Annotated in this window: 50 protein-coding genes, 2 pseudogenes and 1 riboswitch (2 of these 53 cut by a window edge); of the genes and pseudogenes, 42 read left to right on the top strand and 10 right to left on the bottom strand. The window is 27.7% G+C overall.

The window, feature by feature from the left end:
* Positions 1 to 690: the 5' portion of a class II fructose-1,6-bisphosphate aldolase gene (gene fba / locus ABCM86_RS03110; RefSeq protein WP_195931130.1), read on the bottom strand. Its footprint begins 174 nt before the window's first position; the window shows 690 of its 864 coding nt (coding positions 1-690); the start codon lies at positions 688 to 690; its stop codon lies beyond the left edge, outside the window.
* 229 nt (positions 691 to 919) lie between these two features.
* Between fba and ABCM86_RS03105 the strand changes: the two genes are divergently transcribed.
* The 11 genes and pseudogenes from ABCM86_RS03105 to ABCM86_RS03055 all read left to right on the top strand — a co-directional run bounded on the left by ABCM86_RS03105 (position 920) and on the right by ABCM86_RS03055 (position 10,144).
* Entirely contained in the window at positions 920 to 1,645 is a 726-nt protein-coding gene (locus tag ABCM86_RS03105) for a pseudouridine synthase (protein WP_343003466.1), read from the top strand.
* Positions 1,646 to 1,825: 180 nt separating this feature from the next.
* Entirely contained in the window at positions 1,826 to 3,187 is a 1,362-nt protein-coding gene (gene rlmD / locus ABCM86_RS03100) for a 23S rRNA (uracil(1939)-C(5))-methyltransferase RlmD (protein WP_343003465.1), read from the top strand.
* 159 nt (positions 3,188 to 3,346) lie between these two features.
* Positions 3,347 to 3,904 (top strand): RNA polymerase sigma factor, encoded by a 558-nt coding sequence (locus ABCM86_RS03095; RefSeq protein WP_039905766.1) that lies wholly within the window; start codon positions 3,347 to 3,349, stop codon positions 3,902 to 3,904.
* Entirely contained in the window at positions 3,901 to 4,587 is a 687-nt protein-coding gene (locus ABCM86_RS03090) for a hypothetical protein (RefSeq protein WP_343003464.1), read from the top strand. Before ABCM86_RS03095 ends, ABCM86_RS03090 begins: the two co-directional genes overlap by 4 nt.
* Before the next feature lie 42 nt (positions 4,588 to 4,629).
* Positions 4,630 to 5,124, top strand: coding sequence for a hypothetical protein (locus ABCM86_RS03085; protein WP_343003463.1), 495 nt, complete (start codon positions 4,630 to 4,632; stop codon positions 5,122 to 5,124).
* Between the two features lie 334 nt (positions 5,125 to 5,458).
* Positions 5,459 to 5,791: a DegV family protein gene (locus ABCM86_RS03080; protein WP_343003462.1), complete on the top strand. Its 333-nt coding sequence runs from the start codon at positions 5,459 to 5,461 to the stop codon at positions 5,789 to 5,791.
* An 81-nt stretch (positions 5,792 to 5,872) separates the two neighbouring features.
* Entirely contained in the window at positions 5,873 to 6,667 is a 795-nt protein-coding gene (locus tag ABCM86_RS03075; protein ID WP_055089174.1) for a hypothetical protein, read from the top strand.
* 47 nt (positions 6,668 to 6,714) lie between these two features.
* A complete protein-coding gene (locus ABCM86_RS03070) occupies positions 6,715 to 7,620 on the top strand; it encodes a YafY family protein (RefSeq protein WP_343003461.1) in 906 nt (301 codons plus the stop codon).
* A gap of 114 nt (positions 7,621 to 7,734) precedes the next feature.
* Positions 7,735 to 8,187 (top strand): GyrI-like domain-containing protein, encoded by a 453-nt coding sequence (locus tag ABCM86_RS03065; protein ID WP_343003460.1) that lies wholly within the window; start codon positions 7,735 to 7,737, stop codon positions 8,185 to 8,187.
* A gap of 80 nt (positions 8,188 to 8,267) precedes the next feature.
* Positions 8,268 to 8,444: pseudogene (locus ABCM86_RS03060) on the top strand (TfoX/Sxy family protein); the annotation flags it as partial.
* A gap of 121 nt (positions 8,445 to 8,565) precedes the next feature.
* Positions 8,566 to 8,662, top strand: a riboswitch (purine riboswitch).
* A gap of 60 nt (positions 8,663 to 8,722) precedes the next feature.
* Positions 8,723 to 10,144 (top strand): MATE family efflux transporter, encoded by a 1,422-nt coding sequence (locus ABCM86_RS03055; RefSeq protein WP_343003459.1) that lies wholly within the window; start codon positions 8,723 to 8,725, stop codon positions 10,142 to 10,144.
* A 184-nt stretch (positions 10,145 to 10,328) separates the two neighbouring features.
* Here ABCM86_RS03055 and ABCM86_RS03050 read toward each other — a convergent pair whose 3' ends face one another.
* Entirely contained in the window at positions 10,329 to 11,339 is a 1,011-nt protein-coding gene (locus ABCM86_RS03050) for a LacI family DNA-binding transcriptional regulator (protein ID WP_343003458.1), read from the bottom strand.
* 241 nt (positions 11,340 to 11,580) lie between these two features.
* On the opposite strand from ABCM86_RS03050, the gene ABCM86_RS03045 reads away from it, so the two are divergent.
* The 13 genes from ABCM86_RS03045 (at position 11,581) to ABCM86_RS02985 (ending at position 25,737) form a co-directional block, all read left to right on the top strand.
* Positions 11,581 to 13,002, top strand: a complete 1,422-nt coding sequence (locus ABCM86_RS03045; RefSeq protein ID WP_343003457.1) for a PTS transporter subunit EIIC — start codon at positions 11,581 to 11,583, stop codon at positions 13,000 to 13,002.
* Between the two features lie 36 nt (positions 13,003 to 13,038).
* Entirely contained in the window at positions 13,039 to 14,316 is a 1,278-nt protein-coding gene (locus tag ABCM86_RS03040) for a DUF4038 domain-containing protein (protein WP_343003456.1), read from the top strand.
* Positions 14,317 to 14,326: 10 nt separating this feature from the next.
* The gene (locus tag ABCM86_RS03035; protein ID WP_343003455.1) at positions 14,327 to 15,637 is read left to right on the top strand and encodes a prolyl oligopeptidase family serine peptidase; all 1,311 of its coding nucleotides are present in this window, start codon (positions 14,327 to 14,329) and stop codon (positions 15,635 to 15,637) included.
* Between the two features lie 16 nt (positions 15,638 to 15,653).
* A complete protein-coding gene (locus ABCM86_RS03030; RefSeq protein ID WP_343003454.1) occupies positions 15,654 to 16,157 on the top strand; it encodes a PTS glucose transporter subunit IIA in 504 nt (167 codons plus the stop codon).
* 13 nt (positions 16,158 to 16,170) lie between these two features.
* On the top strand, positions 16,171 to 17,613 hold the full coding sequence (locus tag ABCM86_RS03025) for a glycoside hydrolase family 1 protein (protein ID WP_343003453.1): 1,443 nt from the start codon (positions 16,171 to 16,173) through the stop codon (positions 17,611 to 17,613).
* 16 nt (positions 17,614 to 17,629) lie between these two features.
* The gene (locus ABCM86_RS03020) at positions 17,630 to 19,030 is read left to right on the top strand and encodes an L-fucose/L-arabinose isomerase family protein (protein WP_343003452.1); all 1,401 of its coding nucleotides are present in this window, start codon (positions 17,630 to 17,632) and stop codon (positions 19,028 to 19,030) included.
* Positions 19,031 to 19,032: 2 nt separating this feature from the next.
* Positions 19,033 to 19,866: a transketolase gene (locus tag ABCM86_RS03015; RefSeq protein WP_343003451.1), complete on the top strand. Its 834-nt coding sequence runs from the start codon at positions 19,033 to 19,035 to the stop codon at positions 19,864 to 19,866.
* Entirely contained in the window at positions 19,859 to 20,797 is a 939-nt protein-coding gene (locus ABCM86_RS03010; RefSeq protein ID WP_343003450.1) for a transketolase C-terminal domain-containing protein, read from the top strand. Before ABCM86_RS03015 ends, ABCM86_RS03010 begins: the two co-directional genes overlap by 8 nt.
* A gap of 19 nt (positions 20,798 to 20,816) precedes the next feature.
* The gene (locus ABCM86_RS03005) at positions 20,817 to 22,289 is read left to right on the top strand and encodes a glycerol kinase (protein ID WP_343003449.1); all 1,473 of its coding nucleotides are present in this window, start codon (positions 20,817 to 20,819) and stop codon (positions 22,287 to 22,289) included.
* A 196-nt stretch (positions 22,290 to 22,485) separates the two neighbouring features.
* Positions 22,486 to 23,184: a gamma-glutamyl-gamma-aminobutyrate hydrolase family protein gene (locus tag ABCM86_RS03000; RefSeq protein ID WP_195929468.1), complete on the top strand. Its 699-nt coding sequence runs from the start codon at positions 22,486 to 22,488 to the stop codon at positions 23,182 to 23,184.
* Positions 23,185 to 23,224: 40 nt separating this feature from the next.
* The gene (gene yaaA, locus ABCM86_RS02995) at positions 23,225 to 23,977 is read left to right on the top strand and encodes a peroxide stress protein YaaA (RefSeq protein ID WP_295677092.1); all 753 of its coding nucleotides are present in this window, start codon (positions 23,225 to 23,227) and stop codon (positions 23,975 to 23,977) included.
* A gap of 290 nt (positions 23,978 to 24,267) precedes the next feature.
* Positions 24,268 to 24,954: a manganese efflux pump MntP family protein gene (locus tag ABCM86_RS02990; protein ID WP_195929470.1), complete on the top strand. Its 687-nt coding sequence runs from the start codon at positions 24,268 to 24,270 to the stop codon at positions 24,952 to 24,954.
* Positions 24,955 to 25,086: 132 nt separating this feature from the next.
* A complete protein-coding gene (locus ABCM86_RS02985; protein WP_295763316.1) occupies positions 25,087 to 25,737 on the top strand; it encodes a cobalamin-dependent protein in 651 nt (216 codons plus the stop codon).
* Between the two features lie 113 nt (positions 25,738 to 25,850).
* On the opposite strand, the gene ABCM86_RS02980 is transcribed toward ABCM86_RS02985, so the two are convergent.
* The 4 genes from ABCM86_RS02980 to ABCM86_RS02965 all read right to left on the bottom strand — a co-directional run bounded on the left by ABCM86_RS02980 (position 25,851) and on the right by ABCM86_RS02965 (position 30,505).
* The gene (locus ABCM86_RS02980; protein WP_295779339.1) at positions 25,851 to 27,869 is read right to left on the bottom strand and encodes an ABC transporter permease; all 2,019 of its coding nucleotides are present in this window, start codon (positions 27,867 to 27,869) and stop codon (positions 25,851 to 25,853) included.
* A complete protein-coding gene (locus ABCM86_RS02975) occupies positions 27,862 to 28,629 on the bottom strand; it encodes an ABC transporter ATP-binding protein (protein ID WP_195929473.1) in 768 nt (255 codons plus the stop codon). Before ABCM86_RS02975 ends, ABCM86_RS02980 begins: the two co-directional genes overlap by 8 nt.
* A 179-nt stretch (positions 28,630 to 28,808) precedes the next feature.
* Entirely contained in the window at positions 28,809 to 29,822 is a 1,014-nt protein-coding gene (locus ABCM86_RS02970) for a sensor histidine kinase (RefSeq protein WP_295677100.1), read from the bottom strand.
* Positions 29,823 to 29,833: 11 nt separating this feature from the next.
* A complete protein-coding gene (locus tag ABCM86_RS02965; RefSeq protein ID WP_295677102.1) occupies positions 29,834 to 30,505 on the bottom strand; it encodes a response regulator transcription factor in 672 nt (223 codons plus the stop codon).
* Positions 30,506 to 31,251: 746 nt separating this feature from the next.
* Between ABCM86_RS02965 and ABCM86_RS02960 the strand changes: the two genes are divergently transcribed.
* Positions 31,252 to 32,202, top strand: coding sequence for an ADP-ribosylglycohydrolase family protein (locus tag ABCM86_RS02960; RefSeq protein WP_295763320.1), 951 nt, complete (start codon positions 31,252 to 31,254; stop codon positions 32,200 to 32,202).
* 131 nt (positions 32,203 to 32,333) lie between these two features.
* Here ABCM86_RS02960 and ABCM86_RS02955 read toward each other — a convergent pair whose 3' ends face one another.
* Both ABCM86_RS02955 and ABCM86_RS02950 read right to left on the bottom strand, forming a co-directional pair.
* Positions 32,334 to 32,726: a hypothetical protein gene (locus tag ABCM86_RS02955; protein ID WP_295732790.1), complete on the bottom strand. Its 393-nt coding sequence runs from the start codon at positions 32,724 to 32,726 to the stop codon at positions 32,334 to 32,336.
* Between the two features lie 20 nt (positions 32,727 to 32,746).
* Positions 32,747 to 33,895 (bottom strand): annotated as a pseudogene (locus ABCM86_RS02950) (hybrid sensor histidine kinase/response regulator).
* 242 nt (positions 33,896 to 34,137) lie between these two features.
* On the opposite strand from ABCM86_RS02950, the gene ABCM86_RS02945 reads away from it, so the two are divergent.
* The 6 genes from ABCM86_RS02945 (at position 34,138) to ABCM86_RS02920 (ending at position 43,327) form a co-directional block, all read left to right on the top strand.
* Complete coding sequence (locus ABCM86_RS02945) at positions 34,138 to 34,272, top strand: hypothetical protein (RefSeq protein WP_295677140.1); 135 nt, start codon at positions 34,138 to 34,140, stop codon at positions 34,270 to 34,272.
* Positions 34,273 to 34,423: 151 nt separating this feature from the next.
* Positions 34,424 to 35,221 (top strand): HAD family hydrolase, encoded by a 798-nt coding sequence (locus ABCM86_RS02940; RefSeq protein WP_295677144.1) that lies wholly within the window; start codon positions 34,424 to 34,426, stop codon positions 35,219 to 35,221.
* Positions 35,222 to 35,334: 113 nt separating this feature from the next.
* Positions 35,335 to 36,705 (top strand): SH3 domain-containing protein, encoded by a 1,371-nt coding sequence (locus ABCM86_RS02935; RefSeq protein WP_343003448.1) that lies wholly within the window; start codon positions 35,335 to 35,337, stop codon positions 36,703 to 36,705.
* A gap of 145 nt (positions 36,706 to 36,850) precedes the next feature.
* Positions 36,851 to 38,008, top strand: a complete 1,158-nt coding sequence (locus ABCM86_RS02930; protein ID WP_195929480.1) for a M20 family metallopeptidase — start codon at positions 36,851 to 36,853, stop codon at positions 38,006 to 38,008.
* A gap of 269 nt (positions 38,009 to 38,277) precedes the next feature.
* Entirely contained in the window at positions 38,278 to 42,504 is a 4,227-nt protein-coding gene (locus ABCM86_RS02925) for a DUF445 family protein (RefSeq protein WP_343003447.1), read from the top strand.
* Between the two features lie 49 nt (positions 42,505 to 42,553).
* Entirely contained in the window at positions 42,554 to 43,327 is a 774-nt protein-coding gene (locus tag ABCM86_RS02920; RefSeq protein WP_295572758.1) for a DUF3298 and DUF4163 domain-containing protein, read from the top strand.
* Positions 43,328 to 43,383: 56 nt separating this feature from the next.
* Here the strand turns inward: ABCM86_RS02920 and sleC are convergent, their stop codons facing one another.
* A complete protein-coding gene (gene sleC / locus ABCM86_RS02915) occupies positions 43,384 to 44,658 on the bottom strand; it encodes a spore cortex-lytic germination protein SleC (RefSeq protein WP_195929483.1) in 1,275 nt (424 codons plus the stop codon).
* 231 nt (positions 44,659 to 44,889) lie between these two features.
* On the opposite strand from sleC, the gene ABCM86_RS02910 reads away from it, so the two are divergent.
* The 6 genes from ABCM86_RS02910 to ABCM86_RS02885 all read left to right on the top strand — a co-directional run bounded on the left by ABCM86_RS02910 (position 44,890) and on the right by ABCM86_RS02885 (position 51,424).
* Positions 44,890 to 45,594, top strand: a complete 705-nt coding sequence (locus ABCM86_RS02910) for a PrsW family glutamic-type intramembrane protease (RefSeq protein WP_295572753.1) — start codon at positions 44,890 to 44,892, stop codon at positions 45,592 to 45,594.
* 22 nt (positions 45,595 to 45,616) lie between these two features.
* On the top strand, positions 45,617 to 46,915 hold the full coding sequence (locus ABCM86_RS02905; protein WP_195929485.1) for an RsmF rRNA methyltransferase first C-terminal domain-containing protein: 1,299 nt from the start codon (positions 45,617 to 45,619) through the stop codon (positions 46,913 to 46,915).
* A 130-nt stretch (positions 46,916 to 47,045) separates the two neighbouring features.
* A complete protein-coding gene (lepB, locus tag ABCM86_RS02900) occupies positions 47,046 to 47,603 on the top strand; it encodes a signal peptidase I (RefSeq protein WP_195929486.1) in 558 nt (185 codons plus the stop codon).
* A gap of 128 nt (positions 47,604 to 47,731) precedes the next feature.
* Entirely contained in the window at positions 47,732 to 49,390 is a 1,659-nt protein-coding gene (locus ABCM86_RS02895; protein ID WP_295572748.1) for a nucleoside kinase, read from the top strand.
* A gap of 336 nt (positions 49,391 to 49,726) precedes the next feature.
* Positions 49,727 to 50,293: a helix-turn-helix domain-containing protein gene (locus ABCM86_RS02890; protein ID WP_295572745.1), complete on the top strand. Its 567-nt coding sequence runs from the start codon at positions 49,727 to 49,729 to the stop codon at positions 50,291 to 50,293.
* A gap of 126 nt (positions 50,294 to 50,419) precedes the next feature.
* Complete coding sequence (locus tag ABCM86_RS02885; RefSeq protein ID WP_295572742.1) at positions 50,420 to 51,424, top strand: aldo/keto reductase; 1,005 nt, start codon at positions 50,420 to 50,422, stop codon at positions 51,422 to 51,424.
* A gap of 57 nt (positions 51,425 to 51,481) precedes the next feature.
* Here ABCM86_RS02885 and ABCM86_RS02880 read toward each other — a convergent pair whose 3' ends face one another.
* A complete protein-coding gene (locus ABCM86_RS02880; RefSeq protein ID WP_295572739.1) occupies positions 51,482 to 51,886 on the bottom strand; it encodes a RusA family crossover junction endodeoxyribonuclease in 405 nt (134 codons plus the stop codon).
* 62 nt (positions 51,887 to 51,948) lie between these two features.
* Between ABCM86_RS02880 and queG the strand changes: the two genes are divergently transcribed.
* The 5 genes from queG to trmL form a co-directional block, all read left to right on the top strand.
* Positions 51,949 to 52,860, top strand: coding sequence for a tRNA epoxyqueuosine(34) reductase QueG (gene queG, locus ABCM86_RS02875; protein WP_295572736.1), 912 nt, complete (start codon positions 51,949 to 51,951; stop codon positions 52,858 to 52,860).
* A 96-nt stretch (positions 52,861 to 52,956) separates the two neighbouring features.
* Positions 52,957 to 55,170, top strand: a complete 2,214-nt coding sequence (locus tag ABCM86_RS02870) for an ATP-binding protein (protein ID WP_295572734.1) — start codon at positions 52,957 to 52,959, stop codon at positions 55,168 to 55,170.
* 200 nt (positions 55,171 to 55,370) lie between these two features.
* Positions 55,371 to 56,006 carry an endonuclease III gene (nth, locus tag ABCM86_RS02865; protein WP_295572732.1) on the top strand — a complete coding sequence of 212 codons (636 nt, stop codon included), beginning with the start codon at positions 55,371 to 55,373 and terminating at the stop codon, positions 56,004 to 56,006.
* A 24-nt stretch (positions 56,007 to 56,030) separates the two neighbouring features.
* Entirely contained in the window at positions 56,031 to 57,371 is a 1,341-nt protein-coding gene (locus ABCM86_RS02860; RefSeq protein WP_195931766.1) for a VanW family protein, read from the top strand.
* Positions 57,372 to 57,513: 142 nt separating this feature from the next.
* A protein-coding gene (gene trmL / locus ABCM86_RS02855) for a tRNA (uridine(34)/cytosine(34)/5-carboxymethylaminomethyluridine(34)-2'-O)-methyltransferase TrmL (RefSeq protein WP_343003446.1) crosses the window boundary here: on the top strand, positions 57,514 to 57,671 show its beginning. The gene runs 313 nt beyond the window's last position; only the first 158 of its 471 coding nucleotides appear in the window; its start codon is at positions 57,514 to 57,516; its stop codon lies off the right edge, out of view.

Below are 57,671 nucleotides of genomic sequence, written 5' to 3'. Positions count from 1 at the left end.
AACATTTATTTTAGCAACACCTAAAGATATAGCTTCTTTTATCATTTCATCAGGTATACCACTACCACCATGTAATACTAATGGCATGTCACCAGTAGCTTCATTGATTTTTCCTAAAACTTCGAAGTTTAATCCAGCCCAATTTTCTGGATATTTACCGTGTATATTACCTATACCAGCAGCTAAGAAGTCTATTCCTAAATCAGCTATTCTCTTACATTCAGCAGGGTCAGCAACTTCACCAGCACCTACAACACCGTCTTCTTCTCCACCTATAGAACCAACTTCTGCTTCAACAGATATTCCTTTAGAGTGAGCTAGGGCAACTATTTCTTTAGTTTTTTCTATATTTTCTTCTATTCCATAGTGAGAACCATCGAACATTACTGAAGAGAATCCAGCAGCTATAGTTTCTTTTGCACCTTCAAAAGAACCGTGGTCTAAGTGAAGAGCAACTGGAACAGTTATGTTTAATTCTTCTAACATACCTTCAACCATTCCAACTATAGTTTTATATCCACACATATATTTTCCTGCACCTTCAGATACACCTAATATAACTGGTGAATTATTTTCTTGTGCAGTTAATAATATAGCTTTTGTCCATTCTAAGTTGTTTATATTAAATTGACCTACTGCATATTTTCCTTTTTTTGCTTTTACTAACATTTCTTTAGCAGAAACTAACATCTTATACCTCCATAAATTCAAAAATAGTTAAAAATTTACAAGACTTACCCATCAATAATATTATATACTTAAAAGGTGAAAACGTATAGACATAAATTGATAAAATTTTAATAACAAATAGATACTAGATATACATATAATATACGTTTTTGAGGTGAAATTATCAAAAAAGCTATACTTAATAAAGATTAAATAGATATATTATATACAAAATGAAGGAGGAAAAGCATTGTCTAAGAAACAAAGAATTGATAAAGTACTGTCTAATTTAGGCTATGGAAGTAGAAGTGAATTAAAGAAAATTTGTAAAAATGGGTTAGTAAAAGTAAATGGAAAAGTTATAAATAATCCAGGAGTACAAGTAGATGTGGAAAATGATGAAATAATATTTGATGGTGAAAAAGTAACATATAAAGAATTTATATATTTAATGTTAAATAAACCAGATGGATATATTTCTGCAACATTTGATAAAAGGGACCCAATAGTACTAGATTTAATTGATAAAGAAGATTTAGTATTTGAACCATTCCCAGTTGGAAGATTAGATAAAGATACGGAAGGACTTTTAGTTTTAACAAATGATGGTCAGTTAGCTCATAGAGTGTTATCACCTAAAAAACACGTACCAAAAACTTATTATGCAAAAATTGAAGGTGTTGTAACAGAAGAAGATATCAAAGCCTTTGCTAAAGGAGTTACTTTAGATGATGGATACGAAACTATGCCAGCAGAGCTTGTAATACTGAAAAGTGACGAAATTTCAGAAATAGAGCTTACTATTCATGAAGGTAAATTCCATCAAGTAAAAAGAATGTTCGAAAGTGTAGATAAAAAAGTAATATACTTAAAGAGATTATCTATGGGTAAACTACAACTAGACGAAAATTTAGCACTTGGAGAATATCGTGAACTAACTGATGAAGAGATAAAAATGATAGAAGAAAGAGACTAAATTTAATCTTAAATTCAAATATAGCAAATTTACATAATAAAGGTTTTGATATAAAGGCAAAAATCTAATATAATTAGTAAGTATGATTTAAAAAGGCAATAATTATATAGATTAATAAAGACTATATATTCAAAATAAATGTTTATATTGAAAATTAAGATATTGACGGAGGATAATTTAGTGAAAAGAAGAGAAATTATTGAATTTGAGGTAGGCAAAATGGAGTTTGGTGGAACTTCTTCTACTATAATAGGAAAAAGAAATGTTCAAATGAAGGGCGGAATAACTGGTCAAAAAGTAAAAGCATCAGTAAAAAAAGCTAATAGCCAAAAAGCAGAGGTTAAATTATTAGAAGTACTAGAAAAATCTCCACTAGAAACAGAACAAGCATGTAAACACTTTGGACAATGTGGAGGATGTACAATATTATCACTTCCATATGAAAAACAATTAGAAATTAAAAAACAACAAATACTAGACTTATTTGAAAGTCATGATATAAAAGGATTTGAGTTCTTAGGAATAGAATCAAGTCCAAACAATACTTGCTACAGAAATAAAATGGAGTTCACTTTCGGAAACGAAATGAAAGATGGACCATTAACTATAGGTATGCACAAAAAAGGTAGACATATAGATATAGTTACTGTTGATGGATGTATGTTAATAGACCAAGATTTCATAAAAATATTAACAGCTACAGAAGAATTCTTCAGAGCGGAAGGGCTACCATACTACAGAGGAAACGACCACAAAGGATACTTAAGACACTTAGTTGTTAGAAAAGGTATCAAAACTAATGAAATGATGGTTATGATAGTAACAAGTACTCAATTAGATTACGATATGGATAAGTACAAAGATATGTTACTAGGATTAGATTTAGATGCGGATTTAGCAAGTGTACTACACTGCTTAAACGACAACTTAGCAGATGCGGTTAAATGTGATGAACTTAGAGTTTTACACGGAAGAGATCATATATACGAAGAATTATTAGGTCTTAGATTTAAAATATCTCCATTCTCATTCTTCCAAACTAACACATTAGGAGCTGAGAAATTATACTCTATGGCTAGAGAGTTTGTTGGAGACTATAAAGACAAAGTTCTTTACGATTTATACAGTGGAACAGGAACTATAGGACAAGTTTTATCTCAAAAAGCTAGAAAAGTTTACGGAATAGAAATAGTAGAAGAGGCAGTTGAAGCTGCAAACGAAAATGCTAAATTAAACGGATTAACTCACTGCGAATTTATAGCAGGTGACGTTGCTAAAACAGTAAACAGCTTAAAAGAAAGACCTGACATCATAATAGTTGACCCACCAAGACCAGGTATACACAAAGATGCTGTTAGAGATATATCTAAATTTAATGCAGAAGAAATAATCTATATATCATGTAACCCAAAAACTTTAGTAGTTGATTTACAAGGATTTGAAAGTTACGGATATGAAGTTAAAAAAGTTAGATGTATGGATATGTTCCCAAATACACCACACTGCGAAACTGTAGTATTATTACAAAGAAAAGACAAATAGGAATACTTTATAGAACATAGGGATGCTTGAAATAAGTGTCCCTATTTTTTTGAATAAATTTATTGTATATTAAATTTAAAAAAATATAATTAAAATTTAAATATAAACTGTGACCAACATAATTTTTTGTTGTCTTATTATATGAAAGGAGGAAAAAACTTGGAAGACCATAATATTGTAGATCTATATTGGTTTAGAGATGAAAATGCTATATCTGAGACTGATAAAAAGTATGGGAGTTATTGTAACACAATAGCAAACAATATTCTGTACAACCTTGAAGATTCAAAAGAATGCGTAAATGATACATATTTAAAAACATGGAATTCAATTCCACCGACAAGACCGAAAATTTTAAAAGCATTTCTAGGTAAAATTACAAGAAATTTAGCTTTAAATATTTATAAAAGCAAGAATTGTCAAAAACGCAAGGGAGAAGTGCCACTAGTTCTGGATGAATTAAAAGAATGTATACCTAGTCAAAATGATATTGATACAGAAATGGAAGAAAAATATCTAACAAAATATATAAATGAATTTTTAAAATCTTTGCCAAGGGAAAAAAGGATAATAATAGTTCAGCGATATTGGTATTTATATTCTATAAAAGATATTGCTGAAAAAAATAATTTAAGCCAAAGCAATGTGAAAATGACATTATCAAGGTTTAGAACAAAATTGAAAGAGTTTTTAGAAGAAAGAGGTCAATATATATGATTGATGAAAATAAATTTCTGGATGCATTTGGAGATATAGATGACGAGTTTTTACTTGAGGAGTATGATAACTGTAATAAGTCAAAAAAAATTATAAGGTTTGAAAAATACTTGAACAAAGCACAGAATATAGCACAAAAAAATCATAAAAAATTTATAAGTATTGCTTCAGTTTCAATAATTGCTATAGCTATAGGTGCAGTATTTTTCAATCAAAAAACAAATACTCTAGATAATATAGTATTAAAAGAAGATGGAAATGAATTTATGAATGATGAAAATAATAAAGTATCAGGTTCTGATTCAAAAAAAGATCTATTAAAGGAAGTAAGTTCAATCAAAAAAATGGAATCAGATTTAGGACTTACTGTTCCGGTTTTAGATAAAGAAGTTGATAAGTATTTTGTTATTGGAGAAAAAAATAGAGGTAAACAAGGACGAATAATATACAAAGATGGTACTGAATTTGATATAGCAAAAGGGGATAAAGATATAATAGGAATTCCTGGTGGAAAATTTTTGAAAACAGAAACAATCCAAGGAGTAAATATTTCATACTACAGCGGGGATAGTATAAATTACGCAATTTGGAGCAATAAAGGATATTCTTATTCATACCAAAATATATATGGAAAAATAGACAAAGCAGAACTTAATAAATTGATTAAATTAACAAATAATTAATTGATAGTGATAAACAAAAAAGTAGAATTTAGGAGGTAAAATATGAACAATAAAATAAAAATATTAGGATTAAGTGCATTTATAGCAACAGGTATGGTTCCACTTGGGGCTACACAAATATTTGCTAATGAAATAAACCCAACTCAAGTTGAAGAACGAAATTTAGATATATATGAAGATTACGATATAGATGAAAATGAAGAAATAGACGATAGTGAAATAATACCAATAAATGATTATGTTGAAGATTATCAATCAGATAATAATCAAGAAAGTCAAGATAATTCAGAAGATATAGATGAAAATGAAGACGAAGGTGTAGACGATAGTCAAACAACACCGATAAAGGATTATGCTGAAGGTTACCAGCCAGATAATAATCAGGAACAGAAAGATAATCAAGAAGATGAATTATTAATAGGGCAACCAAAAAGTAATGATACTCCAAAAACTTCTGACGCAGGGGTTGTAGGATATATAGGAGTTATCATAGCATCTATAGGTGGTTTATTTGCAGTAATTAGAAAAATGATATAAGTTAAATTTAGATTACCTATGTTCAAAGTTGATTTAAATAAATTATAAAAATATTTGACTGTTACATATTAAAATTTGTAACGGTCTTTTTTTATAAAAAAAATATTTTAATAAAACAATAAAATATAGTATAATACATTATTTTTCTGTAAATATTAGACAATGCATAGTTTTAAATATATGAAAATAAATTGAGTTAGTTTTGTAAAAAATGAGAAAATAGGAAACACTATGTTAAAATAGACAGATTAGGTATAAAAATATTACCTATGCCATTTTATATTGGTGGAGAGTGTTATTATGAGAGGAAAAATATAAAGAGAAAGTTTATGTTGTGGATCATGGGAGAATATCAACACCACTACATCAATCAATATTATATGCATTAGAAATGATAGAAGAAGGGCTTTCAGCTAATGAAATTAAATTGAAATTAGAACAAGCTAAACAAAAAATGGCGATTTTTATAGCTGTAGATGATTTAAAATATTTAAGACGTGGCGGAAGAATATCATCAGGTGCTGCTGATGAAACAACGCAAAGATGGGTGCAAGATATTAAAGAAGCATTTCCGGGACATGAAGTAATGTGTGATTATTTATCATTTGGAGTTACTTGCCATACAGGATCTGGGGCATTGGGTATTGGATTTTCATGCAGACCGTAAAATTTTATTAATTGTTATGATAAAACAGGAGTGCTAGAATTACATTATCAGATTAAATTTCAAAATATATTGGGGGTATATATGGAAAATAATTTAGATAGATTTTGGGTGAGTTTTAAACAATGGTATTTATACGAATTACCACAAAATAATTTAATAAAAGAGCAATTTATTAGTTATGATGAACATGATGATGCAAAACCTTATTTAGATATAGATTTTAATCATTATTATAAATTAAACTTTGGTGTAGAATACGATGGAATTTTAGAAAAGGATGAAACAATTACAGTTAAATCATTAAAGATGCTAACGGAGTTAACATATTCAGAATTTATAAAGGATAGGTATGCTTTCACAGTAGATGTAAATAAAAGATTGGTGAAATTTAATATTCCATTGAAGCTTAGAAATGGAGTGCTTATTTCAGTAGGGCATAAAAGTTCAAATGAAATAAAATATATTTATAATTATGAGCAGCTTGAAAGAAAAATCAATTATTCAGAGGAATTAATTATAAGTGATGAGTTATTAGATAAAAAGACAGCACTAGATTATATCACGGATTCATTACAATATATAGTTTCTATAAATGATGGTGATGGTGTAAAAATGAAAAACCAAGAGGTAGCTTTACAAGTGGGAGAAACTAAAGAAAGCAAGCTTTATACTGTAATACATAATGAGTTAGAAGAAATAAATAAAATAATAAATGAGTATTTTGATATTAGACATAATGAATATTTAAATAAAGCAAAACAGAAGAGGGAAGTTTTAAATGATAAAGATTTTATTGAGTATTTATATAATCGTATATATTCATTATTATTTTTATTAAGAATAAAGTGTAATAAAGAGGAATCAAGCGAAATTTAATAGATTATTACATAATAGTTTTTTATTTAAATAGGGGAAAGTAATAAATGAAGATTAATAGATTATTTGAAATAATATATATTTTGATTGAAAAAGAAAGTATAACAGCAAAGGAATTGGCAGAAAAATTTGAGGTATCAACGAGAACAATTTATAGAGATGTAGAAATTTTATCTTCGGTCGGAATACCGATTTATATGACAAAGGGAAGAGGTGGGGGGATCTCACTTTTACCGAATTATATATTAGATAAAACTGTGTTAACAGATAAGGAAAGAGAAAATATATTATCCTCTTTAAGGGCTGTTCAAACAGTAGATATCGCTGATTCAAACTCAAAACAAGAATTAATTCAAAAATTTAGTAGTTTATTTGGAAACTCATATATAGATTGGATAGAAGTCGATTTTTCATCTTGGCATGACTATAAAGATCAATCAAATATTTTTCAAATTATAAAATCGGCAATATTTAATAAAAAAAAGATAAAATTTGAGTATTCAAACTCAAAGGGAGAACAAACTTATAGAAAGGTTGAACCTTTAAAACTTTGTTCAAAAGGAGGTTCATGGTATTTATATGGATATTGTGATAAAAGATATGATTATAGATTTTTTAAATTAATGAGAATTAAGGATTTAACAATACTAAACGAGGATACAATACATATTGCACCTCCTAAAATACTAACTACTGAAAATACATTTAAGCAAAAATGTATACATATCAAATTACATATACAGAAAGAAATGGCCTATAGAGTATATGATGAGTTTGACAATTTTACAAAAATGGAAGATGGAAGTTTTATATCGGAAATAGATATACCAGAAAGTGAATGGACGCTTTATTATATTTCTACTTTTGGACCATACTGCGAAATACTCGAACCGAATGAATTAAAAGAAAAATTTAAAGATCATTTAGAAAAAACATTAAGTATATATAAATAATAAATTTGAAAAAAATTATAAATATATGACACATAGTTGTCATATTTATCTTAGTATAATTATCTCACAATATAGATTAAGGTCTTAAAAAAAATTATGCTAGGAGGTATTTATATGGAATATGAAATAGTAAATTTAAAACAAAAAACACTTGTAGGTCTAAGTGCAAGAACATCAAATGATTCTCTTAATATGGGAAATGTTATAGGTGGTTTATGGGGAAACTTTTATACAGGTGGAATACATGAACAAATTAAAAATAGAGTTAATGAATTTGCAATAGGACTTTACTCTGATTATACAGAAGATAAAAAAGTATATTGTATTACTGTTGGAAATGAAGTTTCAAATGTAGATGAGAATAATAAAGATTTAGATGTTAAAATAATTCCTGCTGGAAAATACGCTAAATTTTCTATCTGTGGAAATATGGTTACAGCTGTTGCAGAAGCTTGGCAACAAATATGGGACATGGATTTAGATAGAAGCTTTACTGGAGACTTTGAAGAATATAAAAATTCAGAAGTAGAAAATGCAGAAATAGATATTTATGTAGCCTTAAAGTAATTAAGTAGTAATTATATATGCGCATTTATTATCCTAATAACTTTAATTATTTGATAAATATAGAAAGTTGGGGTGGGATTATGGCATCAAGGAAAGAATATTTACAATTTATTTTAGGACAATTAAGTGATTTAGAAGAAATTACATATAGATCTATGATGGGAGAATTTATTATATATTATCGTGGAAAGATTGTTGGTGGTATTTATGATGATAGATTATTAGTAAAACCAGTAAAATCAGCAATTTCTTATATGAGGACTCCTTCTTATGAATTGCCAGTTCCAAAAGTCAGAAAAAAGAAATAAAATAAATGAATAAAGTTATTAAAATTCAAATTAACTGTTGTAAATATAAACGTAGTATGTTATATTGTTGTGACAAATAAAATATGATACTTATATAAATTCATGATTGGATGAATGTTTCTACAAACTACCGTAATAGTTTTGCTATAAGTTTTTGAAAAAAACGGCAAAACTATTACGGTAGTTTTTTATTTTTTGAAAATATAAAGATAGGAGGAATTATAAAATTGGTAAATGAAAACAAAATTTTAGAAGAAGAAAAAATTTCGAAACTTTTATTAAAATTCTCTGTTCCATGCATAATGGGACTTTTAATTAGTGCATTTTACAATATAGTCGATCAAATTTTTATCGGAAATAGTACACTTGGCTATTTAGGAAATGCAGCTACGGGAGTTTCATTCCCAGTAATCTGTATTGCAAATGCTTTTGCGTGGTGCGTTGGAGATGGTGCAGCATCTTATCTAAGTATATGTGCAGGAAGAAAAGATACGGATAGTGCACACAAATCTGTTGGAACAGGAATAACTGTTACATTACTAATTAGTATTGTACTTATGCTTATATGTGAGATTGCAGCAGTACCGCTTATGAATCTTTTTGGTGCATCAGACCAAACTTTAGGACTTTCAGTAACTTATTTCCGTATTGTAGCAGCATTTTTCCCGTTTTATTTATTATTAAATGTAATGAATAGTATGATTCGTGCAGATGGAAGTCCTGCATTTGCCATGAAAGCAATGGTAATGGGAGCTATTATAAATATCATTTTAGACCCAATTTTCATTTTTTTACTTAAATGGGGAATTGCAGGTGCAGCATGGGCTACTGCTATTGGTCAAGTAGTATCTTTTGCAATGTGTGCAGTTTATTTCTTTAAGCCAAAAAGTTTTAAATTAAAGAAAAGTAGTTTTATACCTAATATAACGATTTTATCTAAAATGATTAATCTAGGAGCAGCAACTTTTATAACACAGATTTCAATTGTGGCAGTAACATTAGTTAGTAATATGACACTAGCACGTTATGGTGCATTATCAAAATATGGTCCGGATATTCCGATTTCTGTGTTTAGTATCCAAACAAAAGTGTATACAATTGTTTTAAGTATTGTAACAGGTATTGTACTTGGAGGACAGCCGATTTTTGGATATAATTATGGAGCAAAAAGGATGGATCGTGTACGTGAAGCATACAAAATAGTTCTTCGTACCACTTTAATTACTGGTATAACTGCAACAATTATTTTCCAATTATGGCCGAAAGTAGTGGTTGGAATTTTTGGTTCAGGAAACGGACTATATCAAGAATTTGCAGTAAAAACGTTTAGAATTTATCTGTCGCTTATGACGGTTACTTGTCTGGTTAAGATGACAGCAGTATTCTTCCAATCTATTGGGAAATCTAAGTATGCAGTTATGGCATCTGTTATACGTGATATAGTTTGTTTCACACCATTAGCAATAATATTACCTTCTGTTTTAGAAGGAGCAGAGGTTGGAACAGGAATTAATGGAATTTTATATGCAGCACCGATTTCGGATTTAGTTGCTATTGTTGTGATTCTTATACTAACAATTTCGTTCTTCCACAAATTAAATAAGGAAAAAGAAGTGGAAGTGGAAAAACAGGAAAAATTAGTTGTATAAGCATCTTATTAGTAGATGATTATACTGATTATAGGAACATAAAATATTTTTATAGTTATCAATCTATATTTTAAAGGGTTATAAAATATAGATTGATAACAAAATATGACTTAAGCATAACAGAAAAAATGTTATGCTTTTTTTGTCTTATTAGAGGGATGTAACCTCTTTTTATATTTAAATTTTAAACAGAATTCCTTTCTATCAACTGTATAGAAACTTCTGTTTTTGAATAAAATGGGCTAGCCTCGTTTATATTGTCTATAAGTCTTTTTACTGATAATTTTGCCATATGTTGACGGGGAATGTTAATTGTAGTTAATCCAGGATCAATAACTGATGATTCTGATATATTATCAAATCCAACGATAGCTATATCATCGGGAACTGTATAATTACGAGCCTTTAGGGCCTGTATAGCGCCTATAGCAATTAAATCATTATCAGCAAAATAACATTTAGCTAAGGGCTTACCAGAATCAATAATTTCTAGCATATCAGAATAAGCTGCATCTATAGATGGAGATAAGGAATGTATTATACTAAGCGATGGAGATAAACCATTATCTCTTAATGCTTGTGTAAATCCATCATTCCTTTCTTTAAAATTTCTTAAAGGATAAGAAGATTTTAAGTGTCCAGGCTGTGATTGTATTTTTCTTATTAAATGGGTTGTTGCAATATAAGCACCTTGTCGATTATTAATCAATACATAATTACAATTAAGTGATTCAAAATATGAATCTAGAATTACTATTGGTATATGCAATGTTAAAATTTTTTCTGTAGCTGACTTTTCAAGTTCTGTTCCAAGAACAATAAGTCCTAAACAATCAGAAACTCTCAACTCATCAATAACTATTTGTAAATTCTCTATTTTATCATAATGGTGTATAAAGTTTACTTTGTATCCTTGATTAGAACATTCATCCTGTATACCTTCCATTAATTCATTAAAAATAGGTGAATAAGAGGTAATAACATTTCCTGAACGATACCATAAAACATAGATGGAACCAGATTTATTTTTCCTAGATGTTAATTTAGAAAAATCATATCCATATTTTTCAGCTGCATCAATAATTCGATTTTTTGTTTTTGTACTAACTCCAGGTTTATTATTTAATGCCATGGATACAGCAGTGGCACTAATATTTAATTTTTTTGCAAGTTCTTTGGCTGTTATATTAGGCATAGTATGTCTCCTTTAAAATATATTTATTATAAAAATAAAGTAAATATATAGATAAAAATAAAGTGAAAATTTATACTTATTACTAATTATTATAACGAATAAATAGTAAATAATAACAAAAAATATAAAATAAAGCAAAAATAAAGTAAAAATTACTTTATTTTAAATTGAAATAAAGTAATTGCGATGATACTATTACAGTAAATAATTAATAAAAAATGAAAGGTAGGAATCTAAAGGTATGGCAGACAAAGATTATAGTAAATTGGCTAGAGATATTGTTAAATGTGTTGGGGGAACTGATAATATAGACAGTTTAAAACACTGTATGACAAGATTACGTTTTTCTTTAAAAGATACTTCAAAGGCTGATAGAGAACGTGTAAAAAATTTAAAAGGTGTAATCTCATTAGTAGAGAGTGGAGGACAATTCCAAGTAGTTATAGGAACACATGTATCACAAGTATATAAAGCAGTATTAGATATAACTGGGAATTTAGGCAATAAAGAAGGTAAAATAAAAGAAAATAATACTGGACAAAATGATAAAAAAAATATTGGGACGATACTAATTGATACAATAACAGGTATTTTTACACCAGTACTTACAGCATTAGCAGCATCAGGGATGTTAAAAGGTATTTTAATTGTGCTTTCAACAATTGGAGTTATGTCGGATACTAGTGGCACTTATCGTATACTTTATGCAACTGCAAATGGAACATTCGTATTTCTTCCTATATTTTTAGCATTTACATCAGCAGAAAAGTTTAACGCTAATAAATTTATTTCAATTTCTATAGCAGCAGCACTATTGTATCCAGATTTAGCAACAGCTTATCAAAATGGTGAAGCTCTTTCTTTCTTAAGTATTCCAGTAACATTAATTAGTTATCAGTCAACAGTATTACCAATTATAGTGGCAGTATATGCACAATCTAAAATTGAACATGTTATGAAAACGATTTTACCAAATGCTGTTAGAGATTTATTCTATCCATTAATTTCATTATTAGTTGTTGTTCCTTCAACAGTATTAGTTATTGGACCACTTACAGATATAATTGGTACATCAGTAGCTAATGCTACATCAGCAGCTATTGCAATAGCACCAATTCCAGTAGGATTTATATTCTGTGCATTATGGCCACTTACAATAATGTTTGGTATTCATTGGGGATTTATACCGATAGGAATGAACCAATTTGCATTAACAGGTAGGGAAACATTAATTTCACTAACGGGACCACTTAATTTTGCACAAGCAGGTGCTACATTAGGTGTATTTTTAAAAACAAAAGATACTGGATTAAAGGATATATCAGGACAAGCATTTATTGCAGCATTTTTAGCAGGAGTTACAGAGCCAGCTATGTATGGAGTAACATTAAAGTACAAGAAACCATTCAAATTTGTTATGTTTTTTAGTGGAGTAGCTGGTGCAATAATGGCAGCTGCCGGGTGTGGTTCAATATCAGCAGGTGTAAGCTTAAGTATACTTACTTGGGGAGGATATATAGGTAAAGGCTTCTCAGCGTTTGTAATAGGATCTTTAATAGCATTCTTTGGCCCACTTGTTTGTACATACTTATTTGGATTTAACGATAAAATGATTCAAGAAAATAATGATTTCGAGGATGAAATGATTGAAGAAGTCAACTAGACTAAATATATATAAGAATGTAGAGAGGGAATTAATATGTCATATTTAAGTATATCAAAAAATAAATTAGGATTTGAAAAGCAAGGAAAACCTTTTTTATACTTTGCTGATACAATATGGAGTGCTTTTACAAATGTAACAGAACAAGAATGGGAATATTACTTAAAAAAAAGAAAACAACAACAATTTAATACACTACAAATTAATATACTTCCACAGTGGGATCGCTGTTGGGTACCTTGTGAGTTATTTCCATTTAAATCTAAAGATGGTAGCAAGTTTGATTTTGAAGAGGGTATGATTGCTGAGTATTTTGAACATGCAAAAAATATGTGTGAAAAAGCTGTAGATAAAGGATTCCAACTTGCTTTAGTTGTTCTATGGAGTAATTTTGTACCTAATACATGGGCATCAAATATGATTTCAGACAATATTATGCCAAAAAAATTAATACCAGAATATTGTAAGATGGTATCAGAAACATTCGATAAATTTAATCCAATTTATATTATTAGTGGTGATACTGATTTAGAAACAAAAGAGACAATAGAATATTATGAAATTGCTTTAGATGAATTAACTAAATTAAGTCCAAATACATTAAAGACAATGCATATTAAGGGAAGATATACTTATTTACCACAACAATTAGCAGAAAAGCTGGACTTTTATATGTATCAAACTGGACATAATAATCAATTCCCTGAAAAACCATATACAATGCCAAAGGAATTTAGAGAAAAATATCCATTAAAACCATTAATTAATTCGGAACCATGTTATGAACAAATTAGTTATAGTGGTGGACAATATGGAGTATATGATACTTATGATATAAGAAAAGTAGCGTGGACTAGTATATTATCAGGTGCTAATGCTGGAATTACATATGGTGCACAAGGCGTATGGGGATGGCAAAAAGTAGGCATGCCATCCAATCCGGCAATTGGAGAAGGATTTGAAGAGGCAAAACCATGGGAAGAAGCATTAAACTTTACAGGTGCATGGGATTATGCATATATAGTTACTTTCTTAAAGGATAGAAATATAACTGAATTAAAAATAGATAATAGACTTTTAGAAAAATCAGAAGCTATTAGAATGGCAACAACTCCAAACGGAAAAGTAAGTTTAATTTATGCTCCATATAGTAAAAAGATTAAGTTAAATGAAGACTGTACATATGCAAAGATACAAACTATAGAACTTTCAAGTAGATTTATTGCTCAACCAGAAGTTAATGTTAAAGATGGTATTACCACAATAGAGCAATGTTCGTTCGTAAAGGATATTTTAATTGTTATAGAAAGATAGGAAGAAGAAAATGAAAAATTATAAAACTTTTACAACTATGACTGATTATGGGCCATTTATAACAAAGCTTATTTTACAATTACCATGTGAGGTCACAAAAAATGATCTTAGCATAGATTCTTTTAATGTATATGCAGAATGTAGAGATTTATATACAGGAAAAATATTAATGAAAAAGGATAAAAAAACAGGGATAAAAAGATTGTTAAAAGGATATCCAGTGATATCTAATGTGTATCCATGTTGTTCATACGGAAATGAACAACATAAATCAAATTATGTTGCATTGCAATTAAAAGAAGAGTATCTAAATAAAAGGATTATTGGAGATGTATTTGCGAGTGAATGGTTAACTAACTATTATAGAATTACCCAACTTAAAAATTTTTCTGATGATAATAGTACTAATGGATTGGTTTTTGATAATTGTATAGAGGATATATGTCCTCAGCTTACAGGATGGAGTGAAGATATTAGTAAGCATGAAGTACTACCCCTAAGATATGGATATTATACTCCAAATATAGACTTCGAATATAAATGTGATTTAAATAATTCTTATAAAAAAGATAAGCAGTTTTCAAGGAAAATTCCTATTGTAATCTGGTTACATGGAGCTGGAGAAGGTGGAACAACTACAAAAGTAGCATATACAGGAAATAAAGTAAATAATATATCTTCAAAAGAAATTCAAAAAAAATTAGGCGGTGAAGCGTGGGTACTTGTTCCACAATGTCCCACAGTTTGGATGGATGATGGAAAAGAAAAATTGGGAAGATCTAATGAAAGTATATATGTAGAACCTCTGATAACACTAATAGAAGAATTTATTGAAAATCATAAACAGTATATAGATAAAAATCGCATCTATATAGGAGGGTTATCTAATGGTGGATTTATGTCTATAAAATTATTAAAAGAATATCCAAAATTCTTTGCTGCAGCGATTGCAGTATGTGCACCGTATTTTAAGGAAAATGTAACTAATAAAATGATTGATGATTTAAAAAATATTCCTATTTGGTTTGTTCATGCAAAAGGGGATGAGTTAGTAGATGTTGATGAAACATCGTTATATCTCTACAACAAATTAAAAGAGGCTAAAGCAGAAAATGTACATTTTAGTTTATTTAATAAAGTAATAGATCTTACAGGTAAATATAAAGAACAGGATGGTAGTCCGAAAAAATATTTTAATCATGGAGTTTGGATTCATGCATTTAATGATGACTGTTATACAGAATTAGATGGAACAAATGTAATTTATGATGGAAAAGCAGTAACACTATGGGAATGGCTTGGAAAACAAAATAATAGGTAAAGGTAAGGGAGAAAAAATGTCATTATTTAATAAAATCTTCAAGGGTCAAGAAAAAGATAAAAAACATGATTGTGAATTAGTATATGCACCAATAACAGGTGAATATGTTTCATTAGAAAAAATTCCAGATCCAGTTTTTTCATCAGGAGTTTTAGGAGATGGATGTGGAATAATTCCGCATAGAGGTGAGGTGACTTCACCAGTTGATGGAAAGGTTATGATAGTATCTGATACAAAACATTCGGTTTCGATTGAGGCTCATGATGGAAGACAATTTTTAATACATATAGGTATTGATACAGTTAATATGAATGGTAATGGATTTGATGTTTTGGTGAAAGTTGGAGACGATGTTAAAGTAGGTCAAAATATTATGAAATGCGATTTAGATAAAATTATAGAAGCAGGATATCAAACTACAAGTGCATTTCTTTTGGTAAATTCAAGTGAATATAAAGAAATTAATTTTAAAATAGATGAGCAAATAAATTTAGGTGAAATAGTAGGAAATATTAGATAGGAGATAAAGAGGTATGGATGGATTCAGAAAAGATTTTTTATGGGGCGGTGCTACTGCTGCAAATCAGTATGAGGGTGCATGGAATGTAGATGGAAAAGGTCCATCTGTATCAGATATGTGTACTAATGGTACACATACAACACCTAAAAGAATTACACAGGTATTTGAAACAGGAACTTTGTATCCTAGTCATGAAGCAACAGATTTTTATCATCATTATAAAGAAGATATTGCATTGTTTGCTGAAATGGGATTTAAAATATTTCGTATGTCAATTGCATGGACTAGAATATTTCCGACAGGAATAGAAAATGGACCAAATGAGGCAGGACTTGAGTTTTATAATAATGTATTTGATGAATGTAGAAAATATGGTATTGAACCATTAGTTACTATATCTCATTATGAAATGCCATATGCATTAGTAGAAAAATTCAATGGATGGGAAAGTAGAGAATGTATTGATTATTATATGAATTACTGCAAAGCTATATTTGAAAAATATAAAGATAAGGTAAAATACTGGCTTACATTTAATGAAATTAATGCTGGAACAATGCCTATGGGAAGTGTATTATCTCTTGGAACAATTAGGGGATATTCGGGACCAATAAATGAAGTAGAGGATAATAAACAAGAAAGATTTCAAGGATTACATCATCAATTAGTTGCAAGTGCGAAAGCTGTGAAATATGCACACGATAATTATCCCCACTTTGTAATGGGGAATATGAGTTTATTTGGCACTTTTTATCCCTATACATGTAATCCAGATGATATAATAGCAACTCAAAAAAGAATGCAGATATTTAACTGGTTTTGCTCAGATGTACAGGTTAGAGGGGAATATCCAGGATATATTAAACGATATTTTAAAGAAAATAATATAGATTTAAGGATGGAAGCAGATGATGTAGAAGTTTTAAAACAAGGAACAGTAGATTTTTATACATGTAGTTATTATATGAGTAATTGTATATCATCAGATCCAGAACTTAATTCTACTGCAGGTGGAAATTTAATGAATGGGATTAAAAATCCATACTTAAAATCTAGTGAGTGGGGATGGCAGATAGATCCTAAAGGATTAAGATTTAGTCTAAATGAAATATATGATAGATATGGTTTGCCAATTATGGTTGTTGAAAATGGTTTAGGCGCAGTAGATAAATTAGAAGCTGATGGAAGTATTCATGATACATATCGCATAGAGTATTTACGTGAACATATTAATCAAATGAAAGAGGCTGTAAAAGATGGAGTAAACCTTATAGGATATACTCCATGGGGATGTATTGACCTTGTATCAGCATCAACAGGTGAAATGGCAAAACGCTACGGTATGATTTATGTTGATAAATATGATGATGGAACAGGCGATTTAAAGCGTCGCAAGAAAGATTCTTTTGAATGGTATAAAAAGGTTATTACAACAAATGGTGAATATTTAGACTAACTTAAGGGGGAGTAATATGGTAAAAATAAAGCTAGGGTATGCTCCAACAAGAAGGAGTATATTTAGTGCAGCAGATGCAAGTAAATATAGAGATTTGATAGCAGAAAAACTTAAAGAACTAGATATAGATTTTGTAGATATAGATGATATAAATGAAGAAGGACTTCTTTATGTTGATAATGACGTAAAGAAAATTGCTGAAAAGTTTAAAAAAGAAGGTATAGATGGACTGTTTTTGCCTCACTGCAACTTTGGAACAGAATATGTATGCGCAAGGCTTGCAAAAGAATTAAATGTTCCTGTGGTATTATGGGGTCCATTAGATGAAAGACCAGACAAGAATGGTATTAGACTTAGAGATACACAATGTGGTTTATTTGCAACAGGAAAAATTCTTAGAAGGTTCCGAATACCATTTACATATTTAACAAATTGTAGATTAGACGACCCTGTATTTGAAAGAGGATTAAGAGATTTTATTTCAGTTTGTAATGTTGTAAAAGTATTTAAAAATATGAGAATTCTTCAAATTTCTACGAGACCTTTTGATTTTTGGACTACTATGTGCAATGAGGGTGAATTACTAGAAAAATTTAATATTCAACTTGCTCCAATACCAATGACAGAGCTTATAGAAGAAGTTAAATATGTGAAAACAGATGAGAATAAGTTAAAAGACATGATTTCATATATAAACAACAATATGGATGTTATGGTAAAAGAAAATGAAGTAGAGAATGTAGCAGCGTTAACTATAGCTATGGAAAATTTAATTGAGAAATATGGATGTCAGGCAGGTGCAATTCAATGTTGGAATGCGCTTCAAAAAGAACTAGGTATTATGCCATGTGCTTCTAATGCTATATTAAATGAAAAAGGAATTCCTATAGTTTGTGAAACTGATATACATGGGGCAATTACAGCGTTAATGGTAGAAGCAGCAGGAATGGATGAAGCAAGAGGATTTTTTGCCGATTGGACTATACGTCATCCAGATATTAAAAATGGGGAATTATTGCAACATTGTGGTCCATGGCCAATATCAGTAGCAAATGAAAAACCTAAACTAACTTACCCGTTAGCATTTGACTATCCAGGTAGCTTAACAGCAGAAGCAAAACATGGTGATATTACATTATGTCGTTTTGATGGAGATAATGGAGAGTACTCATTATTGCTAGGAAATGCAAAAGGTGTAGATGGACCAAAGGGGATGGGAACATATCTTTGGATTGAGGTTGATAATATTAAACGCCTTGAGGCAAAGATTGTTGAAGGACCTTATATTCATCACTGCGTAGGAATACATAAAAATATTGTTCCAGTCTTATATGAAGCATGTAAGTACATAGGTATAAAACCAGATTTATATGATCCAATAGAGGATGATATAAAGGCATATTTGAGGGGAGAATAAATATGAGAAATTTAAAAACATTGGCATATGAGTTAAGAGAAGATGTTCTAGATATGATTGTTGAAGGAAAAGCGGGTCATATAGGTGGAGATATGAGTGTTATGGAGATTTTAACAGTAATATATTTTGAACAAATGAATATTAGCCCAGAAAATATAAATAGTCCTGATAGAGATAGATTTGTGCTAAGTAAAGGGCATGCAGCGGAGGCGTATTATGCAGTACTAGCAAGAAAAGGGTTCTTAGATATTGAAGATATTATTAAAAACTTTAGTAAATTTAAATCTCCGTATATAGGGCATCCAAATAATAAACTTCCAGGAATTGAAATGAACTCAGGTTCACTTGGGCATGGCCTTCCTGTATGTGTGGGAATGGCATTGGCAGCAAAAATGAATCAACAAAATTATAGAGTTTATACTGTTATGGGAGATGGAGAATTAGCAGAAGGATCTGTTTGGGAAGGGGTTATGGCTGCTAGTCAATACAAACTAGATAATATATGTGCTGTAGTTGATAGAAATAGATTACAGATTTCAGGGAACACAGAAGATGTTATGGGGCATGATAATTTACATGAGAGGTTTAGAAGTTTTGGTTGGAGCGTAATTGATGTAGAAGATGGTAATGATATTGATCAATTGAGTAATGCATTTGAAATAGCAAAAAATACAAAAGGTAGACCTACAGTATTAATTGCAAATACAATCAAGGGAAAAGGGGCATCTATTATGGAAAATAAAGCGAATTGGCATCATAAAGTACCTACAGCGGAAGAATTAACACAAATAAAAAAAGAGTTTTCACAAAGAAAAGAGGTGTTAGCTTGTGTCTAGTATAGCTAATAAACAAGTTATATGTGATGTATTGCTAGAAAGGGCAGCAAAAGATAAAGATATTATTGCATTATGTAGTGATTCTAGAGGGAGTGCATCATTTACAAAGTTTGCAGAAGAATTACCAAAACAATTTGTAGAAATAGGGATAGCAGAACAAAACTTAGTTAGTATATCAGCAGGTTTAGCTAAGTGTGGTAAAAAACCTTATGCTGCATCACCAGCATGTTTCTTATCAACTAGAAGTTATGAACAATGTAAAGTTGATGTTGCATATTCAGATACTAATGTTAAATTAATTGGAATTAGTGGAGGGATAAGTTATGGAGCATTAGGGATGAGTCATCACTCAGTTCAAGATATTGCATCTATGTCAGCAATACCTAATATGAGGGTATACATACCAAGTGATAGATTGCAAACGGAGTGTTTAATGAGAGAACTAGTAACAGATGAAAAGCCAGCATATATTAGAGTTGGCAGAAATGCTGTGGATGATGTTTATGAAGAAGGCAATGTACCATTTGAAATGGATAAAGCTGTAGTAATTAATGAAGGAAGCGATATAGCAATAATTGCGTGTGGTGAAATGGTAAAGCCAGCCAAAGATGCTGCAGAAATATTAAATAAAAAAGGTATTAGTGTTGCAGTTATAGATATGTACTGTATTAAGCCTCTAGATGAAAAAACACTATTAAAAGTAGCATATGATGTAAATATAATAATAACAATAGAGGAACATGCTCTATTTGGAGGTCTAGGTTCTATGGTAAGTCAAGTAATAAGTAGAGAATGTCCTAAAACAGTAATAAATATGTCATTACCGGATTCTCCTGTTGTGACAGGAACATCATCAGAAGTTTTTGAATACTACGGTCTTACAGCAAATGGAATAGTGGCAAAAGTAGATGAAATAATGAAATTAAGATAATTAAGGACGGAGTAAAAATATGGGGAAATATATCATTAGTATTGATCAAAGTACACAAGGAACAAAGGCTGTATTATTTGATGAAAAAGGAAAGTTAATTAATAGAAAAGATTTATCACATTTGCAAATTATTAATGATAAAGGTTGGGTATCACATAATCCAGAAGAAATTTATAAAAATACAGTTAGTTTAGTAAAAAATTTAGTAATAGAATCTGGGATTAATAAAAATGATGTAGTTGGAATTGGTATTAGCAATCAAAGAGAAACCTCTTTAATATGGGATAGATTTGATAGGAAACCTCTTGCTAATGCTATTGTATGGCAATGTAATAGAGCAAAAGATATTTGTGAAAATCCAAAAATCAAAGATGCATCAGAAATTATAAAAGAACGCACAGGTTTGCAGCTATCTCCTTACTTTCCAGCATCAAAATTATCTTGGTTACTAAAAAATGTAACAGGGGCATCTGATATGGCTGAAAGTAATCGTTTGTGTATGGGAACAATTGATACATGGTTGATATATTGCTTGACAGAAGGTAAATCATATAAAACTGACTACTCAAATGCATCGAGAACACAACTATTTAATATACATACTCTTGAATGGGATAAAGATATATGTGAACTTTTTGGAGTTCATACTAAATGGTTACCAGAAGTTTGTGATTCAAATAGCTATTTTGGAGATACAAATTTTGAGGGATTTTTTAATAAACCAATACCTATTCATAGTAATATGGGGGATTCTCATAGTGCTTTGTTTGGACAGGGATGTTTACAAACAGGCATGATAAAGGCTACTTATGGAACTGGTTCATCTATTATGATGAATATAGGCGAAAATTTAGTTATGAGTAAGCATGGCGTTGTGACATCATTGGGATGGAGAATGAATGGAAAAACTACATATGTTCTAGAAGGAAATATTAATTATACAGGGGCAGTTATTTCATGGCTAAAAGATAATGTGGGATTAATAAATAAACCTAATGAAACAGAGGAATTATGTTATAACGCTAAAGATAATGATGAATTATATTTTATACCCGCATTCACAGGTTTAGGAGCACCATATTGGAATAGTAATATAAAAGGTAGTTTACTTGGAATTACGAGGAATACAAGTAAAAATGAGATTGTGCGTGCAGGAATAGAGTGTATTGCATATCAGATTATAGATATAATACGTGCTATGGAAGAGGATACGCAAGTAATGGTTAAGGAATTAAGAGTAGATGGTGGGCCAACAAAAAATAATTATTTGATGCAATTTCAAAGTGATATTTTAAGTGGAAGTGTTTTAGTTCCAAATACAGAAGAATTATCTGCTATAGGAGCAGCATATGCAGCTGGATTATCTTTGGGTATTTATAATGAAAGTATATTTGGTAATATAGAAAGAAAAGTTTATAACCCACAAATGAGTAATAATATACAAGAAAAAAAATATAATGGTTGGAAAGATGCAATAAAAACAATTTTATAATATGCAAAATATATGATTTGATATAATATAAAATTTATTATAAAGAATTTATAAATAATATTTTTTATAACTTAAGCATAACAGAAAAAATGTTATGCTTTTTTTTATTAAGTGGAAATTTTAATAATTAAAAGATATATTATTTATTAAATCTATAACAAAAACAAAATATTATATAATTTAAGGGGGTAGGAATATGAAACCAATTATAGGGGTTATTCCTCTTTGGGATGATGAAAAAGAAAGTATATGGATGTTACCAGGATATATGGATGTATTAGAAAATAATAATGCAATTCCAATGATACTACCTTTATCTACATGCAAAGAGAATTTGGACAAGTGTTTTGAATTAGTAGACGGTATTTTATTTACAGGGGGTCATGATATAAATCCAAAACTTTATAATCAGAAAAAGAAAGATACATGTGGATTGCAATGTGACAGACGAGATGAAATGGAGAAATATCTATTTGAAAAATCTATTAAAAATAATAAACCTATATTGGGCATTTGTAGGGGAATTCAGCTATTTAATTCTCTATTGGGTGGCACATTATATCAAGATTTAAAAACTGAGTATAAATCAAATATTAATCATACAATGGAAAAGCCTTATAATAGAGGTGTTCATAATGTTAATGTTTTAGAAAATACGATATTACACAAAATAGTTGGTGTAAATAAATTATACGTAAACAGTTATCATCACCAAGCTATAAAAGATTTAGCACCAGGATTAATTGCAAATGCAATATCCGAAGATGGATTGATAGAGGCAGTTAGTATGCCAAACAAAAAATTTGTTATGGCAGTTCAATGGCATCCAGAATTTTTGTGGAAAGATAGTGAGGAAAATAATTTAATAATTGATGAATTTATAAAAAGTATTTAGGATAGAAGGAAAGGGGAAAAATAATGAAAGAGGTATTATTATGAAAATTATAATTTCACCAGCAAAGAAAATGAATATAGATGATGATATTTTTGAGTGTAGAAGTGAGCCTGTATTTTTAAATAAAGCAGAAGAACTAATGAATTATTTAAAAGGTTTATCATATGAAGAATGTAAAACTATGTGGAAATGTAGCGATAAACTAGCTCAATTAAATTACGACAGAGTTTTAGATATGGATTTAAATTATAGATTAACTCCAGCAATATTTTCATATGAAGGTATTCAATATCAATATATGGGACCAAGTGTACTCAGCCAAGATGCAATTGAATACCTGCAATCTAACTTAAGAATATTATCAGGATTTTATGGCATCTTAAAACCATTAGACGGTATTGTTCCATATAGACTTGAGATGCAGGCAAAACTTATAAATCATAAAAATAAAGATCTATACGAATTTTGGTCAGATAATATAGCAAACAATTTATTTGAAGAAGATGATGTAATAATTAATTTAGCATCAAAAGAATATAGTAAATGCGTAAGTAAATATATAAAAAATCAACCAAATATAAAATTCATCACATGTGTATTTGGAGAATTAAAAGGCGAAAAAATAATAGAAAAGGGCACACTTGCAAAAATGGCGAGAGGTGAAATGGTTAGATATTTAGCTGAAAATAATATATCCACTTTAGATGGATTAAAAAGCTTTAACAAATTGGGCTATAAGTATAGTGAAGAAGAGTCTAATAACGATACATATATATTTATAAAATCCATATAATTAAATGACAATAACAGGAATAATATTGATTTTTTACTAATATTATATATAAATAATTGACAGATTTTATTGGGATATTTTATAATAAAGAAGTTCTAAATAATTAAACGGATTAAAACTAAATAACTCCTATGAGGGAGTAGTTTGCGGCTAAGCCGTTGTAATGTCGACATAATGATTGCAAAATCCGGTATTACATTAAAAAGCGAGACTCATGGATAATAAAGTGTTTTATTAAAAAACGCTTTATTGTCTATGGGTCTTTTTTAATTTTAAAGGAGGGAAAAATAATGGGATTATTGGAACTTTTTATACTAGCAGTAGGGTTATCGATGGATGCTTTTGCTGTATCAATTTGTAAAGGTCTTGCTTTACCAAAAATAAACTTAAAATCAGCAGGAATAGTTGGGTTATGGTTTGGAGCATTCCAGGCATTAATGCCGCTAATTGGCTATCTACTTGGAGTAAATTTCAGAGAGTATATAGTTAGCGTGGACCATTGGATAGCATTTATATTACTAGCTTTAATTGGAGTTAATATGATTAAAGAGGCATTAACTGAAGATGATGAGGAAGAAGAAACAGAAATAAGAAACTTAAAACGTAATGCAGAAGAACAATGTAATATATCATATTCTGCTAATTCATGTTCAATATCACCAACAGGTCAAGTTGCATTAAGTAGAGAAAAAGACAGTGTAATGAAAGATATTCTAGGATTTAAAACAATGTTTTTACTTGCAATTGCAACAAGTATAGATGCATTAGCTATGGGTGTAACATTTGCATTTTTAAATGTAAAAATAGTACCAGCAATATCTTTTATAGGTATAGTGACATTTACCTGTTCAGCAATAGGCGTAAAAATCGGAAATGTATTCGGTCTTAAGTATAAGTCAAAAGCTGAAATTGTCGGAGGTGTAATACTTATATTATTAGGATGTAAGATATTAGTTGAACACTTAGGAATTATATAATTGTTAGGAGTTGGGTATTTATTATATCTAACTCCCTATTTTTTAAAATAAAATCAAGTTTTTATAGGATAAACAAACTCAAATGTCAAATTAATAATATATAAAATGTATTATTTTAGGAGAGAAATTTATATGAATTATTGTGAGAAAATCAAAAAATCTATGATTGAAGGTGACGATGACTCGGTTGTAAAGTATATAAAGAAATCTCTTTTAGTAGGATATAATCCAAAATACATATTAAAAAATATTTTAATGGATGCATTAACCTTAATTGCAAAGAAAGAAGAAAAAAATGAGTGTCTTATACCAGAAGTATTACTAGCTATGAATTCATTTAAATCTGGTTACAAAATAATAGAACCCTATTTGAAAGAGAAAGACAAAGATTATGACATAGTGATAGTTATGGGGACTGTATATGGAGATATACATGATTTAGGCAAGAACGTGATAAAGATATTTTTAGAAACGTTAGATGTTAGAATAGTGGACTTAGGTACAAATGTACCTGCTGAAAAATTTGTAGATGCAATTGAAGATAATAACGCAAATATTCTTATGATGTCGTCATTATTGACAACGACAATGGGAGAAATGAAAACAGTTATGAATTTATTAGAAGAAAGAAAACTAAGAAAAAAAGTACATGTATTTATTGGTGGAGCATCAGTAGGTGAGGCATTTAGAGAAAAGATAGGTGCAGATTGTTATACAGATAGCGTTGTAGATCTTATAGACTATTTAAAAAAGAATATGGATAAAATAAAAGAAAACTCTTAAATAAAGGTGGGTATTTAGGAGTTTTTTTATTTGAAAAAATAAGCATGCCATAAATTTATACGACATGCTTATTAAAGAATAAATATATATTAATTTGAATAGTGTTTGTAAATTTAGCTTACTATTTTATAGTAACTTCTAGCTGTAATTCTATAAACTATAGCATAAAAGACTGCGAATAGTAAGAAGCCTCCACAAGTAGCTATGGCATATAATTTTATATTTGTAAGATTTAATATAGCTAGTATCTTAGTTATAAAAGGAAATGCAAATGATACATGAATTCCTGCGACAATAAGTGGCAAGAAGAAAACTGTAAGCACTTGAGAATGTATTGATTGTTTGATTTCCTTATTACTTATACCTACTTTTTGCATTATTGCAAAACGCTCTTTATCATCATATCCTTCAGATATTTGTTTATAATACATAATTAATATTGTAGCCATTGTAAACAGTATTCCTAAGAATACACCTATAAATAATAGTCCACCATTAAGACCAATAAGGTCATGTTTAGAACTTTCACGGCAATCTATTTTACCATTATAAACATATTTATTTGTGTCTTCTGGATAAGAACTCATAGTTTCTAATTCATCATAGAACTTATCATTTATTTTTAATACAGTATTTGCATCTGCATCTACATTGAAGAAATAGAAATATTGAATATCTGATGCCATTTTACCGTATTCTTTTTTCTGTAATTTATATAGATTATTTAAAATATCCATATCCTTAACTACAACAACATGATTTTTTGCAACATTGGCAGCTACATATTTATCTATAGGAAAATCTTCAAAATGACCTTTTATTTTAAAATTATAATCAAAGACTTTAAGTGTATCATAGTTATATTTATCTCTGTTAGAGGAGATAAATATTTCATTATCATCTAATTTTTTATTTGAGTTATATAATTTATTATAATCATCAAGAGTGATAAAAGATAAAGTACCTATATCATCAACACTATTAGAATACACAGGGTTAGCCTTATCTATTATATAAGAATTTTCTTTTTCTATACCAGCAAAGTTTAAAGTTGTATATTCCATTTCATCTATTGGCTTTTTATTAAAATCATCGAGTGTATTATTTATCCAAGTTTTTAGTTCTTTTATATCCTTGTCTGAGTGACTAGATGGTGAAAATTGAAATTCAGTTGGATAATAATTATTAATGATATCATTCATTCCGTACCATAAAGAGAATGTAGATGAAATCATTACTAAAACCATTGTAGATAGTATGCATATATTAGCAAGTCCTACTGCATTTTGTTTCATACGATATATCATACCTGATACTGATATAAAGTTTTTTGTTTTATAATAGTAATTTTTATTTTTACGTAGAGCTTTTAATAATACAATACTTCCAGCTGTAAATAAAAGATAAGTACCTATTATTACTAGTATTACAGCTACGAAAAATAAACTTAATGCAGCTATTGGATTAGTAGTTTTAACAGCTATATAATATCCTGATCCTAAACAGATAAATCCAAGTAAGGCAATTATCCATTTTGCTTTAGGTTCTTTTTCACCAACAGAACTTCCGTGTAATAATTCTATAGGTTTAGCAAGATGAATTTGTCTAATACTATTTAAGAATATAACAACAAATATTACTACAAATAATATAATTGTAGTTTTTAGTGATTGTGGTGATATATAAAATCCTAGTGGAACTTTTACTGTAAACATTGATAGTAAGATTAAAAGCATTAATTTATCAAATAAAATACCTACTAATATACCAAAAATTAAACTTACTAAACTTATAATAACTGTTTCACATAGTACAACTCTAGAAATATGCTTTTTCTCCATTCCTAAAATATTATAAAGTCCAAATTCTTTTTTTCTACGTTTCATAAGGAAGCTATTTGTATAAAATAAGAATATTGTTGCGAAAATTCCACATATAATTGTACCTAAAAATAATACTGTAACCATTGAGTCAGTTCCGCTGACTTTACTTAAATCAGGGTTGTTTGATAATGAGCAAATAATGTAAAACATGCAGATTGTCATTATTGATGTAATCATATATGGTATATATGTTTTTGCATTTTTCTTTATGTTGGTAATTGCTAATTTAAAATAAAAGAATTTACTCATTTTTAACACCACCTGTAGCAATCATAGTTAATGTATCTGAAATTTTTTGATACATTTCTTGTTTTGTTGAAGAACCTCTATAAAGTTGGTGGAATACTTTACCGTCTTTTATAAATAGAACTCGTTTTGCAGTACTGGCAGCTTTTGTACTATGAGTTACCATTACTATTGTTTGACCATCTTCATTTATATCCTCGAATAATTGTAATAATTCGTCTGCAGAGTGAGAATCTAATGCACCAGTAGGCTCATCTGCTAAAATTAATTGAGGTTTAGTTATAAGCGCTCTTGCTATAGCAGCTCTTTGTTTTTGACCACCAGAAACCTCATAAGGAAATTTATCTAAAAGAGAGTTTATTCCTAATTTAATTGATAATGGTTGTAAAAGTGAATTCATTTCGTTGTATTTTTTACCTGATAAAACTAAAGGTAGAAAAATATTATCTTTTAGTGAAAATGTATCTAATAAATTGAAATCTTGGAATACAAATCCTAAATTATTGCGACGAAATGCTGAGATTTCTTTTTCTTTTATAGAAACTATATTTTTTCCATTTAGTAAAACTTCACCACTAGTTGGTTTATCTAGTGAAGCTAATATATTAAGTAAAGTGGTTTTACCAGAACCTGATTCACCCATTATAGCAACATATTCACCTTGTTCAACAGAGAAAGATACGTCTGATAAAGCTTGAACGTGGTTTGAACCAAAGCGTGTTGTATAAACTTTCTTTAAATTATTTACTTGCAACATTGCCATTTTAATGACCTCCATTTTATTTAAATTATAGTAATTTCTTATTTATGAGTTAATTATAACAAAATAGGGAAATGCAATACCATTTCTTTGGCTTACATTTCCCCGCATAACCTTACATTACTGTAATTTTAAATTTTAATATAGATAAATATTGAAAAATTAATAATCTCAATAAAAAATTATTCAATATTTATATCAATCATTGATAAATCAAGTATAACTTTAGTTTTTACCCCAACTTCAGATTCAATAGAAATTTTATGTGATAATTTATCTAGTATATTTTTGCATAGATAAAGACCAAGTCCGCTTGCTTTTTTGTTAGTTCTACCGTTATATCCAGTGAAGCCTTTATCGAATATTCTAGGTATATCTTCCTCTGAAATTCCGATTCCAGTATCTTCAATAACAAGTTTTTTATTTTCTAATGGATAAATAGAGACTGTACCTTTAGTTGTATATTTTATCGCATTAGAAAGTATTTGTTCTATTACGAATACAAGCCATTTTTCATCAGTTAAAACTGTATAATTTGTATTTTTGAAATTAAGTGCTATTTTCTTTCTTATAAAAAGAGGAGCATATTTTCTAATAGCTTGCTTTATAATATCGTCTAAATTATATTCTTTTATTACAAAATCATTTTCGGAACTACCAAGTCGAATATATGAAAGAACCATTTCTACATACTGTTCAATTTTAAATAATTCCGATGAAAGATCACTTGAAACTTCACATTCAGAAGTTTGTATTAATAATTTCATAGCAGAAATAGGTGTTTTGATTTGGTGAACCCACATTGTATAATAATCAATCATATCTTTTTGTGCATTATCGGATTTAGATATAAAGTTTTTATATTCATCATTTAAATTTAAGATTAAATTAGTATAATCATCTTCAATTAAATTTTTTGGAGTTGGTAAATTATTTAAAGAAATATAAATTTCATTTTGTAATTTATATAATGCTATATGTTTTTTATAGTAATTTATAAAATTTATACATATACAAATTAAGCCAATAAAGCAACACAAAAGGGAAGCATATATTACTGGTTCAGTAGATATATTATATAAAACGAATACTAAGGAAAATACTAATGTAAATAATATAAAAAGAAGAATAGGTTTTATATATTGCTTTATATATTTTGATGTTATGTATGTAAATTTAATTTCATAATTATTCATAACAATTCTCCTTATTCAATAATATATCCGATTCCTTTTTTTGTTTTGATAAAATTAGAGAGACCAATTGACTCTAGTTTTTTTCTTAGTCTAGTCACATTTACATTTAATGTATTTTCTTCAACATAGTTATCTGTTTCCCATAATTTGATCATAAGGTTATCTCTACTTACAGTTTTCCCTTTGTTTTCTAGTAGAGTTTGTAGTATTTTATACTCATTTTTTGTTAATTCCACTTTCTCATCATTATGAGAAATAGAGTTATCATTTATATTTAAAATTGCACCATTATGTTCTAATAAGTTTGTCTGAGTAGAGAATGAATATGTACGTCTTAGTATAGCTTGTGTTTTTGCGATTAATACATGTAAATCAAATGGTTTTGATATAAAATCGTCACCACCCATATTCATTGCCATAACAATATTCATATTATCTGAGGCTGATGATATAAATACGATTGGAACTTTAGAAAGTTTTCTAATTTCGCTACACCAGTGATACCCATTGAAAAATGGAAGAGTAATATCCAATAAAACTAGTTGTGGGTTAAACTCAACAAATTCAGGGATTATATCTTGAAAATTAGTTACCTTTTTTGCGACAAAGCCCCAATTATTCATTTCTTTCTCAATAGATTTTGCAATGATCTCATCATCTTCAATAATTAAAATCTTATACATGTTGCCCTCCTTTAATATATTTTTTAAATAAACGTATATTTTAATTTATTGTAAATTTAATAATTTCTCGTGATAAAAATTATATATTTATTTTGATATTTTAACATAAAATCCTTGTAACTAAAATTAAAATAAAAGAAGGACAAGAAATTATGGAATAAATTTTATAAAGAAATAATATATTATAGTATGTTTTAAACATTTAAAAGGAAAGCGGATAGGGAGCGGGACTATCTTCTTTCTTTTATTTTTTTGTAATTTCGAGTATATATTTTTAAGTGATTAATTAAAAAAATATATATAGTAAATAAAGAATAAAATGTAATTTAAATAAAATTAAATAAAAAAGAAAAGTAAGGAAAATTGTAAAACTAAAACTAAAAAAATTTTAAAAGTTTTGAAGGGGATTTTATTAAAAGATAGAATTCTTATAATAAGATTATCTTCCTTAATATTTTCAATATACATTTCAATCTCAAATATTGATTAAAATTTAAATGTTTAACGATAAGTTATGCTTTTAAATTTCTTAGAAATTTTGATAAAATCGGATTGAGTAAATTTACAAGGTTCGAATTTTAGAAAAATTCTAGTTGGTGATATACACCAACTATTTTTTTTGTGAAAACCTAAAAACAAAAGAAAGTTACGACTATTAAATAAAAAATAACTAAAAACGTATAAAAATTGTAAGTTTTTAGACTATAATATAGTATAGGAAGTTTATTTTAAAGGAGGCATGTTTTATGAATAAAGTGTCGTATCCAAGAAATAAGGTTTTAGGTGGTATTTGGGGATTAATAATCGGTGATGCTGTAGGAGTACCATATGAATTTACACCTAAAGAAAACATTCCAAACATAGATAAAATTGATATGGTAGCACCAGATTATTTTAGAAAGACGTATATTGATATACCTTTTGGTACATATTCAGATGATAGTGCACAATTTTTGTGCCTTATTGATAGTTATATAGAATGTGATGGATTTGATATCGACAATGCAGCAAAAAAACTTTTAGCATGGGTATCTCATGGTTTATGGGCTGTTGATGGTGAAGTTTTTGATGTTGGAAGACAGACCTTACAGGCATTAACTGAGTATGCAAGAGGAACAAGTCCTAGATATTCAGGGCTATGTATACCTGAGGGAAAAGGAAATGGAGCTTTGATGAGGACTCTAGCTTTAGCACTTTTTGAAGAGGGAAGTGATGAACAGTTAGTTTTTGATTCTCATGAACAAGCAATGATTACACACGGAAATATATGTAATCATGTATGTTGTGCATTTTATAATTTAATCGCAAAATACTTGCTCGAGGGCATGGATTTTGAGGAAGCATATTCAGTAGGGATAAATTCTCTAAAAAGAATATATAGTGACAATAAGAGTTATTTAGATGAATTTGAAAATAATATTTTACCCGACGGAATAATAGAAGAAAGAGGAACAGGATATGTTATTGACTGTCTAAAGAGTGCTTTTAAGGTTATAAGAGAAAGTAACTCATATAAAGATGCTATAAAAAAAGCTATAGCTTTGGGCAATGATACTGATACAACGGCTGCTGTTGTAGGTGGACTTGCAGGAATTATATATGGATTTGATGATATACCAACTAATTGGTATGACCAACTTAGAGGAAAAGAAAAAATACTAGAATTAATGGATAAAATAAGTTTTGAGAATATCTAGATTTATATCTAGGTATTTTTTTGAACATATTTTATAAATATAATAAAATTAGATCATTTCTTTTTTAAAATAAAAAAGACTGAAGATAAATTTGCATCTGTAATAAATCTACAGTCTAGAAAACTATTTAATTAAGAATTTTTTATAGACATTTCATCTATAAGTTCATCACTTAATGAAATTATTTTTTCAGATATTTTATTTCTTTGAACTTTTAAAATATGACTATATAATGGAAAAGCAAGAAGCATTCCGCAAAGACCAACTATTCCTATTATAATTCCCTGAATAAATTGACTATCTTTCCATACTAAAACGCAACATAATCCAAATCCAAATATTAAAGAACTAATTAAGCCGACTACAATTGATTGGATAGTTGCCTTTCTTGTGGCAGACTCATCAAGTTTACGTATTTTATCGAGTTTATTTTCTGTTTTAGGAAGATATTTAGTACGTATTTCTTCTATTTCTTTTTTTTGTTTTGCTGAATAACTATACACAAATTTTTCATCTTTACTCATATGTTTTCCCCCTTATATTTTTATATATTATAAATTTTATTTTTATTAAGATCTAACTTTACTGTGAAAGTTGTCCCTTTTCCTAATGTACTTTCTATATAAATGTCAGCATTCATAATATCTATAATTCGTTTAACTAATGCAAGACCTAACCCGTTTCCATTTGTAGCATGAGAAGTATCGCCTTAATAAAATTTTTCAAAAATATGTTTGCCGGTATCTTTACTCATACCACAACCATTATCGCTAATTGATATAATTATAAAGTTATTTTCACTTTTAGCTTTTATGCTTACCTCACCACTATCTTCAGTAAATTTAAATGCATTAGAATAGAGATTGTTCCAGATAATAGATGTAAGTTCTTTGTCGGCATTTAACATTAAATCTTCTTCAATATCTACATCTATATTTATATTTTTTTCTTCCCAAATACTTTCGAAACACAGTAAACACTCGATAAGTTGTTCACTTAAATTATATTCACTAGTTTCAAGAAATATTTTTTGATTTTCTAATTTATTAAGTTTTAAAATATTAGTAATTAAATTGGATAAATTTTGTGATGTTTCATAAATTGATTTTGAGTATTCTTTTCTTTCTAAATCTGTTGTACGCTCATCTTGCATTAAAGCAGAGTAATTTTGAATAATTGATAACGGTGTTTTAAGTTCGTGCGAAACATTAGATATAAAATCTGTACGGAGAGTTTCTATACTGCCTAATTCTCCTGCCATTTCGTTGAAGTTATCAATTATAATATCTAATTCGTTTCTTTTTCCGAATGTATCCATTGGTTCAATTCTTACATTAAAATCGCCATTAATTATTTTTTTCGTAGCATTAAGAATTTGTTGAACAGGTTTTACAAGATAGTCATCTATCTCTAAACTAAAACCGCGAAGTTTTGATTGTATATCATCTTTTGCTGTTAGAAATAAAAGTGGAATGTTTTTATCAATATCTCTAACTGATTTTGCAAATTCAAATCCATCAATACCTGGCATCATAATATCAGAAATAATTAGATCTATATGATTGTCATACATCACATCATATGCATCATTGGTATTTAGGCATCCGATAGCATTAAAGTTATTTTTTATTAAATAAGAACAAATAACATTATTCTGGTGTTTTTCATCATCAACTACAAGAATATTAATCATTAAAAATTACCCCCATTACAATAAGTATTTAGTTAAATATATTTTAATCTTATTGATTATTTTGAATTATAACATAGAGTTGTTAATGTTTTGTTAAAGTATAGAAGGATTTGTAATTTTATATAAATGTGATATTTAATATGAATTAATATTTCGTTAACATATTTTTAAAAACTTTTAAATAATGAAATTGGATAATATAGCTATAAAATTGATAAAACAAAATAGAGGAGATGGATTAAATGTTAAATTTATTAAAAATAAAAGCAATAATATTAGAAGGTATTTATAAAAATGCAGAGGATTTAAAAAATGGTATGATGAATAATGAAAATAATATTAAACTTGACTACAGTATTATACATATGTACTTATAAACTACAATTAAAAAGGATGTATCGAAGTATAGAATTTATCTATTTTTCGATACATCTTTTTTAATTGCGCAAGTTTTTTTAGTTATGCTAAAATATTCTAGAGATTATTTAGAAATATATTAAATTTATAAGGGGAATTGAGGAGATAGATATGATAAAAATAATTGCTACTGATATGGATGGAACTCTTTTAGATAGCCAAAAAAATGTTCCGAAAGAGTTAGATTATGTGCTAGATAAATTGGATGAAAAGAAAGTACGATTTATTGTAGCTAGTGGGAGACAATATTATAATCTTGAAAAACAATTTAGAGATTATAAGCATGATTTAATTTATATAAGTGAAAATGGTGCAATGGTTTTTGATAAAGGGGAAATTGTATATTTAAGCGAAATTGATGGAGAAAAGTTAACTAAACCAGTTGAAATTGCTAGAAAAATACATGGTGCATCAATTATTTTATGCGGGGAAAAGAGTGCATATACTGAAAATAAGGGTGAATTTTTTATAAAAAATGCACGTCTTTACTATGAAAAATTACAAGTTGTAGATGATGTCTTAGATGTAGTTAAAGAAGGTAAAGATAAAATATGTAAAATAGCATTATTCCATGATGAAAGCTCTGAAAAATATTTATCTAAAGAATTTGATGAAGTAGAAAATGATTTTTTAATTTCAGTATCTGGTGAGTTATGGATGGATTTTATGAATGTTGGTGTAAATAAAGGTACAGCAATAGAGAGAATTCAAGAATACTATGATGTGACTTATGATGAAACAATGGCATTTGGAGATTATCTAAATGATTATGAGATGATGCAAAGTTGTAAATATAGCTATGCTATGGCAAATGCACATCCAAAATTAAAAGAAGTAAGTAATTATGAAGCTAAATCAAATGATGAAAATGGTGTTGTAGAAGTTATAAAAGAGTACTTTGAAATTTAATGATAAGTCAAAAGCATAATAAATTTTATATTGGTATATGAGGGTTAAGTATTAGTATAGGAAAATTAAATACATATTATAAATAGGGAATATAAACAGAAAGAGGAATTGAGATGAATAGAAAAAAAGTCTTAAAAAATATTGTTATAACAACATCTTTAGCATCGACATTGATGTTTGCAGGTATATCAAACACAAGTATAAGTTTTGCAGACGTTATAAAATTAGTTAATACAAATGTATTAAATGTAAGAAGTGGGGCAGGAATTAATTATAGTAAGATAGGAAGTTTAACACAAGGAACAAAAGTAAATATAATATCAGAAAGTAATGGATGGAGTAAGATAAATTATAACGGAAAAATTGGATATATATCTAGCCAATATGTAAGCGAAGTATCATCAAATCCAGCTCCAGAAACGAATAAACCTAGTAATCCTACTCCAGATAATAATACATCAGGAAATACTATAAAAGAAGTAAATACAAATGTATTAAATGTAAGAAGTGGAGCGGGAACTAATTATAGTAAAATAGGAAGTTTAACACAGGGAACAAAAGTAAATGTAATATCAGAAAGTAATGGATGGAGCAAAATAAATTATAATGGAAAAATTGGATATGTATCTAGCCAATACTTAATCAAAATATCATCAAATCCAACTCCAGAAACGAATAAACCGGGAAATACTACACCAAGCAATCCTACTCCAGATAATAATACATCAGAAAATGCTTTAAGAGAAGTAAATACAAGTGTATTAAATGTAAGAAGTGGAGCAGGAACTAATTATAGTAAAATAGGAAGTTTAACACAAGCAACGAGAGTAAGTGTAATATCAGAAAGTAATGGATGGAGTAAGATAAACTATAATGGAAAAGTTGGATATGTATCTAGCCAATATTTAAGCAAAGTATCATCAAATCCTAAATCTGTAATACTTGATGTTCCACGTATAAGTCAATATCCAGATTTACCAATGGGTTGCGAAGCAACTTCACTAGCTCAACTTTTAAGATATAGAGGAATACCTGTAACAAAAACACAAATGGCAAAGGAAATGCCTCTGTCACCAAATAAAAATCCAAACTTAGGATTTGTTGGAAGTCAATACGAAAAACAGGAAGGCATATTCCAAACAATATATCCACCTGCACTAGAATCACTTGCAAAAAAATATAGACCAAATAGTGCAGATATTACAGGTGCAAGTGTAGAAGAGTTAGAGAAAGAATTAATGAAAGGGAATCCATCAATTGTATGGGTAACAGCATATTGCAGAAATCCAGAAATGGGTTATTGGTATGAAGGTACACCAGACCAACTATGGGTTGCTAAAAATCTTCATGTTACAACATTAACTGGATTTGATGAAGATTATTACTATTTAACTGATCCAGGTATAGGAAAATTAAAAATAAAAAAATCTCAATTTAAATATGTTTATGACACTATTGGTAAAAAAGCAGTAGTAGTTAGATAAAATTATAAAGAGGGCTGTCATACTATAAAATACTATAGTACAGCCCTTTTTGAAATTTATTTATTTGGACATAATAATTTAGAATAAATAGATTAGTTTTAATATGGATTTTAATATAGTATATTTGTGAAAGAGAGGAATATTGATGTTTATAGATAGTGAAGATATAAAAAGAGTAATTCCTGAAGTAATTAAAATCAGAAGACATATACATATGTATCCAGAAATTAGTGAGCATGAATACGAAACATCCAAATATATAAAAAAATGTTTAGAAGAAATAGGATTAGAAGCAAACTTTATTGGAGATACAGGAGTAGTATCAATGCTTATGAATAATCCAGAATTTCAAACTGTTGGATTGAGAGCAGAAATGGATGCATTGCCAATAGAAGAAGAAACAAATTTAGAATTTAAATCTAAAAATAAAGGAGTTATGCATGCATGTAGCCATGATGGAATTGTAGCTACTGCATTAGGTGTGACAAAACTGCTTTATGAGCATAAAGATGAATTAAAATGCAATGTCAAATTTATTTTTGAGCCAGCAGAAGAAGTTGGAAGAGGGGCTAAAAAACTTATAAAAGAAAAAGTACTAGAAAATCCAACTGTAGATAAGATGGTGATTTTCCATTATGCAAATTCGGCACCTATAGGAATGGAGATTCAAAAGGGAGTTTCCACCGCAACCCTAGGAAGAGTCAGTATTGAGATAATAGGAAAATCATCACACTGGGGTGAGCCAGAAAAAGGGATAAATGCAATATCTGTAGCTGCAAAAGTCATAGACGCTATAGACAAAATAAATGAAGATTTAAAAGAAAAAATACAGTTTGTACTTGGAATGGGAATTATAAATGGTGGAGTAAAAAATAACATAATGGCTGAAAATGTGAAACTAGAAGGAACTATTAGAACATTTTGCGAAGAAAATCTTGAATATGTTTTAACATACCTTCAAGACAGAATGAAAGAAATTGAAGAAGAAACAAAAGCAACAATTAAAGCAACATTAACTTCACACCTTCCTGCATTAATCAACAATCCTGATTTAGTAAAAATGGGTAGCAAAGTTGGAAAAGAAGTATTTGGAGACAAGTTTGTTTTAGGAGAAAAGCCATTTTTAGCAGGAGATAATGCAGCTTATTATTTTAGATTAGTGCCTGGCGTGAGGATGGTATTCTTTGCAGAAAAAGAAAATGAAGAAAATTATCCACTTCATAATGGCAAATTTGATTTTAATGAAGATATTTTTCCATATGCAGTATGCGCACTTTATAATGTAATTTCAACTATAGAATAAATTAAACTTAATTAATAAACTATGCCTTTTTGATTTTTATATTAAAAAGGCATTTTTATACGGTTAAAAACAAATTTTTATTGATATAATTCATATTAAAGAGAGAATATGTCTAATATATTGTTAATATAGATTTTTTAGCATATTAATATAGTTTAAAACCAAATAATTTAACTGTAACTTTCTTGTTTAATAGGAAATTTTATTATATACTTGTTTAAGGAAATTTATGCAATTTAATTATAAATAATAGTGAATAGGTGATAAAAATGGCAAATGTACAGGATATTGTTTTTATATTGATGCAGGGCTTTTCTGGGGCTGTTGCAGGATATATAACTAATAAATATGCGGTTAACATGATTTTTAAAGAGTATACTCCTTTAAAAATTGGAGGAGCAGTTAAAAAAAATAAAGTGAAATTTATAGAAGAAGTAAGTGAATTAGTAGAAAGAGATATCGTAAACTCAGAAACTTTGATTGGGTCTATTGAAAGCAAAGACTTTTCAAATGTTATCGATGCAGCATGTATTGATTTTGTTACTAATTCATTAAATGATGTCTTTGATGGTGTAAAGTTAAAAGACATTCCTAAAATAAGTTCTAGTTCACAACAATGTGTAACATTTATTGAACAAAATTTACAAGAAGAATTACCAAAATTAATAGATAATATGTCTAATAAAATAGACATAAAGAAATTAATTCAAAAAGATCAGTTAGATAATATAAGTGAAAAAATAGTAAAATTAATCATAGAAGTACTAGAAACAGATGAAAAATTAGAAGAATTTTTATCATGTGTATATGATGAAAATAAAAATGAAGTTTTAGCAGATTTTTTAAGTGAAGGAGCTAAAATAAAGTTAATTCAAGGAATAACAACAATTATAAATCAGTCTATTGAAAATATAATTGATGATAAAGAAAAATGTTTAGAATTAATAGAAAAAATATATGCTCTATTAGACTTAAAATCTGTAATATCTAAATTAGAAGAGAATTTAAATCAAAAAACTTTAGAAGATATAGCTGGAGAAGAAGGCTTAAACAATATAAGCAATCTACTATTTGAAAATATAAAAGAATTAATAAACGAAGATACAAATAGAGATAAAGTAAAACAAATTGTATCTGAATTATTGGCTATAGCTAAAGATATGGATGTAACTTTATTTGAAATACTTCCAGAAGAATTAGCAAATTCAATAGTAAGTTATATTAGATTTATTATTCCAGATATCGCTCCACATATATCAAACTGGTTATATGAAAATAAAGAAAAGATAGACTTTATAATAAATACATCAGTTAATGAAACTGTGAATGATGCAGAAGATCCATCATTCAGAGGTATAGTAGACAAATTTGGAAGTATGTTATCGACAATCTCTCAAACATTGAAAATTGTTGATAGAGCTGCAAATATGGTTGATAATTATGACTTATCACCTGAAGATAGCCAAAAAATATACTTAGCTATATCAAAATTCTTTGATGAAACAAGTATCGGACATATAGTTGAACTATTAGAAGATAAATTAAATTTAAGTGATGATGATATTTGTGAAAAGTTATTAAATTTATTTAATGATAAAGGAAATGTCTTAACTAAAAAGATAGTATTTAACTATAAAGATAAGACAATATCAAATTTTGTAAATCTAGATTTAGACAAAATATTTAAATCAAGCATTACACCTTTAATTTATAACTTTATTAAATCTAAAAAAGATAATATAGAAAAAATAGTATCAAATTTAGTAGAAGAAAAAACTAATAAGGTATTATCTAATAAAATAGAAAATTTAATTTCAAAAGAAAAAGTTAGAGTACTATCTGAAAAATTACCTAAATTAATTGCAAAATATCTAGGTAATAACAAAAAAATATGCAAATTATATATAGAAAAAATAGTATCTTCATCTTTAGATAATATAGACTTTGAAAATATAATAATAGAAAATAAAGAATCGATAATTTTATTAGCATGTAATAAATTTAATGATTTAGAAAAAACAGTTATAGAACAATTAAAAAATAAAGAAGTAAAAGATGTTTTAGGCTTAATTAAAGATAAAGAAGGATTTAGTTTATCATTAAGTCAAAAACTTCATAAAGGTCTTGTTAATAATGTAGAAAAAGTAATAGATAATAACGTAAAAAGAGTAATCTACAACAACTTAATAAAATTAGATGAAGATGAAATTTGTAATATAGCACAAAGTTTTATGGGTAAACAGCTTAAACCATTATCTTATTTTGGAGCTTTATTAGGAACTGTAGCAGGGTTAATATTTGCATTTGGAATAAATGGAACAATAAATAATCTAGGTTTCTATAACAGATATCAAACTACAATAATGGCGTGTGTTCTTATGGGATTAGTAGGAATACTTACAAATGTAATCGCATTATGGATGATATTCCACCCATATGAAAAAAATAAATTTGTTGCAAAAATACCTCTATTTAGAGTATTTTCACAAGGGTATATACCTGCGCACAAAGAAGGCTTTGCAAATGGTATGGCATACTTTATAGATAATGAACTTTTAAAAGGTAAGAGGGTAGAAAGTTTATTTAATATCAAAAAAGATAAATTTTCACAAAGTATCTTTAACTTTGTATCTAAAAACAATTTTAAAATGTTAGTAGATATAGCTAGTGAAAAGAAAAATCAAATAAGCAAATTCTTATATCAATTTATTATAGATAAATGCAAACAAAACAAAACAAAAATTGCCCAAGCTTTATCTAATACAGCAGAAAATGTAACTTTAGATGAAGTATTAACTAAGAAAAAGGCTATTAGTGTATCAGAAAACTTCTTATCAAATTTAGATAAATTAGATGATGCAGTAATAAAATTTGCACAAGAAAAAATTGATAGACAAAAAACAATAAATAACTTATTGCCAGAAGCAGTAGTTCAATCTATAAATAATGGAGTAAATGAAGCTATAGACAATAGTATAAAAACTTCTGTAGATAAAATACTTAAAGAAGAGTTAGTAAAATCATTAATTTTAAATAATGAAGGAATTTATAATGATTTTAAATCAAAAACACTTTATGATGTTATTGGAAGTGAAAAATTATCTAAATTAGAATCAATGGTTGATAAAGATTTAAATAATTATATAGTTATAAATTTACCAACATTATTAGAAAAATCAATAGATGAATTATTACAAAGTGAACTTCATGAAGAGAAAACAATTGGTGAGCTTTTTGGTGGAAGTATAAGAATAACTTTAGATAAAAATTTATACTCAATAACAGCGGATTTATTAGGAAAAGTAAATAATTATGCCCAAGAAAACAAAGAACAAGTCGTTAATATGGTTATTAATATGGTGAGAAAACAACTTAATTTCTTCGTAAAAATGGCTTATGACTTTATGAATGGAGATAGACTTGTAAGTCTTGTTGTTATAAACATCATAGAGACAAAATTAGAAGACTTTATAAACGATACTATGTATTCTACAATAAAAACAACTTCTATATGTCTAAAATCAGCTATATACCCAACTACAATACAACATGTTGGCTTTGTAGCAGAAGATGTAAATACAAAATTAATAGCAAGTACACTTGCTGAAGACATAAAACAAAATGAAATAATATTTAACAATGTTGATGACTTAGCTTTAGTTACAATTGATAAAGCGAAAGAAATAAAATTATCAGATATATTTAAAGACACAAATATAGAAAATATAGAAAATCTATACAAAGTGTTTGAGGGAGAAATTGCTCAAACTTTAAGCCTAGTAAATGATAATTATAACAATAACATAGAGAATATAAATAAATTTATAAATGATTATATTAATCAAAATATAACAGTAAAAATATTAGATGAAAAACTATCGAATATAATAGATATAGATGAAACTCTAGAATTTACGATTAAATCTATACTAGAAAAATTAAATAAAAATATTGAATCTAAAGAATTAATATTAAAATCTATTAAAACAGCTTATGAAAATAACATAGTAGGTATGAAATTAAATAATTTATTAGAACAAAATATTTTACTTTCAGAGATAGAATCATATTTAGATAAACTATTTAATGACTTAGATTTCAATGAAAATAATCAATATATAGTAGATAAAATAGTATTTAACTGTATAGAAAGTGAATTTAAATTTATTAATAAAGATACAAAAGATTACATTGTAAAATGCATAGTAGATGCATTACTTACTACAGGTATTGGATTTACTGTTGATGCTATGAAAGCACTTAAACTTAAAGAAATAACTACAGAACAAGTAGAAATTATGGACCCAAGAGAAATTCATATGCTATTTAAAGCATTTGCTGGTGACTTCTTCATTAAACTATACTTATATGGTTCAATGGGAGCAGTATTTGGTATAAATATGTACTTGTCAATTCTTTTAGGAATAGTGGACTGGTTCTATAGCAAAAAAGTAGATGAATTTGAAATTAGTACCGATAATATATTTAAGGAATAAAATAAAAAAAACTCCTCACTCTATAAATAAATAGAGGAGGAGTTTTTTTATGAAAAAATCAACAGCAATCATAATTTTAATTATAGGAATTTTAATAATATCTATGTGTAATTTTGATGAGGTAAAAGAGGCGTTTGAATTAAATATTATAACTACAACTATACAATCAAAATTAATAAATAAAGACAATAAATATATAAAGGCAGACTTGAAAATACCACAGTTAACTATGGGAAATAAGAGTATTGAAAATAATCTAAATAAAAAATTTGAAACAGATATAATGAGTTTTTATAATAACTCATACAAAGAAGCACAATCTTTTTTTGATGATTTTCCCGAAGCAGAAAATAAATTTATTGTAAGCTCTGATTATGAAGTTAAAAAAAGTAATGACGATATATTGAGTATACTTATTAAATATTATAAATATAGCGGTGGAGCACATGGAATTTATGAATATGTACCATACAATATAGATTTAACATCTGGAAATACATTTGTATTAAATGATATTTTTACTCAAAATTCAAATTATGAGCAAGTTATAAATGATAAAATAAAATCTCAGATAAAAACTTTAAATAAAGAGCAAGGCCTTCCTGAAGATAGCACACAATTATATGCTTTCAATAAAATAAAAAATAATCAAAAATTTTATATAAAGGATGATTCAATTGTTATATTTTTTGATTTATATGAAATAGCTCCTTATGTAGCAGGTGTGCCAGAATTTATTATAAAAAAAGAGCTTATAAATACCTTGCTAATTCCTAAATACAAAGAAATAATTTTTTATAGTTCTAAAGCTACCACAGTTTAATATTTTATATAAAAAAGTATCTTAGCTATATATAATGTGCCAAGATACTTTTATTTTTAGATTATAGGATGTAATGAAGCAATTTTTGTAACTGCAACATAAACTCTAGAAATTTCATACCAAGTTTTAAAGTCTACTACACCAGTTTGTGGTAATCCGAATATCTTTTGGAATGTTCTAACTGCTTCAGCAGTAGACGGACCATATATTCCATCTTCAGCGACCTTTGGGATAGCTGGGTAAGAGTTAGATATTGCGTTTAATTGATTTTGGATAGTTCTAACAGGAGTTCCTTTAGAACCAATTTCTAATGTTGCTCCAAGAAAAGAAACTGGAACTCCAGATACAATTTGTGCTTCTGCAAACAATATATTATCTCCATAAAAATATTTAAGAATCTCCTCATAATTATATCCTTGATCACCTAAACTCTTACTTCCCCATTGAGTCATTTGGTCAGGACATTGTGTTTTTTGACCATCACAATATTGTGCTAAAAGTGGCTGTCTTGCTGTAGGAGGTCTTTTTATAAATGTATTAAAAACTGTATCTACTACAACTGATATTTCATCAAAAATATTTCTGTTATGAATATACTTGTGGTCATAATTAGTAGTAGATGTAATTGTGAAGTCGTATCCTTGGTTTCTATACCACTCTGTAAAAACTCTATTTAAAGTAAATGATATAATTGCTATTACATTTGCATAAATTGTTTGTTCAGGCCATGTTGGATATATTTCGGAGGAGGCTACATTTTTTATATAAGTCTTAAATGGAACCCAGTAATTTTCAGCGGAAGAGTCAGATGGCAATCCGTCATGAACAACTATAAATTCTGGAACAACTGGATTATCTAATACAACAAATCCTGTTGGTGCAGGAATTGGTTTTAAGCTGTCTTCAGGTATTTTTGGTGGATAATCTCCCCATAAAGTATGTGGTCCTATATCATAAGTGATTTCATTTTGTCTTCTATAAGATCGTCTACTTCTTTGTTTTGGTGTCATCGGAATAGGTTGTCTAGCAGTTACTATAGGCAAAAGTTGTGTACCATCTATAATTATTGTTTCATATCCATCTTTTATAGCTTCGACTATATAGTCAGCATAAGGCTTTGTAGTAGAAGTTGGATCTAATGAATAATCAACATCTGGTGCAGATAAAGGAATATTTACAATTTGACCAGACTCATTAGTTTTTAAGTTTTGATATATAGCAGAAGATGTTGAACCATCTGCATTTTGTCCATAAATATTTATAGTAACATCTTGTATCGGCGCATTAGTCGTTGAATCTACAACGCTTATTGTTAAGAAACCGTCTTGCATTTAATCACCTTCTTTTCTTTTATAACACATAATATAATTTTAGTACCTACCAAGTTACATACTAAAATTGTATTATTATTAACTATATGCAATTTAATAATAACTGTTGAGAAAAAGTAAAAAATTATTGATAATTCTATTATTTATTTTATGAATAGAGCTAGTCTTTTGTGAAAAGATATTTTATAAGAGCAATAACAGAATAAAAGAGAGGAGAAAAGATATTTTTATATGTTGGCTTTTTTTATTACATTTCTACCGATAATTAGCTTTATATTATGGGTTTATTATAAAGATAAATATAACAGGGAAAATATTTCTATACTTTTAAAATATTTTATTCTAGGTATAATTCTTAGCTTTTTTGCAATAATAATCGAAAAATTTTTGATAGATAGAAATATATTTGAGGATGATACAAATTTGATATATACTGCATTTGTAATAGCAGGATGTACGGAAGAAATATTAAAAGGTTTAGTACTTTATATTTTTTCAAAAAAAGAAGATTCATATGATGAAAAATTAGATGGAATAATGTATTCTGTTTTTTTATCACTAGGATTTGCAACTGTCGAAAATTTAATTCATATTAATTATGATTCTAAAATGATATTTCAAGTAGCATTTATTAGAGCTATAATATCAATGCCAGCTCATATTATGTTTGCAATTACCATGGGATATTATATTTCAAAATATAAATTTGAAAAAAATATAGCTAAAAAAAGACAGAACTTAATTCTAGCTTTTTTAATACCTATATTACTTCATGGTACTTTTGATTTTATATTGATGATACAGTATAAATGGATTATTATAGTTTTTATAATATATATTATAATTTTAGCAACAATTAATTTAAATAAATTTAATAAATATATGTTATATTCAAAAAAGAGATTTTTTGATAGACTAAAACATGGAAAGAAATAAATATGACAGAGAGGAAAAAATTTTGATTAGTTTACCAGAAAGATTTTTAGAAGATGTAAAAGTAATACTAGAAGATGAGTATGAACAATTTATAAATAGTTATAATGAAAAAAAGACAACAGGTATTAGATTAAATACAATGAAAATGACAAAGGATAAGTTTGAGGAATTAAATTTATTTAAGTTAGATCAAATTCCTTGGACAAATGAAGGGTTTTACTATGATGAAACAGAGTGTAAACCAGGTAAAAATCCACTTCATGAGGCAGGAGCTTATTATCTTCAAGAGCCATCTGCAATGAGTGTAGTGCCTAAATTAGATATACAAAAAGGTGATAAAGTACTAGATATGTGTGCAGCACCAGGAGGAAAATCAACATATATATTATCTAAATTAGACGATACAGGACTTTTAGTCTCAAACGAAATAAATCCTATAAGAATTAAGGCATTAGGTGAAAATCTTGAGAGATTTGGTGCTAGAAATTGTATAATAACAAATACCGATTCAGCTCACCTTAGAAAAGTATTTACAGGTTATTTTGATAAAATAGTAATAGATGCACCTTGTTCTGGAGAAGGAATGTTTAGAAAAGATCCAGTTGCAATAGAAGACTGGACTTATAGCAAAGTTTTAGAGTGTCAATCTATCCAAAAAGAAATTATAAGAGATGGATATAAAATGCTTAAAAAAGGCGGAACACTTGTTTACTCAACATGCACATTCTCAAGAGAAGAAAATGAAGATGTTATAGAAGAATTTATAGCAGAACATGAGGGCGCAGTATTAATAGAAATGGAAAGATTATGGCCTCATAAAGTAAAAGGTGAAGGTCACTTTGTAGCTAAAATTCAAAAATTAGATGATGAAGACTGTAGAGTCAAAGAAATGAAAATAAAAAAATTAAATAATGAGATAAAAGAATACAGAAACTTTGAGAAAAAACATCTTAATATAAATGTAGACAACAAATTTATGTTAAGAGGGGACAACTTATACTTATTACCTGATGAATGTCCAAATGTAGATAAACTTAAAGTATTAAGATATGGTTTACACCTAGGAGTATTAAAGAAAAATAGATTTGAACCATCACATGCATTATCACATTATTTAAAAACAGAACAAATAAAACATACAGAAAATATATCTTTAAATGATGAAACTATATTTGATTACCTAAGAGGAAATGTAATAAATACAGGGGAAAGTCGTGGATGGGTAGTTGTAACTGTAGAAGAAATTCCTATTGGATGGGGAAAAGAATCTAACGGTGTACTAAAAAATCATTACCCAAAAGGATTAAGAATAAATTATTAAAAATTTATATTAACAGTTTATTGCACTAAGTAATTACTATAAACCTAAATGGTCAAATAAAGGAAAATAACCATTTTTATTGAATATAATATATATTTCAATCTAATTAGTGCAGAGAGGAGAGAATATAATGGGAAAGAAAGAAGTAAATCAAACACAAAGTGTAAAAAACAGCATAATTGAATGGGTAAAAGTTTTTGGACTAGCTATTGTATTAGCATTTGTAATAACTTTATTCATAAAACCAACACTAGTTAGTGGAGATTCAATGCTTCCAACTCTTCACGAAAATGACTATCTTATAATAAATAAAATTGGATATAAAATAGGGGAACCTAAAAATGGAGATGTTATAGTTTTTAAATCTGACTTAGAAAAAAATGATGGCACAACCAAAGATTTAGTAAAAAGAATAATTGGTGTTGCAGGAGACAAAGTTGTAATTAAAGACGGCAAAGTTTATTTAAACGATAAGTTACTTGATGAAACTTATTTAAGCGAAGGTATGGATACTACTGGAGATGTAGATATAGTAGTTCCCGAAGGAAAACTCTTTGTATTAGGAGATAACAGAGAAGTTAGTTTAGATAGTAGATACGAACAAGTTGGACTAGTTGATGTAAATGATGTAGAAGGAAAAGTTTTAGTTAGACTATATCCTTTCAATGATATTAGTCTAATTAAATAGTTTATTTAATATATTTTTAAAGATTAATTAGGTACAAATATATATAACCAATAATAAAATAAATAAAAGGGGAAACATATTTTAATTTATAATATTTAAATAGATTTTCTTAGAAGAGGGGTACAACTATGATTAATTTAAATATTAATGGAAATGTAAAAACATACACTGTAAAAAATAATGAACAAGGAATTAAACTATCTGATATAGCGAAAGATGTAGAACAAGATTATTCAGGTTATATATCACTAGCTGTAGTAAATAATGAATTAAAGGAATTGAATACTTATATTAAAGAAGATAGTGATATACAATTCTTAGATACTAAAAATCCAGATGGACTTAGAGTATATACTAGAACGTTGAATCTTGTCTTTATTATGGCGTGTAAATGTCTGTTTAAAGATAGTAGAGTAGTAATAGAACATTCATTATCTAATGGAGTTTATTGTGAGATACATCTTGATAGAGCTATTACTAAAGACGACATAGCAAATATTAAAGAAAAAATGGATAAAATAATATCTAATGATTATGAAATAAATAAAACTGTATATAGCAAAGAAGAGGCAATAAAAATATTTGAATCTGTTGGTTTGAATGAAAAGGCCGAATTAATCAAGTATAAAGATGGAGATACTGTAAAAATATATAAATGTAATAACTATATTGATCATTTTTATGGATATCTTATGCCTTCAACCGGATATATAAAAAGTTATGATTTATTCAAATATAAAAATGGAGTAATATTAATGGCTGCTAGCGAAGATGATAAACACATCCCTAAAAAGTTTATACCACAACCAAAGCTTGCAAGTATTTATAAAGAAGCAGAGCGTTGGTCAGATTTAATGGGTGTAGACAAGGTATTAACTCTAAATAAAATAATAGAATCAGGAAAATATGGCGAGATAATAAGAATTGTAGAAGCATTACATGAGAAAAAGATTGGACAGATTGCTGATATAATAAACGAAGAAAACAAAAGAATAATTTTGATTGCAGCACCGTCTTCATCAGGAAAAACAAGTTTTGCGACAAGGTTATCTATTCATCTAAAAGTTAATAACCTAAATCCTATATCTATCTCATTAGATAATTATTTTATAGATAGAGATAAAACTCCATTAGATGAGTTTGGACATTTAGATTATGAATCTATACGTGCGATAGATTTAAAAAGATTCAATAAAGATTTAAATGATTTATTAGAAGGAAAAGAAGTTCAACTTCCTAGATATAACTTTATAACAGGAAAAAGTGAACCAGGCGAAATTCTACAAATAGATGAAAATCAGCCGATAATATTGGAAGGTATACATGGTTTAAATCCAATGTTAACAGCATCAATACCTGATAATGAAAAATTCAAAATTTATTTAAGTGCATTGACTCAATTAAATTTAGATGACCACAATAGAATACCAACTACTGATTTAAGATTAATCAGAAGAATAGTTAGGGACAATCAATTTAGAGGTCATACTGCTGAGATGACTATAAAGGGATGGCCATCTGTAAGACGAGGAGAAGAAAAAAATATCTTCCCTTATCAAGAGCAAGCTGATGTAATGTTTAATACTGCTTGTGTATATGAATTATCATTATTAAAAGCATACGCAAAACCATTATTGGAACAAATTGATAAAACAAGTGAGGCATATATCGAAGCAAAGAGACTTCTAAAATTGCTACAATACTTTGTGGAATTAGATGACTTATCTGATATACCACCAACAGCAATAATTAGAGAATTTATTGGTGGAAGTAAAATCGTACACTAAGTTTATAAAAATATATAAAACAAATAAAAAGTAAGAATCAATTATAATAAAATTTGATTCTTATTTTTTTATAATAAATTTGATATAGAAAAAATATTTTTTATACACTAAGTATTTGAGTTGAAATTTAGATTCAAATCATGTACTATAGTAATATCTAATGTTTAGATTATTCAAACAATTTGAAATCTGAACTTAAATTGTTGGTAAAAAATGAAAAGAATACATGAATACATTGCCAATATATGTATTAGGTTTTTTTGACAATTATATATATTTAATATATAATTATTTTTATATTAAGTAAGTTAAGTGACTTTTTTGGGGGTAAGAAAAATGAAGGATTTGTTAGTATTGCGAGACCTAGAGTGTGTTAAAGCTATTGCACACCCAAGAAGAATAGACATACTGAATGCTTTTGATAAAGAACCATTATCGGCAAAGCAATTATCAGAGATGTTAGACGAACCACATGCTAAGATAAACTATCATATTAAAACATTATACAATGTAGGAATATTAGAATTGGTTGAGGAAAAAATAAAATCTGGTATAGTTGAAAAATATTACTACCCAACAGCTAATAATGTTGTTATGAGTAGAAAAATAATTGATTATACTCTAGATCCTGCAAGTAAAGATGGGGCTGTATCTATTTCTGATTTTGAAGATACAATAGAGCATTTTTATAATGCTGTTGAACAAGGGCCATTAAAATTAGATAGTGTTTTAGAATACAGAGATATAAAATTATCAGATTCTGAAATTATTGAATTAAAAAATACGATTAATGATAAGGTTTCAGAAATTTTAGCAAATAGAAAAGAAAATGACGAAGTGAAAAAACATGATCTAATGATGGTAGCAATACCTACAGATCTTGATAATGAAATTGCAGAATAAGTATCAACTATGTTGGTACTTTTTTTAGTTAATTTAAAAATCATAGTAATGTTTATACTAGCATTTTAATTATGGTTTTATTAAAAAATATATTAATAAGGTGTATTTTAGAAAGGAAATTTGTTTATGAGAGATTTTGGGAAGACAGGGATGAAGATAAAACGAGTTGGATTTGGAGGAATTCCTATACAACGAATAAGCCAAGAAGATACAAACAAAGTAATTGATGAACTAGAAAAGTGTGGAGTTAATTTTATCGATACGGCAAGGGGATATACGGTTAGTGAAGAGTATTTAGGAAATGCACTAAAAGGAAGAAGAGAAAAATTCTACATAGCAACTAAATCAATGTCAAGAGATTATGAATCTATGAAGAGAGATATAGAAATCAGTTTAAAAAATCTTCAAACTGATTATATAGATTTATATCAGATGCATAATGTAAAACCAGCAGAATATGATACTTTATTTGGTGAAGATAAAGCATATAGAGCTTTGTTAGAAGCAAAAGAACAGGGAAAAATAAAACACATTGGAATAACTAGTCATGGTTTAGAAACTGTTGAAAAAGCTGTAGAAAGTGATAAATTTGAAACTATACAATTCCCATACAATATAGTTGAGAATCAAGCTGATGAAGTGTTTAAAAGAGCATATGAAAAAGGTGTTGGAACAATAGTTATGAAACCATTAGCAGGTGGGGCGATAGATGATGGAACATTAGCTATGAAATATTTATTATCAAGAGAATATATTGATGTTGCAATACCTGGTATGGATAGTCCACAACAAGTTATAGAAAATACTGATGTATTACAAAATTATGAGTTAACAGAAGAAGATAATAAAAAGATTGCTAAAATTAAATCAGAATTAGGAACTAATTTCTGTAGGAGATGTGAGTATTGTCTTCCATGTCCAAAAGGTATAAATATACCTCAAAACTTTTTATTAGAAGGATATTATAATAGATATAATTTAAAAGATTGGGCAGTAGATAGATATAGAGGACTTGCTGAAAATGAAAGGGCGAGTAATTGTATTGAATGTGGTGCCTGTCAAAAGAAATGTCCATACGAATTACCAATAATAGATATGTTAAAAAAAGTAGTTGATACTTTAGAAAAATAAATATAAATAAAATAGATTGCATCAACAATATGTTAGACTGCAATCTATTTTTATTGTTTATTTTTCAGTTATTGTATAAGAAACATCATATTTTGAGGCAGGATAAAGAAATATTTCAACTCTAGGATCTTCTTTATCTATATAGTTAAATAATAAAACAGGTTTAAGTTGTTTATCATTTTTTATTATTCCACTTTTCTCAATTCCATCACATATACTCTTAGGATAATTGTGTAAATCACCCATTCTTTTATTTGGGAAATAAAGTTTTAAAACAGTTATTAAATCTTCTTCTATTTGTTCACCCTGATATTGTTGGTTTATATATCCCGCAATCATGTTTTCATACGCTAAATATTTAGAATGTTTTCCTTTTGCTGGCATCCAGGCTTGACCATGAATATTAGTAAGTTTAAAATTAGATTTACTAATAGGTCGACCTGGGATTGTTAGTTTTATCAAATTATCACTCCCTTACCTTTAGTTATTATAAAACTAAAATGCAATTTACGAAAGGAAATTTTATGGATAAAAATAGATTAATAGAAATTTGTAACAACTTGGGAATAGATACTGTAGGAATTGCACCAGTTGGCCCATATACTGAATTGAAAAAAATTTTGATAGATAGAAACGAAAAGCAATATTTAACTGGGATGGAAGAGGAAGATATAGAAAAAAGAACAAATCCAAAGTTAATAATGGAAGATGCAAAATCAATAATAGTATGTGCATTTCCATATTATGCAGGAGAATATGAAGATACAAATCTATCTAAATATTGCTATGGTGAAGATTATCATATTGTAACAAAACAAATATTAAATGAGGTATGTCTACAAATTGAAAATGAAATCCCTGAATTTAAATATGAAATATTTGCAGATAATGGTCCTTTGGTTGATAGATATTTAGCATATTTAAGTGGAATAGGGTATTTTGGAATAAATAACAACATAATAACAGATAAGTATGGCTCTTATGTATTTATTGCATACATAGTGAACAATTATGATTTTGAAAAAGATATACCGCTAGATAAAACTTGTTTAAAATGCAATAAGTGCGTTAAAGCCTGTCCAGGAAATGCTCTTTTAGGAAATTTTGAAATAGATCCAAGAAAATGCCTTTCATACATTACCCAAAAAAAAGAAGAGTTATCTGAACAAGAAGAAGATGCATTAAGAAAAAATAAAAAAGTTTTTGGATGTGATATATGTCAGGATATATGTCCACACAATAAAAATATAGAAGTTACAAACTTCCCTCAATTTAAAGAGAATTTAATGACAAAAATAGATATAGATGAAATTAATGAAATATCTAATAAAGAATTTAAACGAAGATATAATAATAAGGCATTTAGTTGGAGAGGAAGAAAACTTATTAAGCGAAATTTAGATATAATTTATGAAGAAAACAAAATAAATTTTTAAAATTTTGATAAATAAAGTAAATATTCATAATTAATAATATCCCTCAAACATATAATTAGATAAGATGAAAAAATGTTGTATTGAGGGGAGAGGGCTATGAAAAAATTTAAAAATACTTCTGAAGTTGAACCTTATGATGGTATTATTGGTCAAGAAAGAGCTGTAAGCGCAATGCAATTAGGGCTACAAATGAATAATCCAGCTTATAATATATATGTTTCAGGAGATTGTGGAAGTGGAAGAATTACTTATGTTATAAATGAAATCCAATCCCAGCAAATTGATGAGAGCAAAATAAAGGACTGGTGTTATGTATATAATTTTAAAGACGGAAGATGTCCAGTTGCTATTGACTTTCCAGCAGGGAAAGGTATGGAATTTAAAGAATACATGGAGGATTTAATTGAAAGCTTAACAGAAGAAATTAACGAAGCATTTGAAAATGAGGAGTATGAACTTACAAAAAATAAATTATTACAGACGTATGAGTTTGAAAAAGAAAAACTATTAAAAAGTGTAAGAAATTATGGTAGAGAAAAAGGATTTAAGCTTAAGAGTAGCTCTTCAGGCTTTATATTTATGCCTATAGATGATAATTATGAAGAAGAAATATCAGCAGAAGAATTTTGTCAGACTAAAAAAGAGCTTGAAGAAATGGCTATACAAGTCTTATATAAATTAAAAGCATTAGAAGAAAGAGTAAAACAAGTCGTTATTGAAACAGAGAACCAAATCGGCAAATTAGTAGTAGTACCATATATAGAAGCTGCCAGAGAAAAATATAGTGATAATAAAAAAGTATTAGATTATTTAGATGAATTAGAAGAAAATATATTAGAATATATATATCTTTTCTATTTAGATGAAGATGATTTAAAAGATAAATATGATAAAAACTATACATTAAAATACGAAGTAAACTTATTTGTAGATAATTCAGAGTTTAAGAAAGTTGTTGTTGAAAATGACCCAAGACCAAGTAATTTATTTGGAAAAGTAGAATATGAATATCAAAATGGAAATCTAAAAACAGACTTTACAAAGATAATTCCAGGTGCATTTCATAAAGCTAATGGAGGATACTTAGTTTTATATGTAGATCAACTTTTAAGATATGCAAATACATGGGAATTGCTCAAAAAGACATTAAAAACTAGACAAATAGATATAGAAGGGCAAGGTTTTATAAATCCAATGCCTATTCCAACTGACTTAAAAATAATACTTATAGGAAGTAGATATTTATATAATCTTATATATAATTACGACCCAGAATTTATGAAATACTTTAAAGTATTTGTGGATTTTGATGATGAGATGAATAAAACAGAAGAAAATGAAGATGCAATAAGTGGTTTTATATCATATCAATGTAAAAAAAATAACTATAAACACTTATCTTATGACGCTGTTACACAAGTAATTAATCAAAGTATGAGAATGGTAGAGGATAAAAAGAAATTATCTACTAATTTTAATAAAATAATGGAAATGATAAATGAAGGAAATCTATATGCACAAATGGATAATTCAAAATATATAGAAAAGAGACATATAGAAAAGGCTATACAATCAAAAAAATATAGAATTGATAAAATTGAAGAAAAAATAGATGAATCATATAAAAGAGAAAATACATTAATCGACATAAAAGGGAAACAAGTAGGCGTAATTAATGGATTATCTGTTTTAAGTACTGGTGAACACACATTTGGCAAACCTTCACGAATAACTGTTTCGACAGCCTGTGGAAGTAAGGGCATTGTAAATATAGAAAGAGAAGCCAAAATGAGTGGTTCTATCCATAATAAAGGGGTATTAATACTAGAAGGATATTTAGCAGAAAATTTTGCACAAGAGTTTCCATTATCGCTAAATGCATATATTTGTTTTGAACAAAATTATGGCGGTGTAGATGGAGATAGTGCCTCATCTGCGGAATTATATGCTTTATTATCATCATTAAGTAATATAGGAATTAAACAAAATATTGCTGTTACAGGCTCTATAAATCAAAAAGGTCAAATTCAAGTAGTGGGTGGAATTCCTAAAAAAGTAGAAGGATTTTATTACTGCTGCAAACATAAAGGACTAACAGGTGATCAAGGTGTAATAATTCCAGCAAAAAACGAAGACAATTTAGTGCTTTGTAGTGAAGTGGAAGAGGCTATAAAAAATAAAAAATTCCATATTTATAAAGTAAATAGAATCGAAGAGGCAATGGAAATTTTAACAGATGAAAAATTTAAACTAATAAAAGAATTATCTATAGAAAAATTGAGAAAATATAGTGAATATAAAACAAAATAATCTTACTTAAATCTTTAAATAAAATTGAAAATATTAAAAAGTCAATTTTGAGAATATTACTATGTCCAAAATTGATTTTTTTTGTTGTAAAAGGAAAAATATAAATAAAATGTTTTGTAATATATTAATTAAATTTAAAGATAATAAATTTAAAGATAAAATGATAAAATATGAATTTACTAAACGAGGGGGACAAAAAAATGAAAGATATAAATAAAATACTAGATGAATTAGAAAAATTATACCCAGATGCACAATGTGAACTAAATTATGAAACGCCATTTGAGCTTTTAGTAGCAACTATATTATCAGCTCAATGCACAGATGTAAGAGTTAATAAAGTAACAGAGAAATTATTCGCAAAATATAACACACCAGAACAATTTGCACAATTAACAGAAGAAGAAATAGGAGAAGAAATCAGAAGTTGTGGACTTTATAAAAGTAAATCAAAAAAAATAAAAGAAACTTCTAGAATGATTTGCGAAAACTTTGAAGGTGAAGTACCACAAACTTTAAAAGAATTAACTACACTTCCTGGTGTAGGAAGAAAAACAGCAGATGTAGTTTTAAGTAATGCTTTTAACCAAGATGCTATAGCAGTTGATACTCATGTATTTAGAGTAACAAACAGAATAGGGATAGTAAACGAGAAAACAGCAGAAAAAACAGAATTTGCACTAATGGAAGTTATTCCAAAAAATAGATGGTCACATTCTCACCATTTATTTATATTCCACGGAAGAAGAATGTGTAAAGCAAGAAAGCCAGAATGTGATTTATGTCCAATAAGAGAGGAATGTAATTATTATAATAGCACTCAAAGAAATGATTAATTACTACAGGAAGGGATGACAGCGTTGAAAAAAAATAAACTTTTAATGATGTTAGTAATTATTTTTATGCTACTAAATAATAGTATAATTTATGCATTTGACTTAGAAGGAAAAATATCAAAGAATGTATACATTGGAGAAATAGATGTATCAGACTTAACTATTGAAGAGGCTACAAAAAAGGTAAACTTATATATAGAAGAAAATAGATATTTTAATTTAATTTATAATGATAAAAAAATAAAAATAGATAAAAATACATTTGATTTAGACTATAAAATCCCACAATTAGCTCAGAATGCGTATAATGTAGGTAGAGACAAGGATATAATAACAAATATAAAAACAAAAGTTAGCTTAAAACGAGGAAATAAAGAAATAATACCAATCGTTTCTTATTATAATATTTCAAAAATAGACGAATTAATAAAACAACTTAATGAACAATTTTATATCTCACCTGTAAATGCAACTGCAGAAGTCATAAATGACAAAGTAGCTGTTACCAAAGGGAGTTATGGTCAAAATATAAATAAACAACAATTAAAAAGTATAATAATCTATAAAATTGATAACTTAAACTCTAAAGACTCTGAAATACCAATAACAGTTTTAAAGCCTAAATATACTTCTAAACAACTATCAAAAATAGACACATTATTAGGGAGTTATGAAACGTACTTTAATCCTAAAAATATAAATAGAGTAAATAATATTAGTGTTGCAACACAAGCTACAAGCAATGTAATTATAAATACTAATGAAAAATTTTCTTTTAATAATGAATTAAGAGAAAAAAATGTATATAATCAATTAAGAGAGGCTCCTATTATCTTAAATGGAAAACCAGATAAAGGAGTTGGTGGTGGAATATGCCAAGTTTCAACGACAATCTATAACGCCGCATTATATGCAGGTATGGATATAGTAGAAATAACAAACCACTCTATACCAAGCCCTTATGTCAATAAAGGACGAGATGCTACTGTATGTGAGGGGGCTATAGATTTTGTTTTTAAAAATAAATACAATACTCCAATAATAGTACACAATACAATTTTATCAAATAAAATTGTATCTAATATATATGGGAGTAGTGACGATAAAAGCGATATAGAGATTGATACAGAAGTGATTGAAACAATCACAAATAAAAAAATATATAAAAATAATTCTAAATTACGAAAAGATGTAAAAGTAGTTGAACAACCTGGAAGATTAGGATATACTGTAAATACTTTTCGCATATATAAATCAAATGGTGAAATTTTGAAAAAAGAACTGATAAATAAAAGTTATTATCCACCTTGTGATGAAATAATTTTGAAAGGAACAAAAGAAGTTCAAAATGAGGTAACAAAATAATGTTTAAATAAGTTATATTTATTTAAATCTATTTTTTAAATAATAAGTTTTTTGATATAATATAATTTAGATTTATTATAGAGTTATAATTAAATAAATTATTAAAATAATTAGCAATTGTGAATAGTATAAGGAGGAAAACATGTCAATAAACGTTGTATTAGTAGAACCAGAAATACCTCAAAATACTGGAAATATAATAAGAACTTGTGCAAATACAGGTGCAATTTTGCACTTAATTAGACCATTAGGTTTTTCATTAGAAGATAAATATTTAAAAAGATGTGGACTGGATTATTG

This window comes from Clostridium sp. 2218st1_F5_2218SCRN_220325, assembly GCF_039062665.1.
In the GTDB taxonomy this organism is placed as follows: domain Bacteria; phylum Bacillota; class Clostridia; order Peptostreptococcales; family Peptostreptococcaceae; genus Intestinibacter.
This window is presented reverse-complemented; position numbering and strand designations above follow the sequence as displayed.

Excerpts from the sequence above, each read along its gene's own strand:
- ABCM86_RS03090 (WP_343003464.1), top strand. The coding sequence starts at position 3,901 with ATGATTGATGAAAATAAATTTCTGGATGCATTTGGAGATATAGATGAC.
- ABCM86_RS03085 (WP_343003463.1), top strand. The coding sequence starts at position 4,630 with ATGAACAATAAAATAAAAATATTAGGATTAAGTGCATTTATAGCAACA.
- ABCM86_RS03075 (WP_055089174.1), top strand. The coding sequence starts at position 5,873 with ATGGAAAATAATTTAGATAGATTTTGGGTGAGTTTTAAACAATGGTAT.
- ABCM86_RS03070 (WP_343003461.1), top strand. The coding sequence starts at position 6,715 with ATGAAGATTAATAGATTATTTGAAATAATATATATTTTGATTGAAAAA.
- ABCM86_RS03065 (WP_343003460.1), top strand. The coding sequence starts at position 7,735 with ATGGAATATGAAATAGTAAATTTAAAACAAAAAACACTTGTAGGTCTA.
- ABCM86_RS03050 (WP_343003458.1), bottom strand. The coding sequence starts at position 11,339 with ATGCCTAATATAACAGCCAAAGAACTTGCAAAAAAATTAAATATTAGT.
- ABCM86_RS03045 (WP_343003457.1), top strand. The coding sequence starts at position 11,581 with ATGGCAGACAAAGATTATAGTAAATTGGCTAGAGATATTGTTAAATGT.
- ABCM86_RS03040 (WP_343003456.1), top strand. The coding sequence starts at position 13,039 with ATGTCATATTTAAGTATATCAAAAAATAAATTAGGATTTGAAAAGCAA.
- ABCM86_RS03035 (WP_343003455.1), top strand. The coding sequence starts at position 14,327 with ATGAAAAATTATAAAACTTTTACAACTATGACTGATTATGGGCCATTT.
- ABCM86_RS03030 (WP_343003454.1), top strand. The coding sequence starts at position 15,654 with ATGTCATTATTTAATAAAATCTTCAAGGGTCAAGAAAAAGATAAAAAA.
- ABCM86_RS03025 (WP_343003453.1), top strand. The coding sequence starts at position 16,171 with ATGGATGGATTCAGAAAAGATTTTTTATGGGGCGGTGCTACTGCTGCA.
- ABCM86_RS03020 (WP_343003452.1), top strand. The coding sequence starts at position 17,630 with ATGGTAAAAATAAAGCTAGGGTATGCTCCAACAAGAAGGAGTATATTT.
- ABCM86_RS03015 (WP_343003451.1), top strand. The coding sequence starts at position 19,033 with ATGAGAAATTTAAAAACATTGGCATATGAGTTAAGAGAAGATGTTCTA.
- ABCM86_RS03005 (WP_343003449.1), top strand. The coding sequence starts at position 20,817 with ATGGGGAAATATATCATTAGTATTGATCAAAGTACACAAGGAACAAAG.
- ABCM86_RS03000 (WP_195929468.1), top strand. The coding sequence starts at position 22,486 with ATGAAACCAATTATAGGGGTTATTCCTCTTTGGGATGATGAAAAAGAA.
- yaaA (WP_295677092.1), top strand. The coding sequence starts at position 23,225 with ATGAAAATTATAATTTCACCAGCAAAGAAAATGAATATAGATGATGAT.
- ABCM86_RS02990 (WP_195929470.1), top strand. The coding sequence starts at position 24,268 with ATGGGATTATTGGAACTTTTTATACTAGCAGTAGGGTTATCGATGGAT.
- ABCM86_RS02985 (WP_295763316.1), top strand. The coding sequence starts at position 25,087 with ATGAATTATTGTGAGAAAATCAAAAAATCTATGATTGAAGGTGACGAT.
- ABCM86_RS02980 (WP_295779339.1), bottom strand. The coding sequence starts at position 27,869 with ATGAGTAAATTCTTTTATTTTAAATTAGCAATTACCAACATAAAGAAA.
- ABCM86_RS02975 (WP_195929473.1), bottom strand. The coding sequence starts at position 28,629 with ATGGCAATGTTGCAAGTAAATAATTTAAAGAAAGTTTATACAACACGC.
- ABCM86_RS02970 (WP_295677100.1), bottom strand. The coding sequence starts at position 29,822 with ATGAATAATTATGAAATTAAATTTACATACATAACATCAAAATATATA.
- ABCM86_RS02965 (WP_295677102.1), bottom strand. The coding sequence starts at position 30,505 with ATGTATAAGATTTTAATTATTGAAGATGATGAGATCATTGCAAAATCT.
- ABCM86_RS02960 (WP_295763320.1), top strand. The coding sequence starts at position 31,252 with ATGAATAAAGTGTCGTATCCAAGAAATAAGGTTTTAGGTGGTATTTGG.
- ABCM86_RS02955 (WP_295732790.1), bottom strand. The coding sequence starts at position 32,726 with ATGAGTAAAGATGAAAAATTTGTGTATAGTTATTCAGCAAAACAAAAA.
- ABCM86_RS02945 (WP_295677140.1), top strand. The coding sequence starts at position 34,138 with ATGTTAAATTTATTAAAAATAAAAGCAATAATATTAGAAGGTATTTAT.
- ABCM86_RS02940 (WP_295677144.1), top strand. The coding sequence starts at position 34,424 with ATGATAAAAATAATTGCTACTGATATGGATGGAACTCTTTTAGATAGC.
- ABCM86_RS02935 (WP_343003448.1), top strand. The coding sequence starts at position 35,335 with ATGAATAGAAAAAAAGTCTTAAAAAATATTGTTATAACAACATCTTTA.
- ABCM86_RS02930 (WP_195929480.1), top strand. The coding sequence starts at position 36,851 with ATGTTTATAGATAGTGAAGATATAAAAAGAGTAATTCCTGAAGTAATT.
- ABCM86_RS02925 (WP_343003447.1), top strand. The coding sequence starts at position 38,278 with ATGGCAAATGTACAGGATATTGTTTTTATATTGATGCAGGGCTTTTCT.
- ABCM86_RS02920 (WP_295572758.1), top strand. The coding sequence starts at position 42,554 with ATGAAAAAATCAACAGCAATCATAATTTTAATTATAGGAATTTTAATA.
- sleC (WP_195929483.1), bottom strand. The coding sequence starts at position 44,658 with ATGCAAGACGGTTTCTTAACAATAAGCGTTGTAGATTCAACGACTAAT.
- ABCM86_RS02910 (WP_295572753.1), top strand. The coding sequence starts at position 44,890 with ATGTTGGCTTTTTTTATTACATTTCTACCGATAATTAGCTTTATATTA.
- lepB (WP_195929486.1), top strand. The coding sequence starts at position 47,046 with ATGGGAAAGAAAGAAGTAAATCAAACACAAAGTGTAAAAAACAGCATA.
- ABCM86_RS02895 (WP_295572748.1), top strand. The coding sequence starts at position 47,732 with ATGATTAATTTAAATATTAATGGAAATGTAAAAACATACACTGTAAAA.
- ABCM86_RS02890 (WP_295572745.1), top strand. The coding sequence starts at position 49,727 with ATGAAGGATTTGTTAGTATTGCGAGACCTAGAGTGTGTTAAAGCTATT.
- ABCM86_RS02885 (WP_295572742.1), top strand. The coding sequence starts at position 50,420 with ATGAGAGATTTTGGGAAGACAGGGATGAAGATAAAACGAGTTGGATTT.
- queG (WP_295572736.1), top strand. The coding sequence starts at position 51,949 with ATGGATAAAAATAGATTAATAGAAATTTGTAACAACTTGGGAATAGAT.
- ABCM86_RS02870 (WP_295572734.1), top strand. The coding sequence starts at position 52,957 with ATGAAAAAATTTAAAAATACTTCTGAAGTTGAACCTTATGATGGTATT.
- nth (WP_295572732.1), top strand. The coding sequence starts at position 55,371 with ATGAAAGATATAAATAAAATACTAGATGAATTAGAAAAATTATACCCA.